This is a genomic window from Frigoribacterium sp. 9N, assembly GCF_902506305.1.
GTDB lineage: Bacteria > Actinomycetota > Actinomycetes > Actinomycetales > Microbacteriaceae > Frigoribacterium.
On record NZ_LR733392.1, the window covers coordinates 1,785,033 to 1,841,442 of the forward strand.

Consider the following 56,410-nt stretch of genomic DNA (forward strand, 5'->3'; position numbering starts at 1 on the left):
CTTGTGGCCCTTCCGGCCCCCACCGCCGGCCGGGGCCGGAAGGGCCACAAGCCCGGCCAGAAGCCGTTCGGCCCGATGGCCGTGCTCAGCGTGGCCATCCTGGTCGTGCTCGCCGTCCTCTGGCTGCTGCCGTTCCTGTGGTCCCTCGCCACCTCGTTCAAGAGCGAGACCGACGCCGCGGCGACGCCGCAGACCTGGATCCCGGCCGGCGGCTTCACGCTGGACGCCTACCGCGGGGTGCTCGAACAGGGCAACATCCCGGTGTGGCTGTTCAACAGCCTGTTCACCTCGATCGTCATCACGTTGATCGTCGTGGCCACCTCGGCCCTCGTCGCCTACGCCTTCTCGCGCCTCGACTTCCGGGGCAAGAAGTGGCTGTACGTCGCGACGATCGCGTCGATCATCATCCCGCCGCAGGTGCTGATCGTGCCGCTCTTCTACCAGATGCTCGCCTTCGACATGGTCGACACGTACTGGGGCATCATCCTGCCGCAGGCGATCGCCCCGGCGATGGTGTTCGTGCTGAAGAAGTTCTTCGACCAGGTGCCGATCGAGCTCGAGGACGCAGCCCGCGTCGACGGCGCGGGGCGCATCCGGGTCTTCTTCACGATCCTGCTGCCGCTGTCGCGCCCCATCCTCGGCGCGGTGTCGATCTTCGTGTTCATCGGCGCCTGGAACAACTTCCTGTGGCCGTTCATCGTCACGAACGACGCGTCGCTGCTCACCCTGCCGGTCGGCCTGCAGACCATCGAGAGCGCCTACGGCATCCAGTACGCGCAGAACATGGCCGCCGCGGTCCTCGCCGCCCTGCCGCTCATCCTCGTGTTCCTGTTCTTCCAGCGGCAGATCATCAAGGGCATCTCGACCACCGGGTTCGGGGGTCAGTGATCCGACCGCCCCGGACGCGACCGCCCTGCCGCACCGCGCCTCCTCGTCCCCACCACACGCACGCCGATCCCCTCACCTAGGAGACCCATGTCCACCGCCCGCATCACCGTCGACCGCGAGTTCACCATCGGCCCGGTCCCCCGCCGCCTGTTCGGCTCGTTCGTCGAGCACATGGGCCGCTGCGTCTACACCGGCATCTACGAACCCGGTCACCCCACCGCCGACAAGAACGGCTTCCGCCAGGACGTCCTCGACCTCACCAAGGAGCTCGGCGCCACCGTCATCCGCTACCCCGGCGGCAACTTCGTCTCGGGGTACGACTGGGAGGACGGCGTCGGCCCGGTCGACCAGCGCCCCCGTCGCCTCGACGGCGCCTGGCACACCGTCGAGACCAACGCCTTCGGCCTGCACGAGTTCGTCGCGTGGTCGAAGCTCGCCGGCACCGAGGTGATGGAGGCCGTCAACCTCGGCACCCGGGGCGTCGACGCCGCCCGGGAGCTCGTCGAGTACGCCAACCACCCCGGCGGCACCGCGCTGAGCGACCGCCGCATCGCCAACGGCGCCAAGGACCCCTTCGACATCAAGCTCTGGTGCCTCGGCAACGAGCTCGACGGCCCGTGGCAGATCGGCCACAAGACGGCCACCGAGTACGGCCGCCTCGCCCAGGAGGCCGCCAAGGCCATGAAGTTCGTCGACGACTCGATCGAGCTGGTCGCCGTCGGCAGCTCGGGCCGCGGCATGCCCACCTTCGGCACCTGGGAGCACGAGGTCCTGACGCACGCCTACGACGAGGTCGACTACGTGTCGATGCACGCGTACTACCAGGAGCACGACGGCGACGCCAAGAGCTTCCTCGCGACGGCCGTCGACATGGACGCGTTCATCGAGGAGGTCGTGTCGACGATCGACGGCGTCAAGGCCGCCGGCAAGCACACGAAGCAGGTCGACATCTCGTTCGACGAGTGGAACGTCTGGTACCAGACGGGCCTCGACTCGGACGACCAGCCGCACAACGTGTCGAAGGGCTGGCGCGAGCACCCCCGGCTGATCGAGGACCAGTACAACGTCACCGACGCGGTCGTGGTCGGAACGTTCCTCAACTCGCTGCTGCGTCACGGCGACCGGGTCAAGATCGCCAACCAGGCGCAGCTCGTCAACGTCATCGCGCCGATCCGCAGCGAGGCCGGCGGACCCGCGTGGCGTCAGTCGATCTTCTGGCCGTTCGCCCGCATGGCCGCGCTCGCCACCGGGCAGATCCTGCGCACCCTCGTCACGAGTGACAAGGTCGACACCGAGAAGTACGGCGACGCCGACCTGGTCGACGTCAGCGCCACCTACGACGAGGAGGCCGGCACGGTCGCGTTCTTCCTCGCCAACCGCGGTCTCGACGAGGCGGCCGACGTCGAGGTCGCCCTGCGCGGCTTCAGCGGCGGACGCGTCACCCGCGCCGAGGTCCTGGCCGTCCCCGAGGGCGGGGACCGCTTCTCGTCCAACACCGAGAACGCGCAGGACACCGTGGGCCTCGTGCCGCTGACCGGCGTCACGGTCGACGGCGGCACCGCGCGCCTCCGCCTGCCCGCCCTCTCGTGGGCGGTCGTCGAGCTCGAGGTCGGCAAGGCCTGACCCACGGCACGACCGCAGGAGGCGCGGTGCCGGTCACGACCGGCACCGCGCCTCCTGCGTCCGGTCGCGTCGACGCCCCGGATCAGCCGCGGGGCTTGAAGAGGCGGGCGATGCTGTCGCGCACCGACTCCTCGATGGTGTCGGTGAAGCCGTTCGAGAAGCCCAGGGCGTCGGCAGGGGCCGACGCGGCCGTCATCGACTCGACGACGCGCTGACCGTGATGGGCACGCGCCTCGCGCACCGAGCCGAAGCCGAGGCCGAGGTCGACGGCCGCCTGGGCGAGGAGCGCCTCACGGGCGTCGTCGGTGCTGGTCTGTGCCTCGGCGAGCGCGAGCACGGACAGGTCGTCCACGCCGTCGTCCACCCATCGGGCCGCACGCCCCGGCAGCACGCCGGAGGGCAACAGGCCGAGACGGCGCTGTGCCTCGCTGTCGCGGATCTCGGCGCGGGCGACGGACGGGCCACGGGGAGTCGGGTCGGGGTTCACGACGATCACGATACCGGTGGGCATCCCGGAGCGGCTGCCCCGCCTTCGGGTCGCGCTCAGCTGAACAGGCGCGTCGGGGTCGTGACGTCGAGCTCGTCGGCGCGCAGGTCGCCGACCGTCAGTTCGTCGCGCGCGTCGCCGTCGTCGAGGGTCTGCTCGATGCGCCCCTTCTCGGCGATGCTCGAGCGGATCAGCGGCAGGCCGCGCTGGATCGCGTGGCGGATGCGCTCCTGCAGCAGAGGGGCCGTGACCGCGTACTTCTCCGCGCCTCCGGTCGCCGTGAAGTCGGTCGTGTGCGCGTAGACGCCCAGCGGCAGGGTGAGGGCCTGGAAGAACCCGAAGAGCGGTCGCAACGCGTGCTCGATGATCAGCGCGTGGCGCTCGCTGCCCCCCGTCGCGGCGAGCAGCACGGGCACGTCCACGAGCGCGTACTGCTCGACGAAGTCGAACAGGTGCTTGAACAGCCCGGTGAAGGAGGCGCGGTAGACGGGCGAGGCGACGATCAGCAGGTCGGCGGTCTCGATGGCGACCAGCTCGCGCTCGACCCGCTCGTCGAGCTGGTCCCGGGTGAGCGCGCCGGCGAACAGGGGGCCGAGTTCGCTGACCCGCATGACGTGCGCCTCGATCGGCAGGACGTCGCCCAGCGCCGTCACGATCTCGTGCACGAGGGCGTCGGTCTTCGACGGCGTGCTGAGGGTGCCGGACACCGCGACGACCCGCAGGGGACGGGTCGGACGCGGGGACGAAGGGGTCGGAGGCAGCGAGGAAGTCATCCCCTCCATGCTGCGCCCGAGGCCGACGTAACAGAGGGTGTGTGACGGATCGTGACGTGCGACAGTGTTCCGGTGACACATCAACCACTGCAGGAGGGGTTCGATCCGGCCGCCCACGGCTTCGACCCCGCACGACCCGATTCCGACCTCGCCGCCTCGTTCGGGCTGGCCGCCGACGTCTACGAGAGGGGTCGCCCGTCGTACCCCCTCGACGCCGTCGACTGGCTGCTGCCCGAGGGCGCCTGTCACGTGGTCGACCTGGGGGCGGGCACGGGCAAGCTCACCCGTCTGCTGCTCGACCGTGCCCCGTCGGTCACGGCCGTCGAGCCGTCGCCGGGCATGCGCGCGACCCTCGAGCAGGTCGTCCCCGGAGCGACGTCGGTCGCCGGGTCGGCCGAGGACATCCCCCTCGGCGACGACTCGGTGGACGCTGTCCTCGTCGCGCAGGCCTGGCACTGGGTCGACCCCGCCCGCGCCGTGCCCGAGATCGCCCGCGTCCTGCGTCCCGGCGGCACCCTCGGCCTCGTCTGGAACATCCGCGACGAGTCCGTGCCGTGGCTGGCGGAGCTCAGCCGGGTGATGCGCCAACCCCGCGAGCGCGACATGGGGTCGGACGCCCCCGTCGTCGGTGCGCCGTTCGGCACCGTCGAGCGGTACGACGTCCCCTGGGTGCACGAGCTGGGTCGCGACGAGTTCCTCGCCATGATCGCGTCGCGCAGCTACGTCATCACGCTCTCGCCCGACGACCGCGCGGCCCTGCTGCGCGACGTCGAGCGGCTGCTCGACACGCACCCGGACACCCGCGGCGCCGACCTCATCCGCCTGCCCTACGTGGCGCGGTGCTCGCGGGCCGTCCTGCCCGGCTGAGTCGCGCCTCCTCGGCACCCACCCTGCGAGCCCGCCTCGTCGTCACCCACCCTGCGAGCCCGCCTCGTCGTCCCCGGACGCGGGCGGGCCTGCAGGGCACGGGCAGCACGCACGAATAGGGTCGGGTCATGGACCAGGAGGCGCGGCTCGTCACGGTCGACCACGCCTGGTCGGGCCGGTGGTCCGGTCGCAGCCTGTTGCGCCTCGACGCCCACGGCGTGGTCTTCGCCGGATCGGCCGACGCGCACGACGCCGACACCCTGGCCGGCGCCGAGCTGCCCCACGTGCCGGGCACCGTGCTCGCCCCCTTCACCGACTCGCACGTCCACCTCGGCTTGATCGACGCCACGCAGCTGCCCGTCGGCGGCATCTCGCGGGTCGTCGACCTCGGGTGGGACCCGACGGTCGCCTCCGGCTGGCTCGGCCGGTCGGGTCGCGACGGCTGGCCCGAGGTGGCGATCGCCGGCGGGTTGATCACGGCGCCGGGCGGGTACCCGAGCCGGGCGGGCTGGGCGCCGCCCCGCGCCTCCCTCCCGGTCGGCGGCCTCTGCGCCTCGACCCGGCTGCGCCGCGCGGCCCGGCTCGTCGAGCAGCAGCACGCCCTCGGCGCCTCGATCGTCAAGGTCGCCCTGAACTCCGACGTCGGCCCCGTCCTCGACGACGCGATGCTGGCCGCCGTCGTCGACGCCGCACACGGGCTCGACCTGCCCGTGGTCGCCCACGTCCAGGGCGTCGGCCAGGCGGCACGCGCGGCCGACGCCGGGGTCGACCGGCTCGCCCACACGCCCTTCAGCGAACGGCTCGACGACGACCTCATCGCCCGGCTGGCCGCGTCCACGACGTGGGTGAGCACGCTCGACATCCATGGCTACGGTCTCGGTGGGGTCGCGCACGAGACGGCCGTCGACAACCTGTCGCGGTTCCGGGCCGCCGGGGGCCGGGTGCTCTACGGCACCGACCTCGGCAACGGCGACCTTCCGCTCGGGGTGAACGAACGCGAGCTGCGCGCGATGGGTCGGGCCGGCTTCGGGCTGGCTGGCCTGCTCGACGCCCTCGCCCCCGACGTCGCCGGGCCCACCGGCGGTGCGCGCCTGCCGTTCACCCGCGTGACCTGGATCGCCGACGCGCCCCGCGCCTCCGCGGCCTCCGACGAACGGGCCGCCTGGCTCGCCCGCGCGACCGCACTGACCGCCGACGAGCTGCTCGCCGTCGCCCTCGAGGAGAAGACCCGATGACCGATCCGCTCGCCTACCCCTTCGACGCCACCGACCCCGACGAGCAGGCCTCGGCGCATCCCGCCGGCCCGCTCGACGCCACCGACCCGCTGGCGTCGTACGTCGACCGGTTCGTACCGGCCGTCGACGTGGTGTCGTACCTCGACGGCAACTCGCTCGGGCGGCCCGTGACCGCCACGCTGTCGCGGCTGTCCGAGTTCGTCGAGGGCGCCTGGGGCACGCGGTTGATCCGCTCGTGGGACGAACGCTGGATGGCCCTGCCGACCGAGCTCGGCGACCGCATCGCGGCGGCCTGCCTCGGTGCCGCCCCGGGCCAGACGGTCGTGGCCGACTCGACGACCGTGCTGCTCTACAAGGCGATCCGCGCGGGCCTGCGGGCCCGGCCCGACCGCCACGAGATCGTCATCGACGACGACCAGTTCCCGACCGACCGCTTCGTCGTCGAGGGCATCGCCCGCGAGCACGGGGCCACGATCCGCTGGATCGCCGTCGACAAGGCGACCGGCGTGACCGTGTCGCAGGTGCGCGACGTCGTCGGGCCCGACACCGCACTGCTGCTGGTGAACCACGTGTCGTATCGATCGGGCTGGCTGGTCGACCTGCCCGCGATCACGACGCTCGTGCACGAGGCGGGCGGTCTCGTGCTGGCCGACCTCTGCCACAGCGTCGGCGTCGTGCCGATGCAGCTCGACGAGTGGGGCGTCGACCTCGCCGTCGGCTGCACCTACAAGTACCTGAACGGTGGGCCGGGAGCCCCCGCGTTCGTCTACGCCCGCGCCTCGCTGCTGCCCGAGCTCGACCAGCCGATCCAGGGGTGGATGGGCGCCGCCGACGTGTTCGCCATGGCCGACGGGTACCAGCCGGCGACCGGCATCCGGCGGTTCATCAGCGGCACTCCCCCGGTGATGGGCATGCTCGCGATGCACGACATGCTCGACCTGATCGACGAGGCCGGCATCGATGCCATCCGGTCGAAGTCGCTCGCCCTGACCGACTACGCCTTCGACCTCGTCGACGCCTGGCTCGTGCCGCTCGGGGTGACCGTCGCGACGCCTCGCGAACCGGACCGCCGCGGCAGCCACGTCACGATCACGCACGACTCGTTCCGGTCGATCGTGGCGCGGCTCTGGGAGGCCGGTGTCGTCCCTGACTTCCGCAACCCCGACGCGCTGCGCATCGGACTGTCGCCGCTCAGCACCTCGTTCGCCGAGGTGCGGATCGGCATCGCCGCGATTCGTGCGGCGCTGCTCGCCGACTGAGGCCGAGCGAGGTCGGACCGGACGCAGAACAGGCGCCGCCCGGGATGGGCGACGCCTGTTGCGTGGTGCGGGGGTGGGTCAGAAGTCCCAGTCCTCGTCTTCGGTGTTGACGGCCTTGCCGATGACGTACGACGAACCCGACCCCGAGAAGAAGTCGTGGTTCTCGTCGGCGTTCGGCGAGAGCGCGGACAGGATCGCCGGGTTCACGTCGGTCGTCTCTTTGGGGAACATCGGCTCGTAGCCGAGGTTCATCAGCGCCTTGTTGGCGTTGTAGTGCAGGAACTTCTTGACGTCTTCGCTGAGGCCGACGCCGTCGTAGAGGTCTTGCGTGTACTGGATCTCGTTCTCGTAGAGCTCGAAGAGCAGGTTGAACGTGTAGTCCTTGATCTCTTGCTTGCGCTCGTCCGAGGCGCCTTCGAGACCCTTCTGGAACTTGTAGCCGATGTAGTACCCGTGCACGGCCTCGTCGCGGATGATGAGGCGGATGAGGTCGGCCGTGTTGGTCAGCTTGGCGCGCGACGACCAGTACATCGGCAGGTAGAAGCCGCTGTAGAACAGGAACGACTCGAGCAGCGTCGAGGCGACCTTGCGCTTCAGAGGGTCGTCGCCCGTGTAGTAGTCGAGGACGATCTGGGCCTTCTTCTGCAGGTTGACGTTCTCGGTCGACCAGCGGAAGGCGTCGTCGATCTCGGGGGTCGACGCGAGGGTCGAGAAGATCGACGAGTAGCTCTTGGCGTGCACCGACTCCATGAACGCGATGTTCGTGTAGACGGCTTCTTCGTGCGGGGTGATCGCGTCGGGGATCAGGCTGATCGCGCCGACGGTGCCCTGGATGGTGTCGAGCAGCGTCAGGCCGGTGAAGACCCGCATCGTCATCTGCTGCTCTTCGGGCGTGAGGGTGTTCCACGACTGGACGTCGTTCGACAGCGGGATCTTCTCGGGCAGCCAGAAGTTGTTGACCAGCCGGTTCCAGACCTCGACGTCCTTGTCGTCGTGGATGCGGTTCCAGTTGATCGCACTGACCGACGAGATCAGCGGGACCGACTTGCCGGTGGCGTGGACCGGATCGGTGAGGGTCATGACGTGCCTTTCAGGAGCAGGAATGTGAGTTCAGGAGGCGCGGGCCGGTCGTCGAGACCGGCCCGCGCCGGATGGCGCAAGGACTCGAGGCGAAGCGCCTAGAGCATGCAGCTGACGCAGCCGTCGACCTCGGTGCCCTCGAGCGCGAGCTGGCGGAGGCGGATGTAGTAGATCGTCTTGATGCCCTTGCGCCATGCGTAGATCTGCGCCTTGTTGATGTCGCGCGTGCTCGCCGTGTCTTTGAAGAACAACGTGAGCGACAGGCCCTGGTCGACGTGCTGCGTCGCCGCGGCGTAGGTGTCGATGATCTTCTCGGGCCCGATCTCGTAGGCGTCGGTGTAGTACTCGAGGTTGTCGTTCGTCATGAACGGCGCCGGATAATACACGCGACCGAGCTTGCCCTCTTTGCGGATCTCGATCTTCGACGCGATCGGGTGGATCGACGACGTCGAGTGGTTGATGTACGAGATCGACCCGGTCGGCGGCACGGCCTGGAGGTTCTGGTTGTAGATGCCGTGCTGCATGATGCTGGCCTTGAGCGCGAGCCAGTCGTCCTGCGTGGGGATGGCGACGCCGGCGTCGGCGAACAGTGCCGCCGCCCGCTCGGTCTCGGGCTTCCACTCGGTCTCGGTGTACTTGTCGAAGAAGGTGCCCGACGCGTAGGTCGAGTCCTCGAAGCCGCCGAAGGTGACGCCACGCTCGATCGCGATGGTGTTCGAGGCGCGCAGGGCGTGGAACAGCACCGTGTAGAAGTAGATGTTCGTGAAGTCGATCGCCTCGGGCGTGCCGTAGTGCACCCGCTCGCGGGCGAGGTAGCCGTGCAGGTTCATCTGGCCGAGGCCGATGGCGTGCGACTGGTCGTTGCCGACCTCGATCGAGCGGACCGACGTGATGTGGCTCATGTCGCTGACGGCGCTGAGGCCACGGATCGCGGTCTCGACGGTCTTGCCGAGGTCGGGGGCGTCCATCGACAGGGCGATGTTCATCGAGCCGAGGTTGCAGCTGATGTCCTTGCCGATCTCGTTGTACGAGAGGTCTTCGTTGAAGGTCGTCGGCGTGTTGACCTGCAGGATCTCGGAGCACAGGTTCGACATGTTGATGCGACCCTTGATCGGGTTCGCCTTGTTGACCGTGTCCTCGAACACGATGTAGGGGTAACCCGACTCGAACTGGATCTCGGCGATCGTCTGGAAGAAGTCGCGCGCCTTGATCTTGGTCTTCTTGATGCGCGAGTCGGCGACCATCTCGCGGTACTTCTCGCTGATCGCGACGTCGCCGAAGGGGACGCCGTAGACCTTCTCGACGTCGTACGGCGAGAAGAGGTACATGTCTTCGTTGTTCTTGGCGAGCTCGAACGTGATGTCGGGCACGACGACGCCGAGGGACAGCGTCTTGATGCGGATCTTCTCGTCGGCGTTCTCCCGCTTGGTGTCGAGGAACCGCATGATGTCGGGGTGGTGTGCGCTGAGGTACACCGCACCGGCACCCTGGCGGGCACCGAGCTGGTTGGCGTAGCTGAAGCTGTCTTCGAGCAGCTTCATGACGGGGATGATGCCCGACGACTGGTTCTCGATCTGCTTGATCGGGGCGCCGGCCTCGCGGATGTTCGAGAGCGACAGGGCGACGCCGCCACCGCGCTTCGACAGCTGCAGCGACGAGTTGATGCCGCGCGAGATGGACTCCATGTTGTCTTCGATGCGCAGCAGGAAGCAGCTGACGAGCTCGCCGCGCTGGGCCTTCGCCGTGTTGAGGAAGGTCGGCGTGGCCGGCTGGAACCGGCCCGCGATGATCTCTTCTACGAGGTCGACGGCCAGCTTCTCGTCGCCCTGGGCGAGGCCGAGGGCGGTCATGACGACGCGGTCCTCGAAGCGCTCGAGGTAGCGCTTGCCGTCGAACGTCTTGAGCGTGTACGAGGTGTAGTACTTGAACGCGCCGAGGAAGGTCTGGAAGCGGAACTTCTTCGAGTAGGCGAGGTCGTTCAGCTTCTCGATGAAGGCGAAGTCGTACTGCTCGATGGTGGCGAGCTCGTAGTACTCGTTCTCGACGAGGTAGTCGAGACGCTCACGCAGGTTGTGGAAGAAGACCGTGTTCTGGTTGACGTGCTGCAGGAAGTACTGCTTCGCCGCCTCGCGGTCCTTCTCGAACTGGATCTCGCCGGACGGACCGTAGAGGTTCAGCATCGCGTTCAGGGAGTGGTAGTCCATCCCCGAGCTGAGACCCTGCCCCGGGGCGGCGATCACTTCGAGGTCATCGACTGCTGCGTCCAAAATTCTTCCAATCCTGTGTGTACGGCTTGTACGTCGTCTGGTGTTCCGAAGACTTCGAAACGGTAGAGAAGGGGAACGTCGCACTTGGCGGCGACGATGTCACCGGCCAGGCAGTAGCCCTCTCCGAAGTTGGTGTTGCCCGCCGCGATCACGCCTCGGATGAGGCGCCGGTTGCCCTCGTCGTTGAGGAACCGGATGACCTGCTTCGGGACGGCGCCTCGTCCTTCGCCGCCACCGTAGGTCGGCAGGACGAGGACGTAGGGGTCACGGACGTGGAGCGGTGGCTCGGACGGGAACAGCGGGATGCGCCGGGCCGGCAGGCCGAGCTTCTTGACGAAGCGGTCGGTGTTGCCCGAGACGCTCGAGAAGTAGACGAGTTCGTTCGTCATGACGAGTCCTCGCCTCCGACGTGGTGTGGGCCCGAGCCCCGGGTCATCCGACTGGTGGGGCGCTGCGCGCCCGGTCGACTAGTCGACCTTGGCGGCCAGCGCGGCGATCTTGTCGGGGCGGAAACCGCTCCAGTGGTCGTCGTCGGCGATGACCACGGGGGCCTGCATGTAGCCGAGGGCGCGGACCTTCTCGAGGGCGGCGTCGTCGGCCGTGACGTCGAGCACGTCGTACTCGATTCCCTTGTTGTCGAGGGCTCGGTAGGTGGCCGTGCACTGGACGCAGGACGGCTTGGTGTAGACGGTGATGGCCATGGGATCCCCTGTGTTCTGGCCGGCCCCTGAGGCCGGATCGGTGGTTCGTGAGCCTGCGGGTCGTGGTGCCCGTGGCGACTCCTCGATACTACATCTAGTGGCCCGGGGTTGCCCCCACAACTAGATGCGGTGTTACACGCCTGTAGTTCGTCTCGCGGAGTTGTCCACAGGGAACCGCACACGTTTTGCACAGAACGGGGGCGGTTCTCCCCGGTTCTGGGCCGTTCTCCACATGTTCGTCCCCACCACCGACACTCGTCGACGGATGTCCCCAGTTCGGGACCACGGCGTGTCGCGGACCGCGGACCCACTCGTAGACTTGTCCCCTCGTGAGCACCTATTCGACCCTGCTGAAGACGCCCGGCGTCTCGCGCATCATCGCGGCCCAGCTGACCGCGCGCTTCCCGTTCGGCATGCTGTCGCTCGCGTTCCTGCTGCACGTCGAGCACGTCCACCACTCGTACGCCGCGGCCGGTCTCGTCCTCGCCGCGACGAGCATCGGTCAGGCGATCTCGGGGCCGCTCACCAGCCGGTGGATGGGCCGCTGGGCGATGCGCCCCGTGCTCACCCTGACCCTGGTGGTCTGCCTCATCACGATGGTCACCTTCACCCTGTACGACTTCTCGGTGCCGGTGTTCATGGCGCTCGGCTTCGTGACGGGCCTCAGCGTGCCCCCCATCCAGCCGGCCGTCCGCACCATCTACCCGAAGATGGTCACCTCGAACCAGCTCACCCCCCTCTTCTCCCTCGACGCGTCCGCGCAAGAGATCATCTGGGTCGCCGGTCCGGTCATCACGACCTTCGTCGGCACGCAGGTCGGCACGCGAGAGGCGATCTGGCTCGCGGCCGCGTTCCTGGTCGGCGGCGGCATCTGGTTCATCGCCTCGCCCGAGGTCGGACGCGTCCGCATCCCCCGCAGCAAGCGGGCCTTCGGCAAGGTGCTGGCCCGGCCGACCGTGCTGCTCGCGACCGTCGCCGGATTCCTGCTCATCGGCGCCTGCGCCGCGGTCGAGGCGGGCGTCGTCGCGCTCTTCGGCGAGGGGAGCGCCGACTCGGGCATCGCCCTGGCGATCTTCGCCGCGGGGTCGCTGGTCGGCGGTCTCGCCCTCGGGCACGTCCCGGTCGGCCCGTGGGCGCTCGCCCGCCGCATCGCCATCGTGTTCGTGGGCATGACCCTCGCGATCTTCGCGACGGGCCTCTGGCCGATCAGCATCACGCTGCTGATCGCGGGCGTCGGCATCGCACCCGCCCTGGCCGTGATGTTCGCGATCGTCTCGTCGAGCGTGAAGTTCAGCGACACGGCCGAGGCCTACGGCTGGGCCGGCACCGGCCAGCTGATCGGCTCGGCCCTGGGTTCGGCCATCGCCGGCTTCGCGATCGACCACGTCGGCGGCCAGGGCGGGCTCATCGTCGCCGCCTGCTTCGCCTTCGTCGGCATGATCGTCGGGGCCGCGTTCCACAAGGCGCTGCCCGATCTCCGCGGCCGTGACGCCAGCCCCCTGCCCGACACCGAACCGGTGCCGGTCCAGACGAGCTGACCCGCGCCTCCTCGTCCATCGGGCGACGGGCCCGGCACGCACCGTTCACCGGACGGTCGCCCGCCGCGTGCGACACGCGTCGTCCGGTCGCTGGCAGAGTTGGGGCATGCCCTCCATCGACGTGCCCCAGATCACCCTCAACGACGGCCGCACGATCCCGCAGCTCGGCCTCGGCGTCTACAAGGTCGCCGACGACGAGGCCGAGCGGGTGGTCGAGACCGCCCTCGCCGAGGGGTACCGCCATCTCGACACGGCCGAGTTCTACGCCAACGAGCGGGGCGTGGGACGGGCCCTGCGGGCCTCGGGCGTGCCGCGCGACGAGGTGTTCCTCACGACCAAGGTCTGGAACACCGCGCACGGCTACGACGAGACGCTCCGCTCGTTCGACGAGAGCCTGACGAAGCTCGGCACCGACCACGTCGACCTCTACCTCATCCACTGGCCGGCTCCGCGGCAGGACAAGTACGTCGAGACCTACCGCGCGCTCGAGACGATCCGGGCCGAGGGCCGCGCGCTCTCGATCGGCGTGAGCAACTTCCAGATCGCGCACCTCGAGCGCCTGATGGCCGAGACCGACGTCGTGCCGGCCATCAACCAGGTCGAGGCGCACCCGTGGTTGCAGCAACGCGAGCTGCGCGACTTCGACGCCACCCACGGCATCGTCACCGAGGCGTGGTCGCCGCTGGCGCGAGGGCGCATCCTGGACAACGCCGCCCTGGTGCGCATCGGCGCGAAGCACGGGGTCACCCCGGCCCAGGTGACGATCCGCTGGCACCTGCAGCAGGGGCTCGTCGTGATCCCGAAGTCGGTCACGCCGTCGCGCATCCGCGCCAACCTCGACGTCTTCGGCTTCGAGCTCGACGCCGGCGACCTCGCCGCCGTCGCGGGCATCGAGACCGGCGAGCGCACCGGGTCGCACCCCGACCACAACGGCTGACCCCGGGCGGGCGCCACCCCACCGGGCGATCGCCGACACCCCCGCAGGAGGCGCGGGTCCGGTCGGTCGCGCCCGGCACGTTACCGTGGACCGGCAACCCGTCGACGCAAGGAGCACCCCGCATGACCATCACCGCCGCAGCAGACGGATCGGCCCTCGGCAACCCCGGCCCCGCCGGATGGGCCTGGTACGTCGACGACGAGCGGTGGGCGGCCGGCGGTTGGCCGCGTGCCACCAACAACCAGGGCGAGCTCACCGCCGTGCTCGAGCTGCTGCGCGCCACGGCCGGCACCGACGACGACCTGCACATCCTGTGCGACAGCCAGTACACGATCAAGGCCTGCACCGAGTGGATGCCCGGCTGGAAGCGCAAGGGCTGGCGGAAGGCCGACGGCAAGCCCGTGCTCAACGTCGAGATCCTCAAGGAGCTCGACGCCGCCCTGGCCGGGCGGAAGGTGCGCTTCGAGTGGGTCCGCGGCCACGTCGGCCACGAGATGAACGAGGCGGCCGACGTGCGGGCCCGGGGCGCGGCCACGGCGTTCCAGAACCGCACCGACGTGCCGTCCGGGCCCGGCTGGCCGGGGGCACCGGTCGCCACGACCGACCCGATCGCGGCGCCGGCGACCCCGTCCGCGCCTCCGGCGACGCTCTTCTGACCCGCCCCGCCCGCACCGCACTGCACCGCGCCGCGCCGCACCGCGAATCGTGCACCGCACCTGATCTAGACGCGGTGCCGTGCACGAATCGCGGTGCCGCACCGCGCGAGGCAAGCAGCGCAGCGCAGCGCAGCCCGGCTACATCGAGGGGTGCGTGCTCGACAGCCCGCCGTCGACGACGAACTGGGCGCCGGTCGAGAAGGCCGAGTCGTCGCTCGCGAGGTGCAGGGCGAGCCCGGCGACCTCGTCGGGCTTGGCGAGTCGACCCCGCGGGCTCATCGCGCGGAACGCGTCGAGCACCTGCGGCTGGGCCTCGACCTGACGGCGGAACAGGGCGGTGTCGGTCGGGCCGGGGTGGAGCGAGTTGATGCGGATGTTCCAGCCCTCCTGGGCGGCGTGTGCGGCACTCGACCGGGTGAGCCCGACCAGCGCGTGCTTGCTCGCCGTGTAGGCCGCGTCGTCACCGAAGCCGAGGAAGGACGTCGCCGGAGCCAGGTTGATGATCGACCCGCCCTCGCCGTCGGGGTTCGCGCGCATCTGCTCGATGGCGAAGCGCGTGCCGAGCATGACGCCGGTGACGTTGACCGCGAAGACGCGGTTCCAGCTCTCGAGCTGGGTGACGTCGATCGACTGACCCGAGACGATGCCGGCGTTGTTGACCAGCACGTCGAGTCGGCCGTAGTGCTCGGCGATGCGGTCCATGACGCGCTTCCAGTCGCCGCCGTTGGCGACGTCGTGCTGCACGAACTCGGCCCCCGTCTCGGCGGCCACGGCCGCCCCGTCGACGATGTCGGTCGCGACGACCCGGGCCCCCTCGTCGGCGAACCGACGGACGATCGCCTCGCCGATGCCCGAGGCTGCCCCGGTGACGATGGCGACTTTGCCGGACAGACGAGACATGGCGACCTCTTCGTGGTGGAACGCGGGTGGAGCTGGTCGGCTGCCGGGGTGGGGCGCGACCCTACGAGATTACCCCTCGACGGGTGACGGTCGGCTCCGCTCGGAGGCCGGCCCGACGGCCGTGACGGTCACGACGGCCTCGCCTCGCTCGTCGCTCGAGGCGAGGTCGACCACGGCCGAGATGCCGAAGTCGTGGTCGCCCTCGGGGTCGGCGAGGATCTGCCGTACCCGCCACACCGTGGGCAGTTGCTCCACCTGGAGCATCTGTGGGCCCCGGGCCGCGGCGTCCGTGCCGATGGAGTCGTACTCGTCGTAGTACCGGTCGAGGGCCTCGCCCCAGCGGTCGGCGTCCCAGCCCGAGCCCGCGTCGAGGGCCCCGAGGGCGTCCGCGTCGTCGCGGGCGGCGAGTTCGACGCGACGGAACAGCTCGTTGCGCACCATGATCCGGAAGGCCCGCGCGTTGGCGGTGAGGTTGCGGAGCGTCGGGGGCACGATCTCGTCGTGGGCCTCGAGCTCGCTCGGGTTCACCATCTCTTCCCACTCGTCGAGCAGGCTGGAGTCGACCTGCCGGACGAGTTCGCCGAGCCACTCGATGACGTCGACCAGCTCGTCGGTCTTCGCCTCGTCCGGCACCGTCTGCCGCAACGCACGGAAGGCGTCGGACAGGTAGCGCAGCACGAGCCCCTCGGAGCGGGCCAACCCGTAGAAGGCCACGAAGTCGCCGAACGTCATGGCGCGCTCGTACAGGTCGCGCACGACCGACTTGGGGCTGAGCGCGAAGTCGCCGATCCAGGGCTGCGAGGCCGCGTACGTCTCGAACAGGGCGGTCAGCAACTCGTCGAGCGGCTTGGGCCAGGTGACCTCTTCGAGGAGTTCCATGCGCTGGTCGTACTCGATGCCCTCGGACTTCATCGCGGCGACGGCCTCGCCGCGGGCCTTGAACTGCTGCTGCGACAGGATCGGCCGGGGGTCGTCGAGGGTGGCCTCGACCACGGACACCATGTCGAGGGCGTAGGTGGGCGACTCGACGTCGAGCACCTCGAAGGTCGCCAGGGCGAAGGGCGACAACGGCTGGTTCAGGGCGAAGTTGGCCTGCAGGTCGACGGTCAGGCGGATGGTCGGGGCGCCTCCGTCGGGCGAGGCCTCTTGTACGACGACCTCGGCGGTGCGCAGCGTGCGGTAGATCGAGATGGCCTGCCGGGCCATGGCGTACTGCTTGGCGAGGGGCTCGTGGTTGTCGAAGACCAGCGAGCGCACGTTGGCGAAGACGTCGCCGCCGCGCCCGATGACGTTGAGCAGCATGGCGTGGGTGACCTGCATGTGCGAGGTCAGGGCCTCCGGCTCGGCGGCGATGAGCTTGGTGAAGCTGGGTTCGCCCCAGGACACGAAGCCGTCGGGCGCCTTCTTGCGGACGATCTTGCGCTTCTTCTTCGGGTCGTCGCCCGCCCGCTCGATCTGCTTGAGGTTGTCGATCTCGTGCTCGGGCGCCTGCAGCGTGACCGTACCCGAGGTGTCGTAGCCCGCGCGACCGGCCCGCCCGGCGATCTGGTGGAACTCTCGCGCGCTGACCTGGCGCATGCGGGTGCCGTCGAACTTGGTCAGCGCCGTCAGCAACACCGTGCGGATCGGCACGTTGATGCCGACGCCGAGCGTGTCCGTGCCGCAGATGACCCGCAGCAGGCCGCGTTGCGCCAGTTGCTCGACGAGGCGACGGTACTTGGGCAGCATGCCCGCGTGGTGCACGCCGATGCCCGACCGCACCAGGCGGTTGAGGGTCTTGCCGAACCCGGTGCTGAACCGGAAGCCGCCGATCAGTTCGGCGATCTCGTCGCGCTGCTCGCGGCTGGCGACCTTGATGCTCGACAGCGCCTGCGCCCGCTCGAGCGCCGCGGCCTGGGAGAAGTGCACGACGTAGACGGGCGCCTCGCCGGTCGAGAGCAGTTCTTCGACCGTCTCCTGCACGGGCGTCTGCGCGTAGAAGTAGTGCAACGGCACGGGACGCTCGACACCCGTGACCCGCGCCACGGGCCGACCGGTGCGCCGCGCGAGGTCGTCGGTGATGCGGGTGACGTCACCCAGCGTCGCGGACATCAGCAGGAACTGCGCACGCGGCAGCAGCAACAGCGGCACCTGCCAGGCCCACCCGCGCGACTGGTCGCCGTAGAAGTGGAACTCGTCCATCACGACCTGGTCGACGGCGGCGTCGGCCCCGTGCCGCAGGGCCAGGTTCGCGAGGATCTCGGCCGTGCAGCAGATGATCGGCGCGTCGGAGTTCACCGACGAGTCGCCGGTCACCATGCCGACGTTCTCGGGCCCGAAGAGCTCGACCAACGCGAAGAACTTCTCGCTGACCAGGGCCTTGATCGGGGCCGTGTAGTACGACCGCCCGCCCTGGCTCAGGGCGACGAAGTGGGCGCCGGCCGCGACGAGCGACTTGCCCGTGCCGGTCGGCGTGCTGAGGATCACCGACGCGCCTCCGACGAGCTCCATCATCGCTTCGTCCTGGGCCGGGTAGAGGGGCAGCCCCCGCGACTCGGCCCACTCGGCGAAGGCCGTGTACGCCGCGTCGGCGTCGTACGAGTCGGCGCCCGGCGTCGAGGGGAGCAGGGCGGCGAGGGGGGCGACGGGAGCGGGCGACATGATGAGTCAACCCTGCACCATCCACCGGTCCGAGGGCGACGACCACGGACGGGTCGTCCGGCCGCGGGAGCGCGACGACGCTCCCGCGACCGGTCCCCCGCCTCGTGCCCTGAACCTCCACGAGGTGAGGGGGACTCAAGTAAATCACGAGGAGGCGCGACTCGCGACCCCGAGGACGCGCGGTCCGCGACGACCTCCGGGACGAGAAGAGGGCACGCCCCGGTCGACGAGCGGAGCTCGGACCAGGGCGTGCCCACCGGACCCACGGCCGAGGACCTCACGAAGTCGGATCAGGAGACCACGCTGCGTTCGTCGGCCGCTTGACGGGAACGGGCGCCCCGGTAACCAGCCGGTGAGCGCACTACACCGTACCTCGGACGATGCCCGAGGTGGTGGGTGACTTCCAGGTGATTGGAACACCTCGTAATCCGGATGAAACACCGGACGGCTAACGTCGCGATGAACCAACTGGTTCACATCTCTCGACGGGAGCCCCGATGACCCGCACCACGTCGCTCGACCCGGTCGAACGCTCGGCGTTCGCCGCCTTCCCGAGCGGGGTCGCCGCGCTCGCCGCCACCGGGGTCGACGGCCCGGACGGCATGGTCGTCTCGAGCTTCACGGTCGGGGCCTCGTTCGACCCGCCGATGGTGACGTTCTCCGCACGTCAGGACTCGGCGACCTGGGCCCGCCTGCGCACGGCGCCGCGCCTCGGCGTCTCGGTGCTCGCCGCCGACCAGGGCCTGCTCTGTCGTCAGCTCTCGTCGCGCACGCGCGCCGCCCGGTTCGCCGACGTCGACCACGTCGTCACCGACGACGGGGCCGTCCTGGTGTCGGGCACCCCGCTGCGGCTCGAGTGCGTGGTGCACCGCGAGGTGCCCGCCGGCGACCACGTCGTGGTCATCCTGCAGGTGCTCGGCGCCCGGGTCGACGACACGGCGGCGCCGCTCGTCTACCACGGCACCGCCTTCCACTCGCTGCAGCCGATCGGCTGACGCGTCGACCGGCCCGACGGCTCAGGCGACGCGTCCCGGGCCGCCGAGGAGCCCGTCGACCTGGTCGACGGCGCCTTCGACGGCGGCCTCGTCGGCCGGGGACTCGCCGTTCAGCTCGACCTCCTCGGGGCTGTCGCCGTGCACGGCCGCCGGGTCGGTGCGCTCGTCGGCGTCGTGGTTCGCGGGGTTCGTGGGCGTGCTCATGAGGGCCTCTCTCGGGGGCCGACGGTCGACCCCGGTCAGGCCGAAGCTACCCGGCACGTCCGACACGGCTCCCAGCGGATGCGGACCCCCGCCGCGCCTCCCGGGCGTCGGGACGGAGTCGGCCCGACCCGCCGCGCCCGACCACGGAGGCCCGCCGGCTAGTAGAAACGACGGAGGCGCGGAGCCCGATCCGCGCACCCCCAGACCCGCCGGGCGTCCGGCAGAAAGGGCCGACGATGTCGTCTCCCCGCACCCCCACCACCCGAGTCGCCGTCACCGGCGGCAGCGGCAAGCTCGGCCGCGCCGTCGTCCGCGACCTCGCCGGCCACGGCTACGAGGTCGTCCTGCTCGACCGCGTCCCCAGCCCCGACCCCGTCGAGGGCGTCGTCTTCGTCAAGGTCGACCTGACCGACTACGGCCAGGTCGCCCAGGCGCTCACGAGCGTGGACGACCGGTACGACCACATCGACGCCGTCGTGCACCTCGGCGCCATCCCGGCCCCCGGCCTGGTGCCGAACGCCGCCCTCTTCACGAACAACGTGACGTCGAGCTACAACGTGTTCGCGGCCGCCCGTGCCGCGAAGATCCGCAACGTCGTCTGGGCCTCGAGCGAGACCCTGCTCGGCATCCCGTTCGACATCGATCCGCCGTACCTGCCGCTCGACGAGGAGTACGCCGTGCGCCCCGAGTCCTCGTACTCGCTGGGCAAGGCCGTCGAGGAGGAGATGGCGCGGCACTTCACGCGCTGGGACCGTCAGCTCAAGCTGATCGGCCTGCGCTTCTCGAACGTGATGGACGATGGCGACTACTCGGAGTACCCCTTCGACGAGACCCCCGAGAAGCGCACCTTCAACCTGTTCTCGTACATCGACGCCCGCGACGGCGCCCAGGCCGTGCGCAAGGCGCTCGAGAGCGACCTCGTCGGCTTCGAGGCGTTCATCATCGCCGCGTCCGACACCGTGATGAACACGCCGACGGCCGTGCTCGCCGAGCAGTACTGGCCGCAGGTCGAGAAGCGTCGGGCGATCGAGGGCGTCGAGCCGCTGCTCAGCAGCGACAAGGCCCGCGACCTGCTCGGCTTCGTGCCCGAGTACTCGTGGCGCGAGTGGGGCGAGCGCACGGGCAACCACCGCGGCTGACGCCCGCTCCGCGCACCGACGACCCGCGCCTCCTGATCCGACGGACCAGGAGGCGCGGGTCGCGTCACGCGGCGCGCCTCACCCCTCGAGCACGACCGTCGCCTCGAGCGGCAGCTCGGCGACGGACGACCCGACGTGCACCGTGAAGGCGCCCGGCTCGTGGGCCCAGGACCCGTCGCGCCAGTCGGCGAACGCCCGGGCCGGGACGGTCACCTCGACACGGCTCGTCCCCCCGACCGGCACCACGACGGGCGCGAACCCGACGAGCCACCGCACCGGACGGTCGACCACGGAGTCGGGGCGCGAGGCGTAGACCTGGACCACGTGCTTGCCCTCGCGGGCGCCGGTGTTGGTGACGTCGACGGCCACCTGCACCGCGCCTCCTGCGCTCACCGTCGAGGTCACGTCGAGGCCTGAGAGCGACCAGGTCGTGTAGCCGAGGCCGTGCCCGAACGGGTAGGCCGGGGTCGTGCCGGCCTTCAGCCAGGCGCGGTAGCCGACGTGGATGCCCTCGTCGTAGACCACCTCGCCGTCGACGGGGGTGACGTCGATCACGGGCACGTCCGCCTGCGTGGCGGGCCACGTCGTGGGCAGACGGCCGCCGGGCTCGACGGCACCGGTGAGGACGTCGCCGAGCGCGTGGCCGTACTCCTGACCTCCGAACCAGGTGAGGAACAGGGCGTCGACCTCGTCACGCCACGGCATCGTCACCGGCGATCCCGCGTTGACGACCACGACGGTCGTCGCGGCGGCCGCCGCCACGCGCGAGACGAGCTCGTCCTGGCGGCCGGGCAGGTCGAGCGAGGTGCGGTCGAAGCCCTCGGACTCGACCTTGCTGTTCGTGCCCACCACGACGATCGTCAGGTCGGCGGCCGCCGCGGCCGCGACGGCCTCGTCGATCAGCCCGGACGGGTCGGCGTCGTCGGGCTCGATGCCGAAGGTGTAGCTCAGGGCTCCGCCGAGTGCGCTCGCCCCGATGGTGTGGTCGATGACGACGTCGATCGGTCGCCCCTCGACGACCGCCACGGCCGCCGACTGCGACGGCGGTGCGAGGAACGCCGCGCCGAGGTCGTCGCCGACGGCCTCGCTCGTGCCGTCGAGCACGACCTCGCCGTCGACGCGGATGACCGAGTGGCCGACCGAGGCCACGCCGAGCAGGATCTCGCCCGTGACCTCCGGCGTGTAGCGGGTCGAGAAACGCACCGTGTCGCTGCGCTCGATGGGGGCGTCGCCACCGAACCAGACGAGCGCGGTGGCCCGACGGTCCTCCGAGAACAGCTCGTCGTCGCCCGAGCGGAACGACACACGGACGCCGGGTTCGCCCGTCTCGGGATTGGTGATGCGGTCGAGGGGCAGCTCGGCCACGCCCTCTTGCACGACGGCGCCGACCGAGTAGGTCACGGTCGCGTCGGGGAAGGCCTGCTCGATGCCCTCGACGGGCGTGACGACCTTCTCGGGCAGCACGGTGGCGCTGCCGCCGCCCTGGGTCCGCGCGAACCGCGCGTTGTGGCCGACGACGGCGACGGACCGGACGGTCGCGGGGTCGACCGGCACCGCGCCTCCCCGGTCGTGGGCCAGGACGGTGCCGGCGGCCGCGGCCTCGCGGACGAAGGCGATCCCGTCCTCGACCGTGGTCGGCGTCGCGGCGACCGGCTCGAAGCCGGCGAGGGCTCCGACGCGGGCGGCGAGCTGCAACAGGCGCAGCACCTTGCGGTCGATCGAGGCCTCCGGCACCTCTCCCGCCCGCACGGCGGCGACGAGCGCGTCGCCCCAGGGACCGTCCGGGCCGGGCATCACGAGGTCTTGCGAGTGCTTCGCGCTCTCGACGCTCCGCACGCCGGTCCAGTCGCTGACCACGACGCCGTCGAAGCCCCACTCGCTGTTCAGCGGCGTCTCGAGCAGTTCGTTCTCGGTCGCGGTCACGCCGTTGATCGAGTTGTACGACGACATGACCAGCCAGGCGTTGGCCTCGGTGACGGCCTTCTCGAACGCCAGCAGGTAGAGCTCGCGCAGGGCCCGGTCGCTCACCACGGTGCTCGCGGTGAAGCGGTCCGTCTCGTAGTCGTTGGCGACGTAGTGCTTGGGGGTCGCGCCGACGCCGTTGTCCTGCACGCCGTGGACGTACGCAGCGGCGAGCTCGGCGGTGAGCACCGGGTCCTCGCTGAACGCCTCGAAGTGCCGACCGCCGAGGGGCGACCGGTGCAGGTTGATGGTCGGGCCGAGCACGACGTCGACGCCCTTGCGGCGGGCCTCGACGGCGGCCGCGGCACCGTAACGACGGGCCAGGTCGGGGTCCCAGGACGACGACAACGAGGAGGCGCTGGGCAGGTTCAGGGATGGCGAGCGTTCGTCCCACACCTCGCCGCGCACCCCGCTGGGGCCGTCGCTGACAAGGATGCGCCGCAGGCCGATCTTCTCGTTCGGGTGGGTCGTCCAGAAGTCGCGGCCGGTGAGCAGCTGCACCTTCTCGTCGAGCGTGAGTCGCCCGAGCAACTCGGTCAGTCGGGCCTGGTCGTCCCGGGCCTGGTCGTCTCGGATCTGGTCGTCTCGGATCTGGTCGTCGGCCGCGTCGCCGTCGTGGTGGAGGGTCATGACGTGACGCTACCAGCGAAAACCGAGTGACGGTGGGTTTCGGGCCCGACCGCCGACGGTCGCGCTAGCCTGACCGCATGGCACAACGGGGTTCGTACGCGAAGGGTGTGGCCAAGCGCACGGAGATCCTCGACACGGCGCTCGAGGTGGTCTCCCGCAACGGCTTCCGCGGCACGTCGGTCCGGGAGCTCGCCGACTCGGTCGGCCTCAGCCAGGCCGGGCTGCTGCACTACTTCGACAGCAAGGACGAACTCTTCACGGCCATCCTGCGTCGACGCGACGAGGTCGACCTCGCCCTCGCCGACCCGCAGGCGGACATCGTCGAGCAGTTGATCACCGTCATCCGGCACAACGCCGACGTGCCCGGGCTGGTCCAGCTGTTCGCCAGCATGTCGACGGCCGCGACGAGCGACCCGAGCCATGCCGCCCACGCGTACTTCGTCGAGCGCTACGCGTCGATCCGCGCCCAGGTCGCCGAGGCGATCACCGCCCGACAGCGACGGGGCGAGGTGCCGGCGGGCGTCGACCCCACCCGCCTCGCGACCGTCCTGCTCGCGGTCAGCGACGGCATGCAGATCCAGTGGATGCTCGACCCCGCCACCGACATGGCCGAGCACGTCGAGCTCGTCTGGCGCCTCGCGCTGGCGACGGTGACGACCCCCGGCTGACCCCGTCCGGCCGGCGCCCGGCACGTCTCCCGAGCCCGGGACGGGACACGCCCGTCCGGCTCAGGCCCGCAGCATGCCCGTCGTCACCAGTTCGCGGACCTGGGGCAGCAGCTCCGCCCGCAGAGCGGCCTCGTCGGCCCCGAGCAGCTGGGCCAGGGCACCGGCGATCGCCCCGACGCTGAGCTCGCCGTCGCAGGCACCGACCAGGGCCGACAGGGCCGTGCCCGAGTCGACCGTGCGGGCGAAGCCGCCGCCCTGCCGCAACGAGATGACCGTGGGGTCGTCGTTGCCCGGCCAGTAGTGGCGCTCCTCGGCGACGTCGCCCGCGACGACCAGCCGACGCGCGGCCAGCTGCTCGTCGTCGAGGTCGCGCAGCAGGTCGATCGCGTCGAGCGTGCCGAGCAGGTGGGCACCGAGTCCCACGTCGTTCTGGCCGAGACCGCCGAGGAGGCGCTCCGTGCGCACCACGGGCAGGCTCGCGTCGCCTGCGGGCCGACGCACCGTCAGGTAGCCGAACCCGACCTCGACGACCCCCCGGGCCTCGAAGTCGCCGAGCCACGCCTCGTACAGGCGCTCGAAGTCCGCGGAACCGGGTCGGGTGCCGCCGTCGCGGATCCAGGTCTCGGAGTACGCGGTCGGGTCCTGCACCTCGCGCTCGACGACCCAGACGTCGACGGGCACGCCACCCCGGGCCGCCCAGTCGGCGACCGAGTACGCGCCCCTCTTGCCGGCGACCGCACCCGCGCCTCCGGACTCCCAGTTGCCCAGCAGCTGCGCGATGCCGCCCGGCGCGAGGTGGCGCCCGAGGCCCTCGACGACCGAGGCGACCAGGTCGTCGCCGACCATGCCGCCGTCGCGGTACTCGTACTCGGGCACGCCCTCGGCCCGGGGCGTGATGACGAAGGGCGGATTCGAGACGATGTGGTCGAAGGTCTCGCCGGCGACGGGCTCGAACAGGCTGCCCAGCCTCAGCTCGATGCCGTCGACCAGGTTGAGCGCGGCGTTGAACGCCGCGTAGTCGAGGGCGCGCTGCGAGATGTCGGTGGCCACGACGTGTCGCGCGTGCCGGGCCGCGTGCAGCGCCTGGATGCCGCAGCCGGTGCCGAGGTCGAGCGCCCGGTCGACCTGGCGCGAGATCATCAGGCCGGCGAGCGTCGCCGAGGCTCCCCCGACGCCGAGCACGTGGTCCTCGCGCAGCGCCCCCTCGACGACGAGCTCGCCGAGGTCGGAGGCGATCCACCAGCTCGCCTCGCCCGAGGCGTCGACGAAGGCGTACGGACGGAGGTCGACGAGCGCACGGACCGAGTCGCCCTCCCTCGCGACGAGCCCGAGGGCGACCGCGCCCTCGGCGCCCAGGGTCGGCAGGGCACCGGCCACCGCCTCGACGGCCTGCGGGTAGCCGAGCACGAAGAGCGACGCGAGGGTGGCGGCCGGACGCACGGACTCGTCGCGAGCCGCGCTGCGGGCGAGGGCACGACGGGCCGCGACCCGCTCGCCGCGGAAGAGTGCGGCCCCGGCGTGCGAGCCCCACGCGTCGGCACCCTGCAGCCGCTCGACCGTGAACCCGGACGACGCCAGGTCGGCCCTCAGCCGCGCGAGCAGCTCGGGATCGGTCGAGAGGTGGGGCGTCGGGGCATCGGTCGGGGTCGTCGGAGGCACCCGACCATCATGGTGCAGGAGGCGCGACACCGGTCGCCCCGGACGCCACGGAGCCCCCGTCGCGGACGACGGGGGCTCCGCCCGACACGGGCCGGTGGACGCGGAACGCGTCAGCTGGTGAACACCACGTCGTCGTAGTCGAACGACGGGGACATCTGGAACACGATCTGGTCGGCGTCGGCCACCGAGAACACGATTCGGTACGAGATGGACTGGCCGGCCGGGACGACCGTCGTGGGCGAGCTCTCGATGTCGGAGTCGTAGACCTTGCTGGCCTCGACGCCGCCCGAGGTGGCCGTCTCGTAGGGCATCGGGTCGAAGTTGGCGTCGGTGCCGTTCTCGATCGTCACGGTGAAGACCACGGAGGCCGCCTGGTCGGCGCCGCTCGAGTACTCGCCGGGCGTGTACGCCTCGGGGGCCGAGACGGTAAGGGCGATGCCGTCGTCGTAGGTGAAGGTGTCGCCGAAGGCGTTGTTCTCGGCCGAGGCGTCGCCGTCGGCCGTCCCGGTGTCACCCGAGTCGATCGAGCCGCTCGTGGGCAGGGACTCGTTGATGGCCTGGACGGAGGCGAGCCCGACGATGACACCGAAGATCACGACGGCGATGCCGATCAGGACGCCCAGCCCCGACACGATCGTGCCGATCAGGGCGAGCATGCGCGCACCCTTCTTCTTCACGAGCGCGATGATGCCGAGCACGAGGCCGACGATCGCAGGGATCACGCCGAACCCGACGAACGACAGCAGCAGTCCGACGCCGCCGACGACGATCGAGGCGATGCCCAGGCCGTTGCCGCCCTGCGGCGACTGCGGGGCCTGACCGTAGGCGGGAGCGCCGGTCGGGGCGCCACCGTAGGGCTGCTGCTGGCCGCCGTACGGCTGCTGCGGCTGTCCGCCGTAGGGCTGCTGCGAGCGGTCGCCCTGCGGCTGCCCGCCGTAGGGCTGCTGCGGGGCTCCGTAGGCGGGCTGGGGAGCACTCGGCGGGGGCGTCGTGCCGTAGGCCGGCTGCGGGGGCTGGGGTGCCGACGGCGGAGGCGTCTGGTCGCCGCGTCCGTTCTCGTCGCGAGGGTCACGGGGCTCGTCGGACGAGCCGTAGGGCGGCTGCGGAGTGCTCATCAGGCAAGCATGTCGTGATCTCGACGTCCCCGAGGGTCGAACAGGCTGCGCGACCGGTTTTCGTTACCGATCTGTCGTAATTGATTCACCCTCCGCAACCTCTCGGCGGTCATGCGCCGAATCGGGGTGGTCAGGCCGGCAGCACCGAGATCTCGAACTCGCCGTACATGTGGGCGGCGTCGCGCAGGTGGCGCAGCGCCTCCTCGGCCTCGGATCGGGAGTGGTACGGCCCCCGGGCCGGCGCGCCGGGCAGGGCGCGGGCGTACGAGTACTGCAGGTACCAGACCGGGTGGTCGTGTTCGTCGTGCTGCACGATGATGACTGCGAGTGACATGCCCGGATGCTACGACCGCCCTCGGCCCGCCGCACCCGCTCACAGCGGATCCATCAGGTCGCTCGGGCCGACGACGGCGGCGCCGGCATGAGGAAGGCCCGGGTCGTGATCGACCCGGGCCTGATGTGGTGGAGCTAAGGGGATTCGAACCCCTGACCTTCTCATTGCGAACGAGACGCGCTACCAACTGCGCCATAGCCCCAGAAACTGCTCTGCCACGATAGCACCTCGTCGACACCCGGATGAACCCGGGCCGGGCGCTCCGCGGGTCAGACGGCGCGGCGACGCTGCAGGGCCTCGTCGAGCGAGAAGTCCGACTGCGGCAGGTCGTCGATGATGCCCATGCGGGCGAAGCGACTCGGGGGGCGAGGGGGCGCGACCGGCTCGACCCGCGCCTCCTCGGCGGGGACGGCGGGAGCCGCGACGGGTGCAGGAGGCGCGGTGCGGGCCACCGACGCCCGTCGCGTCGACTGCAGCGCGGCCTCGGCCCGGGCGGCCTCGCGCAGGGCGTCGTGTTGGGCCGACCGGAGGGACTCGACCGAGCGACGGGAGTCCCGCTGCAGCTCGGCCGCCGCGTCGGCCGACGCGGCGTCCACCGACGCGTCGGGGACGGGGCGCTGGCGGCCGCGCCGCAGGTAGAGGGGCTTCGGGACGGGCACGGGGGTCCACAGGCGCGACTCGGCCGAGGCCTGCTCGTCGCGGATGACGACGCCGTCGCCCATGACGCCGGAGAAGTCCTTGAGCGGCTGCGCGACGGGGGCGACGACCGCCCGGCGGGCGCGCGCCCGCGACACGGCGGCGAGCTGGGTCAGCATCGCGACCGCGCCGGCGCCGAAGACGAGGCCGGCGACGACGAGCACCCACGACGACGTCAGGCCCGCGGCGACGCCGCCGACGACGGCGACGACGCTGACGGCGAGCACCACGGTCGAGACCAGGCGTGAGCGTCGGAGCCGACGGGCGGCGAGGGCCGGGTCGCGGTCGGCGGCACGCAACACGGGGGCGGCCGCGGCGAGCTCACGGGTGACGGCACGCTGCCGCGCCGCCTCGTGCGCACGCCTCAGGGCCTCGCGCCGCGCCTCCTCGTGTCGCAGGATCTTCTGCGCGTCGGCGACCGAGCGGGCGTTCGCCTCGATGCGCACCTCGTCGGGGACCTCGGCCGTCTGGGCGAGGATGCGCAGGGTCTGCTGCAGCCGCACGGCGTTGCGTTCGGTCGCGAGGTACTCGCGTCGGCGCTGCCAGGTGGGCACGAGGTAGACGAGCCAGAGCGCGGCGACGAGAGCGAGGACGACGCCTCCACCCCACGACTCGATGTTCATGGTGACCAAGGTATGAGCGGGCGGGCCCCGGAGGCCGCTGATCGACAGGTGTGTCCGCGTGTCGCGGCACGGATGTGCCTCGCGACCCGACGAGCGCCCCCGGGGGCGGAGTCGCTAGAGCGGCAGCGCGCGCCCCGCCTCGGCGAGGGCGTCGGCGGGCACGCTGCCCTGCCCGACCGGCACGGTGCCCGTGGTCCAGCGACGCAGGACGCCTTCGGGGACCTCTTCGGCGACCAGCGCGAAGCAGAAGTGGTCGCGCCACGAACCGTTGATGTGGATGTACCGCCGCCGCAGACCCTCGTAACGGAAGCCCAGCTTCTCGACGACGCGCAGGCTGGGGGCGTTCTCGGGCCGGATGCAGATCTCCATGCGGTGGAGCCCCAGTGCCCGGAAGCAGTGGTCGGTCGCGAGGGCCACCGCGATCGGCGTCGCGTTGTGGCCCGCCGCGGCCTGGGTCACCCAGTAGCCGATGGTGGCCGAACCGAGCGAGCCGTAGGCGATGCCCGAGACGTTCAGCTGGCCGACGAACCGGCCGTCGAGCTCGATCGCGAACGGCAGACCGAGCCCGGCCCGGGCGTTCGTCTGCAACGAGCGGATGCTGCCGCGCACGTCGTGGCTGGTGAAGCCGTTCGGGTTGGTGGCCTCCCACTGCCGCAGCCACGACCGGTTCTCCATCAGGGCCTGGTCGAGGTCGCGGGTGTCACGGAGACGGAGGGGGCGGATGGTCACCGCCCCCTCCGTCAGCGTGGGGATGTTCGTCACGGAACGAGTCGCCTGCTTACTTCTCGAGCCCGGCGGTGAACTCTTGCAGCCACGGGCGCAGCTCGCCACCGATGTCCTCGCGGTCGGACGCGAGCTGGACGATGGCCTTGATGTAGTCGAGCTTGTCGCCGGTGTCGTACCGACGGCCACGGAAGACGACGCCGTACACGCCGCCGGTCCACTCCTCGGCACCGGCCATCTTCATGAGGGCGTCGGTCAGCTGGATCTCGCCACCCTTGCCCGGCTCCTGCTTCTCGAGGACGTCGAAGACCTCGGGGCGGATGACGTAGCGGCCGATGATGGCCAGGTTCGAGGGCGACTCGCCCTGGGCCGGCTTCTCGACGAGGCCCGTGACCTTGACGACGTCGTCCTCGTCTGTCTTCTCGACCGTGGCGATGCCGTAGAGGTGGGTCTGCGAGGGGTCGACCTCGAGGAGGGCGATGACGGTGGCGTTCTTCTGCCCCTGCACCTCGACCATGCGCGTCAGCAGCGGGTCGCGTGCGTCGATGATGTCGTCACCGAGCAGCACGGCGAACGGCTCGCGACCGACGTGCATCTTGGCGCGGAGCACCGCGTGGCCGAGGCCGAGCGGGTCGCCCTGGCGCACGTAGTGCATGTCGGCGAGGTCGGTCGACTGGTTGACCTTGGCGAGCTTGTCGTGGTCACCCTTCTTCTTCAGCGTCTCCTCGAGCTCGCTGACGTGGTCGAAGTGGTTCTCGAGCGCGTTCTTGTTGCGTCCCGTGATCATCAGCACGTCGGTGAGGCCGGCGTTGACGGCCTCCTCGACGACGTACTGGATCGCCGGCTTGTCGACGACCGGCAGCATCTCCTTCGGCATTGCTTTCGTGGCGGGCAGGAATCGTGTCCCCAGGCCCGCGGCGGGAATGACTGCTTTAGAAATCGTGAAGCCCATGCGGGTCAGCGTATCCATCCCCGACGTTTCGCGGAGGTTAATAGTCGGACGGTTAAGCTCGTCGTCATGACTGACGACGTCGGCAACGCCAAACGCGCCCTGCGAGCCGAGATCCGCCAGAAGCGTCGCACCCTGGGTGCGCACGAGAGGGACCAGGCCACCGAGGGCATCACGCGGCACCTCACCGACCTCGCGACGGGCCTGTCGGTGCGCTCGATCGCGGCCTACCTGTCGACCGACGTCGAGCCGAACACGCGTCCGTTCCTGAACTGGGCCTTCGCGAACGACGTCCGCGTGCTGTTCCCGATCACGCGGGCCGACGGCCTGCTCGACTGGGCGGTGGGCGACGGCGAGAGCGAGACCCGGGGCCTCTTCGACCTGCCCGAGCCCGTCGGCGAGGCGCTCAGCCCGATGGCGGTCAACGACGTCGACCTGATCGTCGTGCCCGCGGCGTCCATCGACCACGGCGGCATGCGCATGGGCTGGGGCCGGGGCTACTTCGACAAGACCCTCGGCTCGATGGAGCGTCGTCCGCCCGTCTATGCTGTGGTGTTCGACCCCGAGTACGTCGAGTCGGTGCCCCGAGAGCGGCACGACCAACCCGTCGACGGCGTCGTCACCCCCTCCGGCATCCACGAGTTCTAGACTCGCCTTCCTTCAGGAGCGCCTTCGTGCCCACCTACTCCTACCGCTGCACTGAGTGCGACAACGCCTTCGACATCGTCCAGTCGTTCACCGACGACACGCTGACGGTCTGCCCGGTCTGCCAGGGCAAGCTCCGCAAGGTGTTCAGCCCCGTCGGCGTGACCTTCAACGGGTCGGGCTTCTACCGCACCGACTCGCGTTCGAAGGGCACGTCGGGCTCGGGCTCGTCGGGCGGCTCCGGCGAGAAGGGATCGTCGTCCGGCTCGTCCGACAAGAGCTCAGGAGGCGCGAGCGGCTCGTCCTCGTCGGGCGCCTCGGGCAGCGGGTCGGGTTCGTCCTCGTCCGGCAGCGGCTCGTCGGGCTCCGGCTCGTCCGGCTCCGGCTCGTCCGGCTCGAGCTCGTCCGGTTCGAGCTCCTCGGGCGGCTCGTCCAGCTCGTCCTGACCGGCCGCGGCGACCGGCGGGGCCACCCGAGCGCGCCTCCGTGGTTTGCTTGACGTCGAGAATCTCATCTCGTCCGATCAGAAGGAGTCGCCCGTGAAGGGTTTCAAAGAGTTCATCCTGCGCGGCAACGTCATCGACCTCGCCGTCGCGGTCGTCATCGGTGCGGCCTTCACCGCCATCGTGACGTCGCTCGTGACCAACGTGTTCAACCCGCTGATCGGGGCCGCGTTCAACGCGACCATGCTCGACGAGGCGCTCATCGTCACGATCCCGACGCTCGCCGGCGGCGAAGCCCAGCTCAAGTTCGGCGCCGTCATCGGGTCCGCGATCCAGTTCCTGATCATCGCGGCCGTCGTCTACTTCGTGCTCGTGCTGCCGGTCAACAACCTGCTCAAGCGCACCTTCGCCAAGCAGAAGGCGGAGGAGACCCCCGCCGACGTCCCGCCGACCGATGTCGAACTGCTCAGCGAGATCCGCGACCTGCTGCGTGCGCAGGCCGCACCCGCCGTCGGCGGCGGCTCCCACGCCGCACCCGTGCTCGAGTCGCGCGACCCCCACAGCGAGAACGGTCCGCTCGGCAGCCGCTGACGCCCCGGCGGCTCCCCCGGGCAACGACCGCCCGTGAACCACGAATGCGACGATGAACCCCCCGGAATCGGGGTTCATCGTCGCATTCGTGGTTCATGCCGACGTCGGGCGTGCGTCGCCGCCCGAGGCCGACTCAGCCCCAGTGCGGCGGGACGTCGGCGCGCAGTCGCTGGTCGTTCTCACTCGACCCCTGCCGAGCGGGTTCGGGAGCGGGCGTGGGGTCGCTGCCCGGCACCGGGTCGGTGCTCACGCGACGCCCGGACCGCCGACGCACCACCAGGGGGCTCGGCTCGGCCGCCTCGAGGGCGTGAGGGGCGTCGCCCTCGGACGCCGCGCCTCCTGCGGTCATCGACGGTTGACGTGCTGGCTGGCCGACAGGGCCGGCACCTCGTGCGTGTGCGAGTCACCGATGCCGAGCACCTCGGCGACGCGCTCGGCGACGGCGTCGGGATCGGTGAAGAGCTGGAACGCGTGCACGCGGATGTAGTGCCAGCCGAGCCGCCGCAGCACCTCGGGACGCGAGCGCAGCGACTCGCGCAGGCTGGTGCGCGAGAGCGTCGTGTCGGTCTCGATCGTGACGCAGACGCCGTCGTGCGCGGCGACGAGACCGAGCTTGCCCCGGTGCCCGAGCGCGACGGGGATGCCCTTGACCTCGAGCCGGCGGGCCAGGTCGACGAGCATGGGCTCGCTGTCGTCGGGGACGTGCTCGGCTGACGTCCTGGCCTGCACCTCCGTGAGGATCTCGCTGAGCGCGACCGTTCCGTGGCCCATGCGACTCGAGTCGATGTCACCCGGCTGGAAGCAGGTGACGATGACCATCGAGCGACGCGCACGCGTCATGGCCACGGCCAGCAGGCGCTCGCCACCCGGCTGGCCGAGCGGCCCGAAGTCGCTGAGCACACGGCCGTGCGGGGTGCGGCCGTAGCCGATCGAGAACACGACGTGGTCGCGGCTCTGCGCGACGCTCTGCTCGAGGGTGGCGATCATGAACGGCTCGCTGCGGTCGCCCACGACGAACTCGGTCAGGTCCTTGTGCCCCGAGACGGCGGTCAACACGGCCTGCTGGACGCGGATGGCGTGCTTGGCCGACGCCGTCAACACCATGAGCGACTCGCTCGGGCGCGTGCGGGCGTGTTCGAGGACGAGGGACACGACGCGGTCGACCTCGGCGTCGACGCTCTCGACGGCGCCGGACTCGGGATCGGGGACGGCGGTGCCGCCCGAGACGTAGTCGAGCGCGATGCTGCCGTGGCCGAGGAAGCTGCCCGCCCAGGGAAGGGACTCGATGCGTCCGCCGTAGAAACGACGGTTGACGAGTTCGGCGAGGTCTTCTCCGCCGGCACGGTAGCTGCGCGTGAGGGAGAGCGTGGGCAGCAGGGTCGCGAGGCGCGCCAGGGCGCTCTCGGAGTGCGACGCGGCCAGGGCTTCTTCGTCCGCGTCGACGGGCGGCTTGCCCGGCACGACGCCGATGTCGAACTCGGACGGGGTCTGGGTCACGGGGTCGCCGAACGCGACCGTCTGCTTGCCCCGACGGATCGCCCCGACGTTCTCGGCCAGGGTCGTGGCCCCGGCGTCGACGAGCACGACCGTGTCGAACGGCACGGTGTCGGCGATGGTGTGGACCTCGTACGGCGACGCGACCCAGACGGGAGCGATGGCGCGCGACAGGTGCGGGGCCGCGTCGTGCAGCAGGCGAGCGGTCAGGTGGCCCTGACGCAGCAGGCCCTTGAGCGCCGACGCCTCGTCGGGCCAGTCCACCAACCCGATCTTCCAGTTCTCGGCCAGGAGCCACGCGAGCAACTGGGCGCTGCCCGCGGCGTGGGCCTCGTCGACGAGGCGGAAGTCGGCCTCGAGTCGGTCGAGCATCGCGGTGTTGGCGCCGAGCAGGGCCCGGTCGGCCTCGAGCAGCGACTCCAGCGCCGAGCGCCACCAGGCGAGCTCGAGTTCGGCCGCGACCTGGTGCTCCGGCACGTGGCGGTTGGCCAGGTCGGTGATGAGCGGGGTCAGTTCGAGGTCGCGCAGGGTCGTCATGAGCTCGGTGCGCTCTTGGAGGTTCTGCAGGACGTCGCTCTCGGCGGCGAGGGCCTCGAGTCGTTGCTGCAACTCGACGATGCCGATCTCGGTGAGCCCATCGTCACCCGTCAGGCCGAGGGGGCCGTCGAGGCGCTCGAGGTCTTGCGACACCTGCTGGTGCAGCACGTGCGTGTCGGCGATGCCCGTCGGCACCTCGGGCGGGGTGCCCGCCGACACGTAGCGCTGCCAGACGACGCGTTGCTGCTGGATGCGCTGCAGCGCACCGTGCAGGTCGGCGATGTGGACGCCGGGTCGCACGTACTCGCGGGCGAGCTTCTTGAGCCGACGGCGGTTGGCGCTCGACATGTCGGGTGCCTCGCGCTTCGGCGCCGTCGCGGCGACGAGCTCGGCGACCGAGCGGTCGAACACGACGGGCATGAACTTGTCGAGGGTGTCGCGGATCTCGGTGAGCAGGCGCAGGTAGACGCCGAGCTCGGCGACGCTCTCGAACGGGCGCATGCGCGTGCTGCCGATCACCTCTTCGGCGCGCTCGAGCAGACGCGGCAGGTCGCGGTGGTGGAGGTTCTTGGCGAGCTGGTGCGCGTCACCGGCCCCGACGCTCTCGGTGAAGCGCGCGCCGTACCAGGGCGAGTCGCCCGGGCCGTACTTGAACTCGCCCAGGTTGGCGGCACCGACCATCGTCTCGGCGACGCGGCCACGACCGTCGACCATGGCGGCGATGCTGCGTCGGCTGAGGCGGGCGGTGGTCGCCGGGGCCGCGGGCAGCAGGGCCAGCCGCGAGAGCTCGGTGAGGCAGTCGAGCACCGAGACGCCGAGTTCGGGGTCCCGGCGGCTGAGGGCGCCGCGGTAGTCGACGAGCACCTTGCGGAGGCGCACGAGGGCGTCGTCGACCTCACCCATCTGCGGGTGGGTGGCCTTCTCGTTGCGGGAGATCGACCGGATCACGTCACGACGCAGCGTGGTCGGGCTGACGGCGACGCCCGGCAGGCCGACCTCGGCGAGACGGCTGGTGATGCCGCGCAGGGTCGCCCGGCGGGCGCTGACCACGAGGACGCGCTTGTTCTGCGACACGAGACGACCGACGGCGTTGACGATGGTCTGCGTGCCACCGGTGCCCGGCAGGGTCTTGACGACGACCGAGTTGCCGGCGGCGATCTGGGCCACGACGTTCTCTTGCTCGGGATCGGCGTCGAGCAGCAGGGTGTCGGTCTCGGGACTGCGCTCGTCCTGCGGGGTGGCGGTCGTCGGGCGGTAGGCCTCCTCGACCTGACGGATGGCCATCGGGTTGCCGGCGAGCGCGTCGAGCACCGGGTGCCCCAGCTCGCGGGCGTCGAGGGCCATCTCGGTCGAGACCTCGGTGAAGGTCGAGACGACCAGGCGGGGCTGCACCGTGAACCACTCGAGGTGGGCGGTCAGCCCACGGAGCCGGTCGATGACCGGGTTGGGCGTGAACGACCCCTCTCGGCTGGCGAGGGAGACGAAGGACTCGGCGTCGAGCGTGATGCCGAACTGGTCGTGCAGCGCGTCGACCAACGCCGGGTTGAGGAAGGGCTCGCCGAGCAGCTTGACCTCGAAGTCACGCCCGTGGCGACGGATCGCCAACGGCCGCAGCAACACGGGCGCCCGGAAGTCTTCTCCGGCGAAGGACCAGGCGGCGACGCCGATGGCCAGGTGGACGGCGTCGATGCCACGGACCGTGCTCAGCTCGAGCCCCTTGGCGGCGATCTCACCGGCCGCGGCACGGGCCGTGCGCAGGGCGAGGTCGTCGCGGATCAGGCTGGAGAGCAGGGTCGTCTTGCCCGTGATGAACTGCGCGAGGCCACCGGGGTGGGTCGTGCTCAGCTCGATGCGGGACCGCTGCGAGTCGCCGAAGTGCAGCAGCGTGGAGGGGCCGCCCACCCGGCGGAGGGACTCGCGCCAGGTGTTCCAGACGGGCTCGGCCACGTTGCCCAGGGACTGCCCCGGGTGCCCGAGGCTGACGGCGTGGGGTGTGATCACGCCCGTGGGCGCGCCGGTCGGGACGGCGACGGAGTCGTTCTCGTCGTCGTCGTTGTCATGCTGTCTGTCGGCTCGCCACACCCTGACACCTTAAGCGGTCCGCCTCGACAACTCCCGGAGGACGGGCGGTTCCGCCGCGAGTCGCCGTGGGGCGCCACCCCGGCGGCGGCGGTCGCATCGGCGACACCTGACGCCCATCGACGGTCGTGTTACACCATCCGTCAACATGCGCGACATGATCGGTTACGTGAGTTGTCGTCATAACCGTGCGCTCGTACGTCACCGTACAGTACGGTCATCACGGGGGCTATTCAATGAGCCGACACGACACCGTGTCTCGACACCAGGAGCGCACATGCCTTTCGAACAGAAGTACAGCGACGAGACGCGAGAGAAGTCGCTCGCCCGGGTGCTCGAGCGTCGCGAGGCCGAGCCGGGCAACCGGTCGATCATCCGCGAGACGGCGTCCGAGTTCGAGGTCGGCGAGCAGTCCCTGCGCGGTTGGATCCGGGCCCACGAGCGGGCGACCGCCCCCACGCCGGCACCCGACGACGCGGTCGAGAGGGAACTCGACGTCACCGCGGACGACGACGAGCCCGCCCCGTCGACCACCGCGGCCCCGCGCCGAGGTCGCCCCCCGGGCTCGGGGTCGGCCGCCACGGCCGAACGCGTCGCCGAGCTCGAGGCGGAGGTCGCCAAGCTGCGCCGCGACCGCGAGGCCCTGAAGGGCGCCATGGCGGTCCTGCTGGCCGACTGACCTAGCACCCGAGACCCGCGGCCACCGCCCGGGACGACGAGAGCGCCCGACCCCGCGACTGCCATCCGGGGTCGGGCGCTCTCGTGTGCTCGGTGCGCGACCGAGACGGACCGGTGCGGCCGCCCGGTCTCGGAGGGGGGACGAGACTCGCGGGCGGCCGCACCGACTCACACAGTCTGACAGTTGGAATGTCACATGTCAAGTGGTCGCCGGGTGGCCGACCCGCGGGAGGCGTTACCCGACCCCGCGACGCGCGTGGCCTCCCGCCCGGGGTGCGGCCCTATGCTGTCGCCACGCAGAGCGCGTGCACCACTTCGTGCAAGGGGACCCCCATGGCAGGCACCTTCGTCGTCACCCAGGACGCCTCGGGCGAGTACCGCTTCGCCCTCACCACCGGCAACGGCGTGGTCATCGCCTCCTCCGAGGGCCATCGCCAGAAGGGCGCGGCGATGAACGCGATCGACGACCTGCGACGAACCGCCGTCGACGCGGTGGTCGACGATCGGACGACCGTGCCCGAACCGGGTCACGCCGACTGACGGACCGCGCCCCGGCGACCCGGGCGCGACTCAGTCGGGGCGGTCGCCGGTGGCGACGGGTCGCGACGGGTCGTTCGACCAGGCGCTCCACGACCCGGCGAAGAGCACGGGGTCGAACCCGGCGATCGTCGCGGCCAGGGCGTTGTGGGCCGCCGTGATGCCCGACCCGCAGTAGACGGCCACCGGCGTCGCCGGAGTGACCCCCGCCTCCTCGAACCGGGTCCGCAGCGCGGCGGCGTCGACGAAGCGGCCCGACGGGTCGAGGTTGCCCGCCGTGGGCAGGTTGACGGCACCCGGGACGTGACCGGCCCGCGGGTCGACCGGTTCGACGTCGCCGCGGTAGCGCTCGGCGGCCCGGCTGTCGACCAGCACGCCCGTGGTGGGCCACGAGGCCGCCGCGTCGGCGTCGATCACGGGCCACGGATCGTCGCCGAGGGTGACGTCGCCGGGCACCACGTCGGCATCGCCCCGCTCGACGGGCAGGCCCGCGTCGGTCCAGGCCGCGAGCCCGCCGTCGAGCAGACGCACGTCGGCGACGCCCGAGGCCCGCAACAGCCACCACGCGCGGGCCGCGGACTGCCCGCCGAGGTCGTCGTACACGACGACGGCGTCCCCGTCGCGGAGTCCCCAGCGCCGGGCGGCGGCCTGCAGGTCGGCCCGGTCGGGCAGCGGATGACGCCCCTCGACGGGTTCACCGTGCCGGGCGAGCTCGGAGTCGAGGTCGACGTAGACGGCGCCGGGCAGGTGCCCCTCGCGGAAGGCGGGACGGCCGTCCGGCCGGTCGAGCCGCCACCGGACGTCGAGCAGGCGCACGACTCCCCCGCCCGTCAGGGTGGCGTCGAGCTCGGCGGCGGTCACGAGGGGATGGCTCATGCCGACGAGGCTAACCGGCGTCCCACAGGTGAGGACTTCTCGACGTCGAGGGACCGCACGGACGGTGACCGTCCGGTCCCCTAGTTTGAGCGCATGACCGACCACATCGTCCTCGCCGGAGCCAGCGGCTTCATCGGGCAGCACCTCGCGGCCGCGTTCCGCGCCGAGGGTGCCCGCGTCAGCCTGATCGGCCGCCACGGACCCGACGCGTCGTGGGGTGACACCGCCGGCATCACCGCCCTGCTCGAGGGCGCCGACCTGCTCCTCAACCTCGCCGGGAAGAGCGTGAACTGCCGCTACGGCCCGGAGAACCGCGCCGAGATCGTGCGCTCGCGCGTCGAGACCACGCGCGAACTGAAGGAGGCGGTGCTCGCGTGCGCCGCGCCTCCTCGGGTCTGGATGAACTCGTCGACGGCGACGATCTACCGCCACGCCGAGGACCGCCCGATGACCGAGTCGGACGGCGAGATCGGGTCGGGGTTCTCGGTCGACGTGGCCACCGCGTGGGAGGCCGAGTTCTTCTCGGGCGAGCTGCCCGCCACCCGCCGCGTCGCCCTGCGCATGGCCATCGTGCTGGGCGACGGCAGCGCGCTCGTCCCCCTGATGTACCTGGTGCGGGCGGGCCTCGGCGGGCCGCAGTTCGACGGCCCGTGGCCGGCCACCCGGGCGCGGCTCGCGGCGGGCACGTACCACCACGAGGGTCGCGGCGGTGGACGGCAGAAGTTCAGCTGGATCCACGTCGACGACGTGCTCGGGGCGATCCGGTTCGCCCGTGAGGACTCGTCCGTCGAGGGCCCGCTCAACCTGTCGTCCCCGAACCCGAGCGACAACCGCACCGTGATGCGCACCCTCCGTCGCGTGCTGGGCGTGCCGTTCGGCCTGCCTGCCTGGCGGTGGATGCTCGAGCTCGGCACGGCCGTGCTCCGCACCGAGACCGAGCTCGTGCTCAAGAGCCGGTGGGTGCTGCCCGAGCGCCTTATCGACGGCGGGTACGAGTTCGTCCACCCGCACCTCGACGAGGCCCTGAAGAGCATCGTCGCCGGGAGGCGCGGCGCGGCCTGAGCACCCCTGGTGCGACCCGGCCGAGGACGGCGGCCGCCGCGCAGGTGCCGGTCAGCGGAGGACGGAGCTGAGCAGCAGGCTGGTCTCGCTGTTGACCACGCCCTCGACGCTGCGGATGCGGGCGAGCACGCGGTCGAACTCGCCGAGCGACGACGTGCGCAGCTCGGCGACGAGGTCCCAGCCGCCGTTCGTCGTGTGGAGCGACGCCACCTCGGGGAACCCGCGCAGCTGCCGGATGACGTGGTCGGTCGACCGCCCCTCGATCTCGATGAAGCCGATCGCACGGATGAGGTCGGGATCGTCGGCCTCGCGCACCCGCACGGTGTAGCCGAGCACCGTTCCCGACGCCTCGAGCCGGTCGAGCCGTGAGGTGATGGTCGCCCGCGTCACGCCCAACCGCCGCGCGAGGCTCGCCGCCGACTCGCGCGCGTCGACCCGCAGGGCCGCCAGGAGGCGCCGGTCGAGTTCGTCGAGATCCGCCATGGATCGAAACGTACAGCACGACCACGCACAACGGGTGATCGGGCGTGCGGAATGGCGCTCGATGGTGATTGTGGCTGCACATCGCCCAGTCCTAACGTGGTGCCACCCGGACGCGACGACCGAACCGGGCCGAGCAGGAGGAGGTCGCCGTGGTGCGCTTCGTGGACGTGCAGAACATGATCCGATGGGTCACCGACCGCGGGGTCGGCCCGATCACCAGCGGCATGGTGACCGCCCTCGAGCGCGACTTCGCCCGGTGGCCCGCCTTCGACAAGTCGCCCCGCGTCGCCTCCCACAGCCCCATCGGCGTCATCGAGCTGATGCCGGCCAGCGACAGCGAGACCTACGGCTTCAAGTACGTCAACGGCCACCCGTCGAACCCGGGCCGCGGCTACCAGACCGTCACCGCGTTCGGCGTGCTCGCCGACGTCGACACGGGCTACCCGACCTTCCTCGCCGAGATGACGATCCTCACCGCGCTGCGGACCGCCGCCACGAGCGCGATGGCCGCCAAGCGCCTCGCCCGGGCCGACTCGCGCGTGCTCGCCCTGATCGGCGCCGGCTCGCAGGCCGAGTTCCAGGCCCTCGCGATGCGCTCGACCCTCGGGCTCGACACGGTCCGCGTGTTCGACGTCGACCCCGGCGCCATGGCGAAGTTCGTCCGCAACCTCGAGCCGCTCGGCTTCGACATCACGGTCTGCGCGAGCCCCGGTGAGGCGGCCGACGGCGCCGACGTGATCACGACCTGCACGGCCGACAAGCAGAACGCGGTCGTCCTGCCCGACGAGGCCGTCCGCCCCGGCGTCCACGTCAACGCGATCGGCGGCGACTGCCCGGGCAAGACCGAGCTCGACCCCGCGACGCTGCGCCGGGCCGACGTCTTCGTCGAGTACCCCGAGCAGACCCGCGTCGAGGGCGAGATCCAGCACCAGCCGGCCGACTTCGCCGTCACCGAGCTGTGGCAGGTCGTCGCCGGGCAGCGCCCCGGGCGCACGAGCGACGAGCAGATCACGATCTTCGACTCGGTCGGCTTCGCCATCGAGGACGTGTGCGCCCTGAAGTACCTCCGACAGGACGTCGTCGGCACCGACTACGCCGTCGAGATCGACCTCGTCGCCGACCCCGACGACCCGAAGGACCTGTTCGGCCTCGTCGCCGCCCGCCGACCCGTCGGCGCCTGAGTCCGCGACCGCCCCGGACCGCACCCACCGCAGAAGCCGCGCCGAGACCGTCGTGACGACCGTCGCTCCCCCGCCCCGCGCCTCCTCGTCCCCGGCGACCGCCGTGGTGACGCCGCCGGCGTCCCCCGCACTCCGCGCCTCCTCGCGCACCCGAAGCGCCGACGAGGAGGCGCGGACGGCCCTCCAGTCGCCCGCCGCGGTCGTGATGGTGCGGCCGCACCACTTCACGCCGAACCCGGAGACCGCGGCCGACAACGCGTTCCAGACCGACCCGGCCGAGGTCGACGCGACCCGGGCCCAGCTCGCGGCGCGCGCGTTCGACGAGGTGACCCGGGCGGCCGAGGCACTGCGCGCGGCGGGCGTCACGGTGCACCTCGTCGACGACGAGCGGACCGACCGGCCCGACGGGGTGTTCCCGAACAACTGGTTCTCGACCCACGACGACGGCCGGGTGGTGCTGTACCCGATGCACTCGCCCAACCGTCGGGGCGAGCGACGCACGGACGTCGTCGACCTGCTGCGCGAGCGCTACCGCGTCAGCGAGGTGCTCGACCACTCGCCGCTCGAACGGCGCGGGATCGTCGTCGAGGGCACCGGGGCGCTCGTCCTCGACCACGTCGGGCGCGTCGCCTACGTCGCGCTCTCGCACCGGGCCGACCGGGCAGCCGTCGCCCTGGTCTGCTCCGACCTCGGCTACGAGCCCCTGCCCTTCACCGCGACCGACGCGACGGGCGTGCCGATCTACCACACGAACGTCATGATGAGCGTGGCGTCGCGGTTCGCCCTGGTCGGTCTCGAGTCGATCGCGTCACCGAGCGAACGGAGGCGCGTGGTCGAGCGCCTGTCGGCCTCCGGACGCGAGGTGGTCGCCCTGACCCGCACCCAACTCGGCGAGTTCGCGGGCAACGCGCTCGAACTGGCGGGGACCGACGGGCCCGTGCTGGCGATCTCGGCACGAGGATGGGCGTCCCTCACCCCGTCGCAACGCCGCACCGTGTCGCGGCACGCACGGCCACTGCCGCTCGAGGTGCCGACGATCGAGCTCGCCGGCGGGTCCGTGCGCTGCATGCTCGCCGGGGTGCACCTGCCGCCGCGGTCGTAGCCGGGGCACCTCCTGCCTCGGTGCCGGCCGGGGCATCGGCCGCCCCGGTGACGCGGGTGCGGGCCTTGCACGCACTGCAGCTTCTCAGCACTGTCACGGTCGCTTGAGGGCACGCCCCCAGCGGACCCCCACGTACCGTCGTCTCAGGAGCCTTTCCGCTCGTCACGAGCCTTCTCCGCTGTCCGGCCGTTTGCGCCGCTCAGCCCGACCCGCCTCATCAGCCCGACCCACCCGGAGCATCCCCGTGGACGTCTCACTGACCACCTGGCTCATCACGATCGCCGTCACCATCGCGTTCTTCGTGTTCGAGTTCTTCACCCACGTGCGCAAGCCGCACGAGCCGACGATCGGCGAGTCCGCCCGCTGGTCGGCGTTCTACATCGGCCTCGCGCTGCTGTTCGGCGTCGGCATCGGCTTCGTGAGCGGCTGGGGCTTCGGCGGCGAGTACTTCGCCGGCTACCTCACCGAGAAGGCGTTGTCGATCGACAACCTGTTCGTCTTCCTGCTGATCATGACCGGGTTCGCCGTGCCGCGCATGTACCAGCAGAAGGTGCTGATGATCGGCATCGTCATCGCGCTCATCATGCGTGCGGGCTTCATCGCCGCCGGCGCCGCGCTGATCGAGAACTTCTCGTGGGTCTTCTACCTCTTCGGCGCCCTGCTCTTCGTGCTGGCCTACCAGCAGATCAAGGGCGACCACGGCGGCAACGCGGCCGACAACGCCTTCGTCAAGATCGCCCGCCGCGTCCTGCCCGTCGACGACGAGTTCCACGAGGACAAGTTCACCGTCAAGAAGGGCGGCAAGCGCTTCGTGACGCCGCTGCTGCTCTGCGTGATCGCGATCGGCTTCGTCGACCTGGTCTTCGCCCTCGACTCGATCCCCGCGATCTACGGCCTGACCAACGAGGCGTACATCGTCTTCACGGCCAACGCCTTCGCGCTGATGGGTCTGCGCCAGCTCTACTTCTTGATCGGCGGGCTGCTCGAGCGCCTCGTGTACCTGTCGCAGGGCCTCGCCATCATCCTCGCGTTCATCGGCGTCAAGCTCGTCTTCCACGCCCTTCACGTCAACGAGGTGCCGTTCATCAACGGCGGCGAACCGTTGCTGTGGGTGCCCGAGATCCCGATCTGGTTCTCGCTGCTCTTCATCGGCGCGACCATCACCGTGGCCACGATCGCCAGCCTCGCCAAGACCCGCGGCGACGCCCAGAAGGCCAAGCGCGACGAGGTCGACGGCGAGAAGGTCACGGTCGCCAAGGACTCGGACGACCCCACCCGCCACTAGACGCCCGCCCGCACTGCACCGCGTTTCGTGCACCGCACCACGACCAGTCGGGGTGCGGTGCACGAAACGCGGTGTGGTGTGTCACGGGCGCGCGGCACCAGGTCGCCGCGCCGCGACTTGGTCCGTCGACGGCCGTGCGCGAAGATCGGGTGTTCTCCCGCGGTCGTCGAGGGGGACCGCCTGAGAGGGGTTCTCCGTGGTCGCCGATCGACATGCCGGCTGAGACGCTGGCGCTGCTGCTCGGCCGGTGGTCCGTCACGCGCGAGATCGACGACCACCGCACCGGCGAGCACGCCCGGTTCGACGGGACGGCGACCATCGAGGAGGCGCGGGCGGGTTCCGACCTCGTGGCGACCTACGACGAGGCCGGCGAGCTCGTCGTGGCCGACCGGCGGACGCCCGCTACCCGACGACTCGGCTACGCGGCCCGGGGTGATGGATCGCTCGACGTGCGCTTCGCCGACGGCCGCCACTTCGTCGACCTCGACCTGAGGTCGGGGGCCTGGGAGGCGCACCACCCGTGCGCACCGGACGCCTACCTCGTCGAGACCCGGGTGCTCTCACCGACGTCGTTCGAGGAGCGGTGGACGGTGCGCGGGCCGGCGAAGTCGTACGACGCGCTGACGACGTACGAGCGCGTCGCCGGGCATCCCGCCACGAAGTGAACAACCCGCCACACGTTCGCGTGGCGGGTTGTTTACTTCGTGGCGGGGTGGAGGGTCGGCGCGTGGCGCGGTGACGCGGTGCCGCGGTGCCGCGGTGCCGCGGTGCCGGGCTAGAGCTTGCCGGCGAGCTCGGCGTCGGTCGGCTCGACCAGGTGGCTGCCGTCGGGGAAGACCACGACGGGGATCTGCGTGCGACCGCTGACGGCGTAGGCGCGGTCGGCACCGTCGGCGACGGCCTCGAGGTCGACGTAGTCGTAGGCCACGCCCTCGCGGTCGAGCAGCGCCTTCGAGCGACGGCAGTCGCGGCACCACTCGGCGCCGAACATCAGGATGCGGTCGGGGGCGGTGTCGGTGCTCATGGCGACCAGGGTACGCGCGGTGACGGGCCTCGGGCACGCCGACCGCGCCTCCTCGTCCCCGCCCGGTTCGCTCGCCGCGAGCGAACGACGTTCGGTTTCTCGTTCGGGGGCCTTGCGAGCCCCCGGGGGTGGCATGTCACACTGGATGAGCGCCCTCGTCGTGGAGTGGCAATCCCCCCAATCCACCCGCCAGCAGCATGGCCCGCGACGAGTGTGCTGCATCGTGCAGACCGGGGTCGACCACGAGTCGGCCGCCGAGGTCCACGATGCCCCCGACGAGATGATCGTCGTGCGCACGCGCCCCGGGCCCGGAGGCATTCCCGTGACCGACACCCTTCAGCGCCCGCCCCAGACCTCGAGCACGCCCGCCGTGCGCACGCCCGCCGCCGCACCTCCCCCGCGCTCGTCGTCGACGCATCCGCGTGACACCCGCCCCACGCCCCAGCCGCACCGCCTGACCCCCTCGGGCGTCGTCGGCATCGCCGTGCTCGGCCTCGCGACGTTCTTCGCGATCACCACCGAACTGAGCCCGGTCGGCCTCCTCTCGACCATGAGCACCGACCTCGGCGTCAGCGAGGCGCGCATGGGCGTCGTCGTCACGGTGTACGCCGTGGCCGTCGCCGCACTCGCCCTGCCGCTCACCTGGGCCACCGCACGCTTCCCCCGCAAGGCCGTGCTCGTCACGACCCTGGTCGGCTACACGGCCTCGAACCTGATGGTCGCGCTCGCCCCGAGCTTCGGCGTGCTGCTGACCGGTCGCGTGGTCGGTGGCATCGCGCACGCCCTGTTCTTCTCGGTGGCCTCGGCCTACGCGACGCGCATCGTGCCGCCGCGCCTGGCGGGCCGCGCCATCGCCTTCGTCTACTCGGGCAGCTCGCTGGGCTTCGTCGTCGGCGTGCCGCTCGCGACGACGGTCGGCGACCAGCTCGGCTGGCGTCCCGCCGTGGGCGCGGTCGCCGTCGCCACCGCGGTGCTGGCCGTCGTGGCCGCGCTGTTCCTGCCGCACGTCCAAGGCGAGTCGTCGCCGCACGTCGGCTCGGTCCGCTCGTGGGCACGCTCGGGGCTGCTCGCCGTGGTCGTGGCCGACCTCATGCTCTTCGCCGGCCACTACGTCGTATACACGTTCATCGGCCCGTACCTGACCGGGGCCGGCCTCGGCGAGGACCTCGTCGGCGGCGCCCTGCTCGTGCTCGGCGGCACGGGCGTGGTCGGCCTGCTCGCGGCCGGCGCGTTCGTCGACCGGGCACCCCGGCAGACGCTGATCGTCGCGGTCGCGGTGATGATCGGCGCCCTCGCGGCCCTGCCGTTCGTGCACGGTTCGCTCGTCGGCACCTTCGTCGTCGCGGGGCTGTGGATGGCCGCCAACGGCACGACCGGGACGCTCTTCATGGCGGCCGCGATCCGCACCGGCGGGGTCAGCCCCGACATCGCGGGCGCGCTGATCAACGCCGGCTCGAACGTCGGCATCGCCGCCGGTGCCGCGATCGGCGGGCAGGTCTACGGCATGTCGGGCCTCGCCACGGTGCCGTTCGCCGCCGCGGCCATCGTCGCGATCAGCCTCGTCGTGATCGTGGCGGGCCGACGCGGGTTCCCGCTGACCGGTCACGCGCAGGCGACCCTGTCGACCTCGTCGCTCGCGGTCATCACCTCGTCGGTGGCGGTCGTCACGACGTCGATCCCGACCGTGGGCCAGGGCCGCGGCGGGCGGCGCCCCCGCCGGTAGGACGCAGGAGGCGCGGGTCGCGTCCTCGGCACCGCCATCCGCCACCCTGTACCCCGATGTCCCCCCACAAGGCGGACGAAATCACCCCTGCTCTGGGGACTCCACTCGACAAACGAGAAGCTTTATTGTCGAAGCATCCACTTCCGTGGAGCCCCCGTACCCGTGGGGGCGACACGCGGGCACCTGAACCCCCGCGTGTCGAGCAGGACCGACGTCCGACCGGATCCGACCCGGCCGGACGCCCCCACCCGAGGACACCCCCATGTCGCTTCTCCGCGCCTCCGTGCGCCCCCGTCGTCGCGCCCTCTCGTTCGCGGCCTTCGCCACCGCCTCCCTGCTGGCGGCCGTCGCCGTGACCCAGGCCGTCTCGCCGGCGCCGGCCCAGGCCGCCGCAGCGCTCTCGTGCGACCAGAACACGATCTACGCGACGGCCGGTCAGGGCCAGTTCGTCGCCATCAACGTCGCGGCCAACACGGTGTCCGACGTGATCGCGGGGACGGCGAACCCGTTCTCACCGGCCAACAACGGCCTCGGCGTCGGGCGGAACGGCCTCGACGCCTACGCCTTCACCAACGGCGCGGCCAACAATTCGAACGGCAACACGCTCGCGCGCTACGACTCGGCGGCCGGGGCCGTCACGACGGTCGCCAACGCGAACCCGTCGGGCGCACCCGCCTCGACCCTGCGGGGCGCCGTCAACCCGGTGACCGGGATCTACTACTACGCGACCGGTGGCGACCCGTCGACGATCTCGGCGTACGACCCGAAGACCGGGGACAAGATCGGCGTCGTCGGCCGCATCCCCGGCCTGCAGGCCGGCAACGGCGACTTCGCCTTCAGCACGCAGGGGCTGCTCTTCGTCGTGGCGAGCAACGCGGTCTACCGACTGAACGACGAGACGATCCCGACCGCGGCCGGCACCACCTCCCTCGCCGCCACCAAGCTGACCGACCTGCCCACGGGCACCAACAGCCCCGGCATCGCCTTCTCGTCCGACGGCTACCTGTACGTCTCGTCGGGCATGCAGATCATCAAGCTCGACTCGAGTTCGGGTACCGAGGTCAGCCGCATGACGACCCCGGCCATCAGCAACATCACCTCGTACTCCGACCTCGCGAGCTGCAACTACGCCAACACCCTGACGGGCAAGGCGGACGTCACGGGCCGCTGGAAGTCCGGCGACCAGTTCGCCCTCAAGGTCGACGGCGGCAACCTGTCGTCGCCGTCCACCGCGACGACCTCCGGCACCGCGAACGGAGTCCAGGCCCAGAAGGCCGGCGCCGCGCTCGCGATCCCGGCCCGGACGTACACCGTCTCGCAGACGGCGGGCAACAGCTCGACGCGCCTCGCCGACTACTCGACGACGTACCGCTGCGCGAACGTCACCGACGACGCGACCGTCGCGTCGGGCTCGGGCAACACCGCGCAGTTCACCTTCCCGGCCGCGACCAGCGCCGACGGCACCGACGTCGTGTGCACCTTCGCGAACACCGTGGCGGCGATCTCGGCCGCAGCCTCCGACGACACCGGGACCACCGCCTCCGGAACCTCGCTGAGGGTCGGCGCGCCCGGCGTCCTCGCCGACGACGCGGGCACCGACCTGACCGTGACGTCGAACACGCAGCCGGCGCACGGGCAGGCCACCGTCGCGGCCGACGGCTCGTACGTCTACACGCCCGCGACGGGCTTCTCGGGAACCGACACCTTCCAGTACACGACGACCGACGGAGGCGGTGGCACGTCGACCTCGACCGTCACGATCACCGTCACCCCGGTGAGCAGCGACGACGTCGCGACCGCCCGTGCCGGCCAGGCCCTCGTGGTCGACGCGGCCTCGGGCGTCCTGGCGAACGACTCGGGCACCGGTCTGACCGCCGCCGTGGCGACCGGACCCTCGCACGGCTCCCTCGTGCTCGGTCGTGACGGCTCGTACCGCTACGTCCCGGCCGACGGGTTCTCGGGCACCGACACCTTCACCTACACGGCCACGGACTCCGAGGGCGCGAGCACCACGAGCACGGTGACCGTCACCGTGCTGCCCTCCGCCGTCGACGACACGGCGACCGCCGCCTCGGGCACCCCGACGACCATCGCCGGCAGCGACCTGACGAGCAACGACGACGGCCTCGACACGACGGTGACCGCGGTCTCGACGCCCGGGCACGGCACCGCCTCGGTGACGCCCTCCGGCGACGTCGTCTACACGCCCGCGGACGACTTCTCGGGCACCGACGCCTTCGACTACACCGTCACCGACGGCCAAGGCGGCACCGACACCGCCACGGTCACCGTGACGGTCGCCCCCCGCGCCTCCGACGACTCGGTCGACGCCGTGGCGGGTGCTCCCCTCGACGTCCCGGCCGGCCGTGGCCTGCTGGCGAACGACGGCGGCACCGGCCCCCTGACCGCCGCGGTCGCCACCGCCCCCTCGCACGGCACCGTGGTGGTGTCGCCGGACGGCTCGTTCGTCCACACGCCGGAGAAGGGCTTCTCGGGGACCGACTCGTTCACATACACCCTGACCGACGGCAACGGGGTCACGAGCACCGCGACGGCCAGCGTGGCGGTCGCCCCCGAGGCCGTCGACGACGCGGTTCAGGTCACGGCGGGCGGCAACGCCCACCTCGACGGCCCCGGCGTGCTGGGCAACGACCTCGGAACCGGCCTGACGGCCGCGGTCGAGACCGGGCCGCAGCACGGCACCGCGACCGTCGCCACGAACGGCGAGTTCGACTACACGCCGGCGCCCGGCTTCTCGGGCACCGACACCGTGACCTACCAGGTCACCGACGCCGCGGGTCGCACCTCGACCGCGACGGTGACGATCACCGTGAAGCCGGTGGCCGTCGACGACGCGGCGACCACGCCGAACGGCACCACGGTGACCACGCCCGCCTCGGCCGGACTGCTCGCCAACGACCTCGGCACCGGGCTGCGCGTGACCGACCACGGCACGCCCGCCCACGGCGCCGTGACGGTCGACGCCGACGGCAGCTGGAGCTACACGCCGGACGCCGGCACCTCGGGCACCGACTCGTTCGAGTACCAGGTGACCGACGCCTCGGGTCAGACCGCGACGGCTCGCGCCTGGGTGATCGTCGGCGACCTCGCCGCGGCCGACCAGGGCACCGCCACCGCGGGCCGACCGCTGTCGGTCGACGCCGCGAAGGGCCTGCTGTCGAACGACAGCGGCACCGGCCTCTCCGGCGCCCTCGACGGCGCCCCCCGCCACGGTGACGTGACCGTCGCGAAGGACGGCTCGTACGTCTACACCCCTGCGACGGGCTTCTCGGGCACCGACACCTTCACCTACACGGCGACCGACGCCGAGGGGCAGAAGAGCACGGGCATCGTGACCGTCGTCGTCGTGCCCGACGCCGTCGACGACGTCACGTCGACGAAGGCCGGCACCGCGGTCACCGTCGCGGAGCCCGGCGTGCTCGGCAACGATCTCGGCACCGACCTGCGCGCGGAGATCGTCGACGCCCCGACCCACGGCACGGCCACGATCGCGGCCGGCGGCACCATCACCTACACGCCTGCCGACGGCTTCTCGGGCACCGATCAGCTGACCTACCGCGCCGCCGACGCATCCGGCGGTTCGGACGTCGCGACGGTGACGATCCACGTCGGTCCGATCGTGGTCGACGACTCGCCCGTCGGTGGCACCGTGGCCGACCAGCCCCTCGTCGTGGACGCCGCGCACGGGGTGCTCTCGAACGACAAGGGCACCGACCTGACGGCGAAGGTCACCGACCAGCCGAAGGCCGGCACCGTGACCACGGGCCCCGACGGTTCGTACACGTACACCCCGAAGCCCGGCACCTCGGGCAAGGACACCTTCGGCTACGAGGTCACCGACGGCAACGGCCAGAAGGGCACGGGCACCGTGACCGTCGTGGTCGCCCCGAAGGCCGTCGACGACGTCGCCACCGTCGTGGCCGACGGTCACGTGACGGTCGCCACCCCCGGCGTGCTCGGCAACGACGTCGGCACCGGCCTGACCGTCACCGCGGTCACTCCGGCGCCGCACGGCACCGTGACGGTCGCGCCGGACGGCACGTTCGACTACACGCCGGCCCCCGGGTTCTCGGGCGACGACATCGTCGTCTACACGGTCACCGACCGTGACGGCGGAACCGACGCCGCGACGGTCACCGTGACCGTGACGCCCCGCGCGATCGACGACCGTTACACGACGCCCGCGGCGACCACGCTCTCCGTGCCGGCCCCCGGCCTGCTCGTGAACGACCTCGGCACCGGCCTGACCGTGACGAGCGTCGGCACCCCGGCGCACGGCACGATCGTCACCCAGCGGGACGGTTCGGCCGCCTACACGCCGGACGCGGGCTTCTCGGGCACCGACCACGTCGAGTACACCGCGACCGACGCGTCGGGCCGCGGCACGAAGGCCGTCGCCACGATCGTCGTCGGCGCCCTCGCCGTCGACGACGCCGGCACCACCCGCGCCGGTACGCCGCTGACCGTCGACGCCGCGCACGGCGTACTCGCGAACGACTCGGGCAGTTCGCTGACCGCGACGATCGACGGGCGCCCCGCCCACGGCACGGTCGACCTGGCGAAGGACGGTTCGTACGTCTACACGCCGACGGCCGGCTTCTCGGGTGTCGACGCCTTTACCTACACGGCCACCGATGCCGAGGGTCAGATCCGCACGGGCACCGTCACCATCACGGTGCTGCCGACGGCGGTCGACGACGGGGCCTCGACCCCGGCCGACACGACGCTGACCGTGGCCGCTCCGGGCGTGCTGGGCAACGACCTGGGTACGGGACTGCGCGTCACCGGGACGGGCACCGCCACCCACGGCACGGTCACCATCGACGCCGGTGGTCGCCTGGTCTACGCGCCGACGACCGGCTACTCCGGCCCGGACGCCGTGACCTACGCGGTCGCCGACCGTGACGGCGGCACCGCCACCGCCACGGTCCGCATCACCGTGGGCGTCAAGGCCGTCGACGACGAGGGCACGACGATCGCCGGTCAGCGCCTGGTCTCGGGCAAGGTCGGCGGCGTGCTGGGCAACGACGACGGGTCGGCCCTCTGGGTCGCCCTGGCCTCGAAGCCCTCCCACGGCACCGTGACGATGACGCGCGACGGCTCGTACGAGTACGTGCCGGACGCCGGCTTCGTGGGGGCAGACTCGTTCGACTACACGGCGACCGACGCCTCGGGGCAGACGTCCCGGGCGACGGTGACCATCACGGTTCTGGGCGCGGCCGTCGCGGTCGACGACGAGCAGCGCGGCACGACGGACCACCCGGTCACCGTCGACGTCACGGCGAACGACGCCCCCACCGAGGGTGCGACCTTCGACCGCGGCACCGTCGTGATCGTCGACCCGGCCACCGGTGACGGGGTCAGCACGCTGACCGTGCCCGAGCAGGGCACCTGGACTGTCGTCGACGGCTCCGTGGTCTTCACCCCCGCGAAGGGCTTCGACTCCAAGGCGTCGGTGCAGTACCGCGTGACCGACACGGCCGGCGAGACGGTCCAGGCGGTCGTCACGGTGTCGTTCCCGATGCTCCTGTCGGCGACGCAGCTGGCCTTCACCGGCAGCGCGTCGGTGCTCGGCATCGCCGCCATGGCCCTGCTCGGGGTCGCGCTCGGCCTGGCGCTCTCGCGTCGCGGCCGTCGCGTGGTCGGCCCGATCCGAGGCCGTCGCCGGGCCGAGTAGCCCCCGACGCGCCGACGTCCCCGTCCGCCCGCCCCTCCTGCCGAGGGGGCGGGCGAGCGGGGACGTCCGTCGCACGGCAACCCGTGCCGCGGAACGCTCTCGGCGGCTCCGCAGCACGCGACCCCGCCGGGGGTGTCATCCGTCGGTAGGACGCGCCCGCGGCTCGATGCTGAGAGGGTCACGAGGAGGCGGACGGGTCGTCGTCGAGGGAGAGAGGGATCGTCGTGACATCACCGGGAAGGACGTCGGAGCCGCGGTCCTGGGCCTGGGCCCTGGGCTGGCTGAGCCTGTCCGGCCCGGTCCTGCTGGTCGCGGGCAACGCCCCCTCGCTGGTCGGCACCCCACTCGTGCCCTGGGCGAGCATCCTGCTGGATCTCTGGGCGGTCGTGTCCGTGTTCTTCGGAGTCGCCGCCGTCGCCTTCGCCCGCGACGACGTCGAGTCGGCTCCTGACGACCGACCGCGCTTCGTCACGGTCGGGATGGCGCTCGGCCTTCTCGGGCTGGCGGCCAGCGGGTGTCTGCTGCTTCTCTGGCTGCTGACGCCCCTGCCCTTCTGACCCGTGAGCGAGCGCCGGCAGAGACGGCGTGATCGTCGTGGACGACAGCGCCGGCGCGTGCCGGCGGCCCGCACGCCAGGAGCACGCCCCGCCGACTCGCAACGGGTGTGAGCACGACTCGCGTCGGACACGCCGCAGGGACGCGAACGAGTGCGCCACGATCCTGCGCGGTCGGCGCAGGCGGTTCCACGATTCCGACCTCCACGTGAGTGGCTTACGAGAAAGTGCGTACCTGCCGACGACGGGGCTTCCTGCGATGCTGCGATCACCCGCCGACCACACGAGCAGGAGAACACCATGACGAACGACCTGACCACGCGCAGCCCCTCCCGCCGCCTCGCCCGCGGCACGGCCGTCCTCGCCGGAGTCGCCCTCCTCACCGGACTCGGCGTCGCCACGCCGGCGGCCGCTGCTCCCGGGACCCCACCGAAGTCGACCGTGACGGCTGCCGCGGACCGGCGGGACACCACCACCGAACACCGCAACGCCTGCGCCGTGCGGACGCTCCTCACCCAGACCTTCGCCGATCCGGACGGCACGTCCTCCCTGGAGCTCGCAGCCCGGCTCGTCTCACCGAGCGCGGTCGCGCACGGAGCAGGGACCGCCGCGGGGCCGGAGGGACTCCTCGCCCAGTTCGCGGCGGACCGCATCCGCGTCCCCGGTGCCCACGCCGTGATCAAGCGCGTCGCAGCCGACGGCGACCTCGTCGCGGTGCACTGGCAGATCACGCCGGACCCCCGCGACGAACGACGCGGTGACGCCGCCGTCGACCTGTTCCGCCTCGAGCACGGCCGGATCGTCGAGCGCTGGTCGCTCGAGCAGCCCGTTCCGACCGGCACACCGGCCAGCGGGAACACGAACTCGATGTTCAGCGACCTCTACCGGTCGGCGCGTCCGACCGCCGCACCGTCCGAACGTCAGGAAGAACGCAATCGCTTGCTCGCGGTGTCGGCGTACGACACGCTGTTCCGGGACCATGACCCGTCGATCCTCGACCGCGCGTTCGACCCCGCGTACCTGCAGCACAACCCGGTGGCTCCGAACGGGACGGCGGCGCTGAAGCAGCTGTTCGGGAGCGGTGCGCAGTTCCCGGCGCAGCAGTCCGTCATCTCGCTCTCGGACGGCGACATCGTCTGGACCTTCTCCCAGGCGGTCGGCGCGAAGCCCGGAGACCCGCTGCTCGCGGCCGACCTGTTCCGCGTCGACGGCGGCCTCATCCGCGAGCACTGGGACGTGGTCCCCACCGACTAGCCGCCGAGGCGGCCTCGCGTACCGGGCGTGCGGCGTCGATGCCAGGTGAGGGCACTCGCCGCGAGCACGCCCCCCACGACGGCACCGACGGTGTTGGTGATCCAGTCACTCGTGTCGCAGGCCCTACCGATCACCACCACCAGCGCCTGGAGCAGCTCGATGGCACCCGACAGTGCGACGGCACCGAGAACTGCCACCACCGGTCGTCGCCAGAGCACCCCCGCGAAGAACGAGACCGGGACGAACAAGAGGACGTTCGCGGTCGACTCCCCCGCAGTGGGCGAGAGGTACGGCAGGCCCGGGTTGCACGTGATGCCCGGGTAGGGCGCGCCATCCGGGTACAGCGTCAGCGCCAGGACCGCGAGCACTGCCAGGCCGAGGAGAACGCCGGTCGTCCGTCGGCGTCCCACGAGCCACAGTCCGGCGAACGGACCGACGACGACGACGCCGACCAGGACCGAGAAGGCGAGCCACGGCACCAGGGCGAGCACGGTCGAGAGCACGGACCGAGACTAGGACACGTCGGATCTGCTGAACGCGGCGCGGGACGGTCGGGACGGAGCCGTCGTGGAACCTCCGTGCGACTCGGAGCCGAGCGCCCGAGCTGAGGAGGCTTCGGTCGCCGGTGCCGACGCGGCGGTGGAGGTCACGGCCGGGTAACGAAGATGATGCGTTCCAATCCTTTCCGGGCCCGGTGGCGAACCCAGTACATCCCCACCGGGACCAACTGACAAGGAGCTTCACCATGAACGCCTTCACTCGCAAGAACATCACCAAGACCACCCTCGGCCTCGTCGCCTCGGGCGCCCTGCTCTTCTCCCTCGCCGCGTGCTCGATGGACTCCGGCACCTCGACCGACACGTCCTCCTCGTCGAGCTCGTCGTCCTCCGAGCCCAGCGCCGCGTCGACGCCCGCCGCGTCGATCGCCGACCTCAGCAACGGCGTCGACACGCAGGTCGCCGTGGACGCGTCCTTCGTCGACGCCCTCACGAGCCTGGGCCTGACGCCCGGCGTCGTCGGCACCGCGACCTTCACCGACGGCACCTTCGCGTTCCCCATCACGGGCGGCAACGTCGACTACTACGGCCCCGACAGCGACGTGCGACCCTACGTCCAGGGCGAGATCGACCACGACGGCTCCGGCCTGTCGCTGACCGCGGCCGACGGCACCGTCGTCGAACTGACCGACTTCCGCATCGACCCGGGTGAGAGCAAGCTCTACGGCACCGTGACCGCCAACGGCACCGTCGCCGCCGAGGACGCCTACCTGTTCAACCTCTACGGTGGCACGCTGAAGCCGATCCAGATGGAGGGCTCGAACGCCGTCCTCGAGGGCACCACGGTTCACGTCAGCCCCGACGCCGCCGCCCTGCTGAACCAGACCTTCAAGACCGACGCCGTCCAGGACGAGATGCTCGTCGGCGTCGCGAAGATCACCGCCGCCACGGAGTAGTACCTGTCTGGCCGGCTACCCGCCGGCCCGGCCCCCAGGGCCGCACCCCGCCTCGCGAGGTGCGGCCTGGAACCCGGGTCGTCTCCGTGACGACGCACCGGCCCCGCCCTGCTCGACGGGGTCGGCGATCCCGGTGGACCCCGCCTCGTGCTCACGCACGGGGCGGGGTTTTTCCGTTGCCGCCCGGGGTCCGGCCCGAGGTCTGGCGGCCGTGAACCCGGTTTCGAACGATGCACCCAGTAGAATCGGGGTGCATCGTTCGGAACCGGGTTCTTCGCGCACTGACGGCCGGGGGTCAGGAGGCGCGGCGGGGGTGACGAGCGCCGTGCTCACCGCGCCCGTCACCTCCGCGTCTGCCCGGCAGCTGACGACCACCGCAGACACGACTCGTGACCCTCGGTCTGGGGTCACCGCTTTCAATTCCGGCGCATAGAGTTCGAGGGGTGCCGTCGATGGCACGAAACCTCGATCCCGAGCCCCCCGGACTGGACGCCATGTCTCTTGCACCTGCGCCACCCGTGGGGACCGAGCGCTCCGACGACGACCTCCTCGTCCTCGTCGCCGAAGGCAACCAGCAAGCCTTCGCGGTCTTCTACGACCGGACGGCCGCCCGTGTCCTCGGACTGGTCCGTCGCATCCTGGTCGATCCGGCGCAGTCCGAGGAAGTCACGCAGGAGATCTTCCTGGAGGCCTGGCAGACCGCCGGGCGCTTCGATCCCGCGCGTGGCAAGGCATCGTCCTGGCTGCTCACGATGGCGCACCGCCGCGCCGTCGACCGGGTGCGCGCCTCCCAGTCCTCACGCGACCGCGACCTCGCGGTCGGTGCGAAGGAATTCGTCGACGCACGAGACGACGTGGCGGAGACGGCCGAGACCCGGGTCGAGCACGAGCGAGTGACGAAGGCCATGCGCACCTTGACCGTCCTGCAGCAGCAAGCCCTCGAGCTGGTGTACTTCGGCGGGCTGAGCCACAGCGAGGCTGCCCGTGAGGCCGGCGTCGCCATCGGGACGATGAAGACCCGCATCCGCGATGCCCTGATCACCCTCCGTCGACTGATCGCAGAAACGGAAGCGGCCTGACCGACTCATCCCCCGGGATCGGGCCGGAGGCACGTGCCGAGCAGATCGGCGTCGAACAGCGGGCCTCACGACGTTCTCGTCGACGTCGACGCTCGGCATCGTCAGGGTGTTGGGTCGATGGATGGTCGCCGCCTCACCTGTCCTGACCGTCGACGCGTTCCCCGTCGGGTTCACGTTCCTCTCGTGGACCTTCATCGCCATCGGTGTCGTCTGCGCGGTCGGTGTCGCGGCCGACGTGGCCCGCCGCCCACAGCCGATGGCCGTGATGAACGTGGTGTGGCCCGTGACGATGCTGTTCGGCGGGCTCGCGTGGCTGCTGTTCTACCGTCGGACCGCGCGCGCCGCCCTGCGAGGACTGAGCCAGGACGAGCGCGGGAGTTCGATGGCGGTCTCCGTCGCCACGGGTACCAGCCATTGCGGCGCGGGTTGCGCGATCGGCGACCTCGTCGCAGAGTTCGCCCTCGTCGCCTTCCCCGTCATCGGCGTCGTCGTCGGCCGGGGCACCCTGTACGACGACGAGATCTTCGCCGGCTGGATCATCGACTTCGTCCTCGCCTTCGCTCTCGGGATCGTGTTCCAGTACTTCTCCATCGCCCCGATGCGCGGCCTCGGCCTCCGAGCCGGCATCGTGGCCGCCCTCAAGGCCGACGCCCTGTCGATCTCGGCGTGGCAGGTCGGAATGTACGGGATCATGGCGCTGGCCCAGTTCCTCGTCCTGCCCTCACTCTTCGGCGGGCGCGCGGACGTCGTCAGTCCGGAATTCTGGTTCGTCATGCAGATCGCCATGCTCGCCGGGTTCGCGACCTCCTATCCCGTCAACTGGCTCCTCATCAGGTCGGGCGTGAAAGAAGCGATGTGATCCGATGCAGACCTCGACGCCGCACACGAAGGCTCGGCCCGGGGGCTGGCGCCCGCGCTCGTTCCGTCGCACACTGGTGCCCAGCGAACGAGAGGACTCGTCATGAGCGACACCGTGGTCGATCAGTACATCGCGGGGTTCCCGCCCGAGAGACGCGAAGCGCTCGAACGGGTGAGGCGGGCCATCCACGCCGGGTGCACCGGCGGCGTCGAGAGCCTGCGGTAC

At 71.2% G+C, this 56,410-nt stretch carries 51 protein-coding genes and 1 tRNA gene (1 of these 52 running past the window's edge); 29 read left to right on the forward strand and 23 right to left on the reverse strand.

Features of this window, described 5'->3' with window-relative positions; genetic code table 11:
- Window positions 1–3 precede the first annotated feature (3 nt).
- Both ARTHRO9V_RS11375 and ARTHRO9V_RS11380 read left to right on the forward strand, forming a co-directional pair.
- The gene (locus ARTHRO9V_RS11375) at window positions 4–888 is read left to right on the forward strand and encodes a carbohydrate ABC transporter permease (protein ID WP_236557095.1); all 885 of its coding nucleotides are present in this window, start codon (window positions 4–6) and stop codon (window positions 886–888) included.
- A gap of 87 nt (window positions 889–975) precedes the next feature.
- Entirely contained in the window at window positions 976–2,511 is a 1,536-nt protein-coding gene (locus ARTHRO9V_RS11380; RefSeq protein ID WP_159827245.1) for an alpha-N-arabinofuranosidase, read from the forward strand.
- A gap of 82 nt (window positions 2,512–2,593) precedes the next feature.
- Here the strand turns inward: ARTHRO9V_RS11380 and ARTHRO9V_RS11385 are convergent, their stop codons facing one another.
- Window positions 2,594–3,022, reverse strand: a complete 429-nt coding sequence (locus tag ARTHRO9V_RS11385; RefSeq protein ID WP_056048939.1) for a hypothetical protein — start codon at window positions 3,020–3,022, stop codon at window positions 2,594–2,596.
- Window positions 3,023–3,054: 32 nt separating this feature from the next.
- Window positions 3,055–3,771 (reverse strand): FMN reductase, encoded by a 717-nt coding sequence (msuE, locus tag ARTHRO9V_RS11390; RefSeq protein WP_159827248.1) that lies wholly within the window; start codon window positions 3,769–3,771, stop codon window positions 3,055–3,057.
- 72 nt (window positions 3,772–3,843) lie between these two features.
- On the opposite strand from msuE, the gene ARTHRO9V_RS11395 reads away from it, so the two are divergent.
- The 3 genes from ARTHRO9V_RS11395 to ARTHRO9V_RS11405 all read left to right on the forward strand — a co-directional run bounded on the left by ARTHRO9V_RS11395 (window position 3,844) and on the right by ARTHRO9V_RS11405 (window position 7,132).
- The gene (locus ARTHRO9V_RS11395) at window positions 3,844–4,638 is read left to right on the forward strand and encodes a class I SAM-dependent methyltransferase (protein ID WP_123571636.1); all 795 of its coding nucleotides are present in this window, start codon (window positions 3,844–3,846) and stop codon (window positions 4,636–4,638) included.
- Between the two features lie 128 nt (window positions 4,639–4,766).
- Window positions 4,767–5,873 carry an amidohydrolase gene (locus ARTHRO9V_RS11400; RefSeq protein ID WP_159827251.1) on the forward strand — a complete coding sequence of 369 codons (1,107 nt, stop codon included), beginning with the start codon at window positions 4,767–4,769 and terminating at the stop codon, window positions 5,871–5,873.
- The gene (locus ARTHRO9V_RS11405; protein WP_159827254.1) at window positions 5,870–7,132 is read left to right on the forward strand and encodes a kynureninase; all 1,263 of its coding nucleotides are present in this window, start codon (window positions 5,870–5,872) and stop codon (window positions 7,130–7,132) included. Before ARTHRO9V_RS11400 ends, ARTHRO9V_RS11405 begins: the two co-directional genes overlap by 4 nt.
- A gap of 78 nt (window positions 7,133–7,210) precedes the next feature.
- Here ARTHRO9V_RS11405 and nrdF read toward each other — a convergent pair whose 3' ends face one another.
- The 4 genes from nrdF to nrdH all read right to left on the reverse strand — a co-directional run bounded on the left by nrdF (window position 7,211) and on the right by nrdH (window position 11,180).
- Window positions 7,211–8,212 carry a class 1b ribonucleoside-diphosphate reductase subunit beta gene (nrdF, locus tag ARTHRO9V_RS11410; protein ID WP_056048952.1) on the reverse strand — a complete coding sequence of 334 codons (1,002 nt, stop codon included), beginning with the start codon at window positions 8,210–8,212 and terminating at the stop codon, window positions 7,211–7,213.
- A 98-nt stretch (window positions 8,213–8,310) separates the two neighbouring features.
- A complete protein-coding gene (nrdE, locus tag ARTHRO9V_RS11415; RefSeq protein WP_123571747.1) occupies window positions 8,311–10,416 on the reverse strand; it encodes a class 1b ribonucleoside-diphosphate reductase subunit alpha in 2,106 nt (701 codons plus the stop codon).
- 32 nt (window positions 10,417–10,448) lie between these two features.
- Window positions 10,449–10,868 (reverse strand): class Ib ribonucleoside-diphosphate reductase assembly flavoprotein NrdI, encoded by a 420-nt coding sequence (gene nrdI, locus ARTHRO9V_RS11420; protein ID WP_056048957.1) that lies wholly within the window; start codon window positions 10,866–10,868, stop codon window positions 10,449–10,451.
- A 78-nt stretch (window positions 10,869–10,946) separates the two neighbouring features.
- Window positions 10,947–11,180: a glutaredoxin-like protein NrdH gene (gene nrdH / locus ARTHRO9V_RS11425; protein ID WP_043596549.1), complete on the reverse strand. Its 234-nt coding sequence runs from the start codon at window positions 11,178–11,180 to the stop codon at window positions 10,947–10,949.
- Between the two features lie 329 nt (window positions 11,181–11,509).
- Between nrdH and ARTHRO9V_RS11430 the strand changes: the two genes are divergently transcribed.
- The 3 genes from ARTHRO9V_RS11430 to ARTHRO9V_RS11440 all read left to right on the forward strand — a co-directional run bounded on the left by ARTHRO9V_RS11430 (window position 11,510) and on the right by ARTHRO9V_RS11440 (window position 14,311).
- Window positions 11,510–12,718, forward strand: a complete 1,209-nt coding sequence (locus ARTHRO9V_RS11430) for an MFS transporter (protein WP_159827257.1) — start codon at window positions 11,510–11,512, stop codon at window positions 12,716–12,718.
- A gap of 106 nt (window positions 12,719–12,824) precedes the next feature.
- Window positions 12,825–13,655, forward strand: coding sequence for an aldo/keto reductase (locus ARTHRO9V_RS11435; RefSeq protein WP_056048963.1), 831 nt, complete (start codon window positions 12,825–12,827; stop codon window positions 13,653–13,655).
- Window positions 13,656–13,777: 122 nt separating this feature from the next.
- Window positions 13,778–14,311, forward strand: coding sequence for a ribonuclease H (locus ARTHRO9V_RS11440; RefSeq protein WP_159827260.1), 534 nt, complete (start codon window positions 13,778–13,780; stop codon window positions 14,309–14,311).
- Between the two features lie 138 nt (window positions 14,312–14,449).
- Here ARTHRO9V_RS11440 and ARTHRO9V_RS11445 read toward each other — a convergent pair whose 3' ends face one another.
- Together ARTHRO9V_RS11445 and ARTHRO9V_RS11450 are read right to left on the reverse strand one after the other, a co-directional pair.
- Window positions 14,450–15,211 (reverse strand): SDR family NAD(P)-dependent oxidoreductase, encoded by a 762-nt coding sequence (locus ARTHRO9V_RS11445; protein WP_043596555.1) that lies wholly within the window; start codon window positions 15,209–15,211, stop codon window positions 14,450–14,452.
- A 69-nt stretch (window positions 15,212–15,280) separates the two neighbouring features.
- The gene (locus ARTHRO9V_RS11450) at window positions 15,281–17,851 is read right to left on the reverse strand and encodes an RNA helicase (protein ID WP_082460602.1); all 2,571 of its coding nucleotides are present in this window, start codon (window positions 17,849–17,851) and stop codon (window positions 15,281–15,283) included.
- 497 nt (window positions 17,852–18,348) lie between these two features.
- Between ARTHRO9V_RS11450 and ARTHRO9V_RS11455 the strand changes: the two genes are divergently transcribed.
- Window positions 18,349–18,846, forward strand: a complete 498-nt coding sequence (locus tag ARTHRO9V_RS11455; protein ID WP_159827263.1) for a flavin reductase family protein — start codon at window positions 18,349–18,351, stop codon at window positions 18,844–18,846.
- A 21-nt stretch (window positions 18,847–18,867) separates the two neighbouring features.
- On the opposite strand, the gene ARTHRO9V_RS11460 is transcribed toward ARTHRO9V_RS11455, so the two are convergent.
- Complete coding sequence (locus ARTHRO9V_RS11460; RefSeq protein ID WP_056048970.1) at window positions 18,868–19,050, reverse strand: hypothetical protein; 183 nt, start codon at window positions 19,048–19,050, stop codon at window positions 18,868–18,870.
- A gap of 236 nt (window positions 19,051–19,286) precedes the next feature.
- Here ARTHRO9V_RS11460 and ARTHRO9V_RS11465 point away from each other — a divergent pair, with 236 nt between their 5' ends.
- Entirely contained in the window at window positions 19,287–20,189 is a 903-nt protein-coding gene (locus tag ARTHRO9V_RS11465) for an NAD(P)-dependent oxidoreductase (RefSeq protein WP_159827266.1), read from the forward strand.
- 78 nt (window positions 20,190–20,267) lie between these two features.
- Here ARTHRO9V_RS11465 and ARTHRO9V_RS11470 read toward each other — a convergent pair whose 3' ends face one another.
- The gene (locus ARTHRO9V_RS11470; protein ID WP_159827269.1) at window positions 20,268–22,781 is read right to left on the reverse strand and encodes a beta-glucosidase; all 2,514 of its coding nucleotides are present in this window, start codon (window positions 22,779–22,781) and stop codon (window positions 20,268–20,270) included.
- A gap of 77 nt (window positions 22,782–22,858) precedes the next feature.
- On the opposite strand from ARTHRO9V_RS11470, the gene ARTHRO9V_RS11475 reads away from it, so the two are divergent.
- Window positions 22,859–23,449, forward strand: coding sequence for a TetR/AcrR family transcriptional regulator (locus ARTHRO9V_RS11475; protein ID WP_199736366.1), 591 nt, complete (start codon window positions 22,859–22,861; stop codon window positions 23,447–23,449).
- Between the two features lie 60 nt (window positions 23,450–23,509).
- Here ARTHRO9V_RS11475 and ARTHRO9V_RS11480 read toward each other — a convergent pair whose 3' ends face one another.
- The 7 genes from ARTHRO9V_RS11480 to galU form a co-directional block, all read right to left on the reverse strand.
- Window positions 23,510–25,108 carry a methyltransferase gene (locus ARTHRO9V_RS11480; RefSeq protein WP_201298935.1) on the reverse strand — a complete coding sequence of 533 codons (1,599 nt, stop codon included), beginning with the start codon at window positions 25,106–25,108 and terminating at the stop codon, window positions 23,510–23,512.
- Between the two features lie 110 nt (window positions 25,109–25,218).
- Entirely contained in the window at window positions 25,219–26,223 is a 1,005-nt protein-coding gene (locus ARTHRO9V_RS11485; RefSeq protein ID WP_159827272.1) for a DUF4190 domain-containing protein, read from the reverse strand.
- A 130-nt stretch (window positions 26,224–26,353) separates the two neighbouring features.
- The gene (locus tag ARTHRO9V_RS11490) at window positions 26,354–26,557 is read right to left on the reverse strand and encodes a hypothetical protein (protein WP_159827275.1); all 204 of its coding nucleotides are present in this window, start codon (window positions 26,555–26,557) and stop codon (window positions 26,354–26,356) included.
- Between the two features lie 126 nt (window positions 26,558–26,683).
- Window positions 26,684–26,759 (reverse strand) — tRNA-Ala (locus ARTHRO9V_RS11495).
- A gap of 67 nt (window positions 26,760–26,826) precedes the next feature.
- Window positions 26,827–27,876 (reverse strand): hypothetical protein, encoded by a 1,050-nt coding sequence (locus ARTHRO9V_RS11500; protein WP_159827278.1) that lies wholly within the window; start codon window positions 27,874–27,876, stop codon window positions 26,827–26,829.
- Window positions 27,877–27,990: 114 nt separating this feature from the next.
- A complete protein-coding gene (locus ARTHRO9V_RS11505; RefSeq protein WP_056048986.1) occupies window positions 27,991–28,638 on the reverse strand; it encodes a GNAT family N-acetyltransferase in 648 nt (215 codons plus the stop codon).
- A gap of 16 nt (window positions 28,639–28,654) precedes the next feature.
- Complete coding sequence (galU, locus tag ARTHRO9V_RS11510; protein WP_369794403.1) at window positions 28,655–29,569, reverse strand: UTP--glucose-1-phosphate uridylyltransferase GalU; 915 nt, start codon at window positions 29,567–29,569, stop codon at window positions 28,655–28,657.
- Window positions 29,570–29,617: 48 nt separating this feature from the next.
- Between galU and ARTHRO9V_RS11515 the strand changes: the two genes are divergently transcribed.
- From ARTHRO9V_RS11515 to mscL, 3 genes are all read left to right on the forward strand, one after another.
- Window positions 29,618–30,196, forward strand: a complete 579-nt coding sequence (locus ARTHRO9V_RS11515) for a 5-formyltetrahydrofolate cyclo-ligase (protein ID WP_159827281.1) — start codon at window positions 29,618–29,620, stop codon at window positions 30,194–30,196.
- A 26-nt stretch (window positions 30,197–30,222) separates the two neighbouring features.
- Entirely contained in the window at window positions 30,223–30,639 is a 417-nt protein-coding gene (locus tag ARTHRO9V_RS11520) for an FmdB family zinc ribbon protein (RefSeq protein WP_082460604.1), read from the forward strand.
- Between the two features lie 93 nt (window positions 30,640–30,732).
- Entirely contained in the window at window positions 30,733–31,227 is a 495-nt protein-coding gene (gene mscL / locus ARTHRO9V_RS11525) for a large conductance mechanosensitive channel protein MscL (protein WP_056049319.1), read from the forward strand.
- A gap of 133 nt (window positions 31,228–31,360) precedes the next feature.
- Here mscL and ARTHRO9V_RS11530 read toward each other — a convergent pair whose 3' ends face one another.
- Together ARTHRO9V_RS11530 and ARTHRO9V_RS11535 are read right to left on the reverse strand one after the other, a co-directional pair.
- Window positions 31,361–31,576 (reverse strand): hypothetical protein, encoded by a 216-nt coding sequence (locus tag ARTHRO9V_RS11530; RefSeq protein WP_056048999.1) that lies wholly within the window; start codon window positions 31,574–31,576, stop codon window positions 31,361–31,363.
- Complete coding sequence (locus tag ARTHRO9V_RS11535) at window positions 31,573–35,340, reverse strand: AAA family ATPase (protein ID WP_159827284.1); 3,768 nt, start codon at window positions 35,338–35,340, stop codon at window positions 31,573–31,575. The genes ARTHRO9V_RS11530 and ARTHRO9V_RS11535 overlap by 4 nt, the downstream gene beginning before the upstream one ends.
- Window positions 35,341–35,614: 274 nt before the next feature.
- On the opposite strand from ARTHRO9V_RS11535, the gene ARTHRO9V_RS11540 reads away from it, so the two are divergent.
- Together ARTHRO9V_RS11540 and ARTHRO9V_RS11545 are read left to right on the forward strand one after the other, a co-directional pair.
- Window positions 35,615–36,016 carry a hypothetical protein gene (locus tag ARTHRO9V_RS11540; protein WP_159827287.1) on the forward strand — a complete coding sequence of 134 codons (402 nt, stop codon included), beginning with the start codon at window positions 35,615–35,617 and terminating at the stop codon, window positions 36,014–36,016.
- Between the two features lie 332 nt (window positions 36,017–36,348).
- The gene (locus ARTHRO9V_RS11545) at window positions 36,349–36,555 is read left to right on the forward strand and encodes a DUF1508 domain-containing protein (protein ID WP_123571645.1); all 207 of its coding nucleotides are present in this window, start codon (window positions 36,349–36,351) and stop codon (window positions 36,553–36,555) included.
- Between the two features lie 30 nt (window positions 36,556–36,585).
- Here the strand turns inward: ARTHRO9V_RS11545 and ARTHRO9V_RS11550 are convergent, their stop codons facing one another.
- A complete protein-coding gene (locus ARTHRO9V_RS11550) occupies window positions 36,586–37,428 on the reverse strand; it encodes a sulfurtransferase (protein WP_159827290.1) in 843 nt (280 codons plus the stop codon).
- Window positions 37,429–37,521: 93 nt separating this feature from the next.
- Here ARTHRO9V_RS11550 and ARTHRO9V_RS11555 point away from each other — a divergent pair, with 93 nt between their 5' ends.
- Window positions 37,522–38,490 carry an epimerase gene (locus ARTHRO9V_RS11555; RefSeq protein WP_159827293.1) on the forward strand — a complete coding sequence of 323 codons (969 nt, stop codon included), beginning with the start codon at window positions 37,522–37,524 and terminating at the stop codon, window positions 38,488–38,490.
- Window positions 38,491–38,541: 51 nt separating this feature from the next.
- On the opposite strand, the gene ARTHRO9V_RS11560 is transcribed toward ARTHRO9V_RS11555, so the two are convergent.
- On the reverse strand, window positions 38,542–38,973 hold the full coding sequence (locus ARTHRO9V_RS11560) for an Lrp/AsnC family transcriptional regulator (protein ID WP_056049014.1): 432 nt from the start codon (window positions 38,971–38,973) through the stop codon (window positions 38,542–38,544).
- A 149-nt stretch (window positions 38,974–39,122) separates the two neighbouring features.
- Between ARTHRO9V_RS11560 and ARTHRO9V_RS11565 the strand changes: the two genes are divergently transcribed.
- The 4 genes from ARTHRO9V_RS11565 to ARTHRO9V_RS11580 all read left to right on the forward strand — a co-directional run bounded on the left by ARTHRO9V_RS11565 (window position 39,123) and on the right by ARTHRO9V_RS11580 (window position 43,206).
- A complete protein-coding gene (locus ARTHRO9V_RS11565) occupies window positions 39,123–40,154 on the forward strand; it encodes an ornithine cyclodeaminase (RefSeq protein ID WP_159827296.1) in 1,032 nt (343 codons plus the stop codon).
- Between the two features lie 52 nt (window positions 40,155–40,206).
- A complete protein-coding gene (ctlX, locus tag ARTHRO9V_RS11570) occupies window positions 40,207–41,256 on the forward strand; it encodes a citrulline utilization hydrolase CtlX (RefSeq protein ID WP_201298936.1) in 1,050 nt (349 codons plus the stop codon).
- A 244-nt stretch (window positions 41,257–41,500) separates the two neighbouring features.
- The gene (locus ARTHRO9V_RS11575) at window positions 41,501–42,541 is read left to right on the forward strand and encodes a TerC family protein (RefSeq protein WP_056049019.1); all 1,041 of its coding nucleotides are present in this window, start codon (window positions 41,501–41,503) and stop codon (window positions 42,539–42,541) included.
- Window positions 42,542–42,753: 212 nt separating this feature from the next.
- The gene (locus tag ARTHRO9V_RS11580) at window positions 42,754–43,206 is read left to right on the forward strand and encodes a DUF6314 family protein (RefSeq protein WP_159827299.1); all 453 of its coding nucleotides are present in this window, start codon (window positions 42,754–42,756) and stop codon (window positions 43,204–43,206) included.
- A 110-nt stretch (window positions 43,207–43,316) separates the two neighbouring features.
- Here the strand turns inward: ARTHRO9V_RS11580 and ARTHRO9V_RS11585 are convergent, their stop codons facing one another.
- On the reverse strand, window positions 43,317–43,565 hold the full coding sequence (locus tag ARTHRO9V_RS11585; protein WP_159827302.1) for a glutaredoxin domain-containing protein: 249 nt from the start codon (window positions 43,563–43,565) through the stop codon (window positions 43,317–43,319).
- Window positions 43,566–43,788: 223 nt separating this feature from the next.
- On the opposite strand from ARTHRO9V_RS11585, the gene ARTHRO9V_RS11590 reads away from it, so the two are divergent.
- The 4 genes from ARTHRO9V_RS11590 to ARTHRO9V_RS11605 all read left to right on the forward strand — a co-directional run bounded on the left by ARTHRO9V_RS11590 (window position 43,789) and on the right by ARTHRO9V_RS11605 (window position 52,794).
- A complete protein-coding gene (locus tag ARTHRO9V_RS11590; RefSeq protein WP_159827305.1) occupies window positions 43,789–45,288 on the forward strand; it encodes an MFS transporter in 1,500 nt (499 codons plus the stop codon).
- A 262-nt stretch (window positions 45,289–45,550) separates the two neighbouring features.
- A complete protein-coding gene (locus ARTHRO9V_RS11595) occupies window positions 45,551–50,986 on the forward strand; it encodes an Ig-like domain-containing protein (protein ID WP_159827308.1) in 5,436 nt (1,811 codons plus the stop codon).
- A 224-nt stretch (window positions 50,987–51,210) separates the two neighbouring features.
- Window positions 51,211–51,543: a hypothetical protein gene (locus ARTHRO9V_RS11600; protein WP_159827311.1), complete on the forward strand. Its 333-nt coding sequence runs from the start codon at window positions 51,211–51,213 to the stop codon at window positions 51,541–51,543.
- A gap of 297 nt (window positions 51,544–51,840) precedes the next feature.
- Complete coding sequence (locus ARTHRO9V_RS11605; protein WP_159827314.1) at window positions 51,841–52,794, forward strand: nuclear transport factor 2 family protein; 954 nt, start codon at window positions 51,841–51,843, stop codon at window positions 52,792–52,794.
- On the opposite strand, the gene ARTHRO9V_RS11610 is transcribed toward ARTHRO9V_RS11605, so the two are convergent.
- Window positions 52,791–53,297, reverse strand: a complete 507-nt coding sequence (locus tag ARTHRO9V_RS11610; RefSeq protein ID WP_159827317.1) for a VanZ family protein — start codon at window positions 53,295–53,297, stop codon at window positions 52,791–52,793. The genes ARTHRO9V_RS11605 and ARTHRO9V_RS11610 overlap by 4 nt on opposite strands.
- Window positions 53,298–53,539: 242 nt before the next feature.
- Between ARTHRO9V_RS11610 and ARTHRO9V_RS11615 the strand changes: the two genes are divergently transcribed.
- From ARTHRO9V_RS11615 to ARTHRO9V_RS11630, 4 genes are all read left to right on the forward strand, one after another.
- Window positions 53,540–54,247: a hypothetical protein gene (locus ARTHRO9V_RS11615; protein ID WP_159827320.1), complete on the forward strand. Its 708-nt coding sequence runs from the start codon at window positions 53,540–53,542 to the stop codon at window positions 54,245–54,247.
- Window positions 54,248–54,741: 494 nt separating this feature from the next.
- Window positions 54,742–55,326 carry an ECF RNA polymerase sigma factor SigK gene (sigK, locus tag ARTHRO9V_RS11620; RefSeq protein ID WP_159828701.1) on the forward strand — a complete coding sequence of 195 codons (585 nt, stop codon included), beginning with the start codon at window positions 54,742–54,744 and terminating at the stop codon, window positions 55,324–55,326.
- Window positions 55,327–55,447: 121 nt separating this feature from the next.
- Entirely contained in the window at window positions 55,448–56,185 is a 738-nt protein-coding gene (locus ARTHRO9V_RS11625; RefSeq protein WP_159827323.1) for a DUF4396 domain-containing protein, read from the forward strand.
- Window positions 56,186–56,287: 102 nt separating this feature from the next.
- Window positions 56,288–56,410, forward strand: the 5' end (the start) of a protein-coding gene (locus ARTHRO9V_RS11630; RefSeq protein WP_056042961.1) for an iron chaperone. The gene runs 264 nt beyond the window's last position; only the first 123 of its 387 coding nucleotides appear in the window; its start codon is at window positions 56,288–56,290; its stop codon lies beyond the right edge, outside the window.

Bases quoted from the DNA above. Each gene is read 5' to 3' on its own strand.
- ARTHRO9V_RS11380 (WP_159827245.1), top strand. From the start codon at position 976: ATGTCCACCGCCCGCATCACCGTCGACCGCGAGTTCACCATCGGCCCG.
- ARTHRO9V_RS11385 (WP_056048939.1), bottom strand. From the start codon at position 3,022: ATGCCCACCGGTATCGTGATCGTCGTGAACCCCGACCCGACTCCCCGT.
- msuE (WP_159827248.1), bottom strand. From the start codon at position 3,771: ATGACTTCCTCGCTGCCTCCGACCCCTTCGTCCCCGCGTCCGACCCGT.
- ARTHRO9V_RS11400 (WP_159827251.1), top strand. From the start codon at position 4,767: ATGGACCAGGAGGCGCGGCTCGTCACGGTCGACCACGCCTGGTCGGGC.
- ARTHRO9V_RS11405 (WP_159827254.1), top strand. From the start codon at position 5,870: ATGACCGATCCGCTCGCCTACCCCTTCGACGCCACCGACCCCGACGAG.
- nrdF (WP_056048952.1), bottom strand. From the start codon at position 8,212: ATGACCCTCACCGATCCGGTCCACGCCACCGGCAAGTCGGTCCCGCTG.
- nrdE (WP_123571747.1), bottom strand. From the start codon at position 10,416: ATGGACTACCACTCCCTGAACGCGATGCTGAACCTCTACGGTCCGTCC.
- nrdI (WP_056048957.1), bottom strand. From the start codon at position 10,868: ATGACGAACGAACTCGTCTACTTCTCGAGCGTCTCGGGCAACACCGAC.
- nrdH (WP_043596549.1), bottom strand. From the start codon at position 11,180: ATGGCCATCACCGTCTACACCAAGCCGTCCTGCGTCCAGTGCACGGCC.
- ARTHRO9V_RS11435 (WP_056048963.1), top strand. From the start codon at position 12,825: ATGCCCTCCATCGACGTGCCCCAGATCACCCTCAACGACGGCCGCACG.
- ARTHRO9V_RS11440 (WP_159827260.1), top strand. From the start codon at position 13,778: ATGACCATCACCGCCGCAGCAGACGGATCGGCCCTCGGCAACCCCGGC.
- ARTHRO9V_RS11445 (WP_043596555.1), bottom strand. From the start codon at position 15,211: ATGTCTCGTCTGTCCGGCAAAGTCGCCATCGTCACCGGGGCAGCCTCG.
- ARTHRO9V_RS11450 (WP_082460602.1), bottom strand. From the start codon at position 17,851: ATGTCGCCCGCTCCCGTCGCCCCCCTCGCCGCCCTGCTCCCCTCGACG.
- ARTHRO9V_RS11455 (WP_159827263.1), top strand. From the start codon at position 18,349: ATGACCCGCACCACGTCGCTCGACCCGGTCGAACGCTCGGCGTTCGCC.
- ARTHRO9V_RS11460 (WP_056048970.1), bottom strand. From the start codon at position 19,050: ATGAGCACGCCCACGAACCCCGCGAACCACGACGCCGACGAGCGCACC.
- ARTHRO9V_RS11465 (WP_159827266.1), top strand. From the start codon at position 19,287: ATGTCGTCTCCCCGCACCCCCACCACCCGAGTCGCCGTCACCGGCGGC.
- ARTHRO9V_RS11470 (WP_159827269.1), bottom strand. From the start codon at position 22,781: ATGACCCTCCACCACGACGGCGACGCGGCCGACGACCAGATCCGAGAC.
- ARTHRO9V_RS11475 (WP_199736366.1), top strand. From the start codon at position 22,859: ATGGCACAACGGGGTTCGTACGCGAAGGGTGTGGCCAAGCGCACGGAG.
- ARTHRO9V_RS11485 (WP_159827272.1), bottom strand. From the start codon at position 26,223: ATGAGCACTCCGCAGCCGCCCTACGGCTCGTCCGACGAGCCCCGTGAC.
- ARTHRO9V_RS11490 (WP_159827275.1), bottom strand. From the start codon at position 26,557: ATGTCACTCGCAGTCATCATCGTGCAGCACGACGAACACGACCACCCG.
- ARTHRO9V_RS11500 (WP_159827278.1), bottom strand. From the start codon at position 27,876: ATGAACATCGAGTCGTGGGGTGGAGGCGTCGTCCTCGCTCTCGTCGCC.
- galU (WP_369794403.1), bottom strand. From the start codon at position 29,569: ATGGATACGCTGACCCGCATGGGCTTCACGATTTCTAAAGCAGTCATT.
- ARTHRO9V_RS11515 (WP_159827281.1), top strand. From the start codon at position 29,618: ATGACTGACGACGTCGGCAACGCCAAACGCGCCCTGCGAGCCGAGATC.
- ARTHRO9V_RS11530 (WP_056048999.1), bottom strand. From the start codon at position 31,576: ATGACCGCAGGAGGCGCGGCGTCCGAGGGCGACGCCCCTCACGCCCTC.
- ARTHRO9V_RS11540 (WP_159827287.1), top strand. From the start codon at position 35,615: ATGCCTTTCGAACAGAAGTACAGCGACGAGACGCGAGAGAAGTCGCTC.
- ARTHRO9V_RS11545 (WP_123571645.1), top strand. From the start codon at position 36,349: ATGGCAGGCACCTTCGTCGTCACCCAGGACGCCTCGGGCGAGTACCGC.
- ARTHRO9V_RS11550 (WP_159827290.1), bottom strand. From the start codon at position 37,428: ATGAGCCATCCCCTCGTGACCGCCGCCGAGCTCGACGCCACCCTGACG.
- ARTHRO9V_RS11555 (WP_159827293.1), top strand. From the start codon at position 37,522: ATGACCGACCACATCGTCCTCGCCGGAGCCAGCGGCTTCATCGGGCAG.
- ARTHRO9V_RS11560 (WP_056049014.1), bottom strand. From the start codon at position 38,973: ATGGCGGATCTCGACGAACTCGACCGGCGCCTCCTGGCGGCCCTGCGG.
- ARTHRO9V_RS11580 (WP_159827299.1), top strand. From the start codon at position 42,754: ATGCCGGCTGAGACGCTGGCGCTGCTGCTCGGCCGGTGGTCCGTCACG.
- ARTHRO9V_RS11585 (WP_159827302.1), bottom strand. From the start codon at position 43,565: ATGAGCACCGACACCGCCCCCGACCGCATCCTGATGTTCGGCGCCGAG.
- ARTHRO9V_RS11595 (WP_159827308.1), top strand. From the start codon at position 45,551: ATGTCGCTTCTCCGCGCCTCCGTGCGCCCCCGTCGTCGCGCCCTCTCG.
- ARTHRO9V_RS11605 (WP_159827314.1), top strand. From the start codon at position 51,841: ATGACGAACGACCTGACCACGCGCAGCCCCTCCCGCCGCCTCGCCCGC.
- ARTHRO9V_RS11615 (WP_159827320.1), top strand. From the start codon at position 53,540: ATGAACGCCTTCACTCGCAAGAACATCACCAAGACCACCCTCGGCCTC.
- sigK (WP_159828701.1), top strand. From the start codon at position 54,742: ATGTCTCTTGCACCTGCGCCACCCGTGGGGACCGAGCGCTCCGACGAC.
- ARTHRO9V_RS11625 (WP_159827323.1), top strand. From the start codon at position 55,448: ATGGTCGCCGCCTCACCTGTCCTGACCGTCGACGCGTTCCCCGTCGGG.